The 57438-nt window shown below is 64.9% G+C and carries 56 protein-coding genes and 1 pseudogene (1 of these 57 only partly in view); 42 read left to right on the top strand and 15 right to left on the bottom strand.

The window, feature by feature from the left end:
- The 5 genes from GXP39_01430 to GXP39_01410 all read right to left on the bottom strand — a co-directional run.
- Positions 1-119, bottom strand: the 5' end (the start) of a protein-coding gene (locus tag GXP39_01430) for a beta-propeller fold lactonase family protein (GenBank protein NOZ26701.1). The gene continues 1468 nt to the left of window position 1, outside the view; the window shows 119 of its 1587 coding nt (coding positions 1-119); its start codon is at positions 117-119; its stop codon lies beyond the left edge, outside the window.
- A 216-nt stretch (positions 120-335) separates the two neighbouring features.
- Positions 336-1823 carry a redoxin domain-containing protein gene (locus GXP39_01425; protein ID NOZ26700.1) on the bottom strand — a complete coding sequence of 496 codons (1488 nt, stop codon included), beginning with the start codon at positions 1821-1823 and terminating at the stop codon, positions 336-338.
- 98 nt (positions 1824-1921) lie between these two features.
- A complete protein-coding gene (locus GXP39_01420; GenBank protein NOZ26699.1) occupies positions 1922-2656 on the bottom strand; it encodes a cytochrome c biogenesis protein CcdA in 735 nt (244 codons plus the stop codon).
- 98 nt (positions 2657-2754) lie between these two features.
- Positions 2755-3732 carry a M56 family metallopeptidase gene (locus GXP39_01415; GenBank protein NOZ26698.1) on the bottom strand — a complete coding sequence of 326 codons (978 nt, stop codon included), beginning with the start codon at positions 3730-3732 and terminating at the stop codon, positions 2755-2757.
- Between the two features lie 29 nt (positions 3733-3761).
- On the bottom strand, positions 3762-4187 hold the full coding sequence (locus GXP39_01410; protein NOZ26697.1) for a BlaI/MecI/CopY family transcriptional regulator: 426 nt from the start codon (positions 4185-4187) through the stop codon (positions 3762-3764).
- 719 nt (positions 4188-4906) lie between these two features.
- Here GXP39_01410 and GXP39_01405 point away from each other — a divergent pair.
- The 26 genes from GXP39_01405 (at position 4907) to GXP39_01280 (ending at position 32789) form a co-directional block, all read left to right on the top strand.
- Positions 4907-5140: a hypothetical protein gene (locus tag GXP39_01405; GenBank protein NOZ26696.1), complete on the top strand. Its 234-nt coding sequence runs from the start codon at positions 4907-4909 to the stop codon at positions 5138-5140.
- A gap of 238 nt (positions 5141-5378) precedes the next feature.
- Positions 5379-5660: a zinc ribbon domain-containing protein gene (locus GXP39_01400; GenBank protein NOZ26695.1), complete on the top strand. Its 282-nt coding sequence runs from the start codon at positions 5379-5381 to the stop codon at positions 5658-5660.
- 63 nt (positions 5661-5723) lie between these two features.
- Entirely contained in the window at positions 5724-5975 is a 252-nt protein-coding gene (locus GXP39_01395) for a zinc ribbon domain-containing protein (protein NOZ26694.1), read from the top strand.
- 113 nt (positions 5976-6088) lie between these two features.
- A complete protein-coding gene (locus tag GXP39_01390) occupies positions 6089-6793 on the top strand; it encodes a PspA/IM30 family protein (GenBank protein NOZ26693.1) in 705 nt (234 codons plus the stop codon).
- 11 nt (positions 6794-6804) lie between these two features.
- Positions 6805-7080 (top strand): hypothetical protein, encoded by a 276-nt coding sequence (locus GXP39_01385; GenBank protein ID NOZ26692.1) that lies wholly within the window; start codon positions 6805-6807, stop codon positions 7078-7080.
- Positions 7081-7119: 39 nt separating this feature from the next.
- Positions 7120-7782 (top strand): hypothetical protein, encoded by a 663-nt coding sequence (locus tag GXP39_01380; GenBank protein ID NOZ26691.1) that lies wholly within the window; start codon positions 7120-7122, stop codon positions 7780-7782.
- A 236-nt stretch (positions 7783-8018) separates the two neighbouring features.
- Positions 8019-8294 carry a hypothetical protein gene (locus tag GXP39_01375; GenBank protein NOZ26690.1) on the top strand — a complete coding sequence of 92 codons (276 nt, stop codon included), beginning with the start codon at positions 8019-8021 and terminating at the stop codon, positions 8292-8294.
- 103 nt (positions 8295-8397) lie between these two features.
- Positions 8398-8991 (top strand): TlpA family protein disulfide reductase, encoded by a 594-nt coding sequence (locus GXP39_01370; protein NOZ26689.1) that lies wholly within the window; start codon positions 8398-8400, stop codon positions 8989-8991.
- Positions 8992-9017: 26 nt separating this feature from the next.
- Positions 9018-11084, top strand: a complete 2067-nt coding sequence (locus tag GXP39_01365) for a heme lyase CcmF/NrfE family subunit (GenBank protein ID NOZ26688.1) — start codon at positions 9018-9020, stop codon at positions 11082-11084.
- Between the two features lie 54 nt (positions 11085-11138).
- Positions 11139-11612, top strand: a complete 474-nt coding sequence (locus GXP39_01360; protein ID NOZ26687.1) for a cytochrome c-type biogenesis protein CcmH — start codon at positions 11139-11141, stop codon at positions 11610-11612.
- Positions 11613-11746: 134 nt separating this feature from the next.
- Positions 11747-12208, top strand: coding sequence for a zinc ribbon domain-containing protein (locus GXP39_01355; GenBank protein NOZ26686.1), 462 nt, complete (start codon positions 11747-11749; stop codon positions 12206-12208).
- The gene (locus GXP39_01350) at positions 12205-13416 is read left to right on the top strand and encodes a hypothetical protein (protein ID NOZ26685.1); all 1212 of its coding nucleotides are present in this window, start codon (positions 12205-12207) and stop codon (positions 13414-13416) included. Before GXP39_01355 ends, GXP39_01350 begins: the two co-directional genes overlap by 4 nt.
- Before the next feature lie 24 nt (positions 13417-13440).
- On the top strand, positions 13441-14019 hold the full coding sequence (locus GXP39_01345; protein NOZ26684.1) for a hypothetical protein: 579 nt from the start codon (positions 13441-13443) through the stop codon (positions 14017-14019).
- A 201-nt stretch (positions 14020-14220) separates the two neighbouring features.
- Positions 14221-15339, top strand: coding sequence for a CBS domain-containing protein (locus tag GXP39_01340; protein ID NOZ26683.1), 1119 nt, complete (start codon positions 14221-14223; stop codon positions 15337-15339).
- Between the two features lie 3 nt (positions 15340-15342).
- Positions 15343-17625, top strand: coding sequence for a hypothetical protein (locus GXP39_01335; protein NOZ26682.1), 2283 nt, complete (start codon positions 15343-15345; stop codon positions 17623-17625).
- 355 nt (positions 17626-17980) lie between these two features.
- Positions 17981-18448, top strand: coding sequence for a rhodanese-like domain-containing protein (locus tag GXP39_01330; GenBank protein ID NOZ26681.1), 468 nt, complete (start codon positions 17981-17983; stop codon positions 18446-18448).
- A complete protein-coding gene (locus tag GXP39_01325; GenBank protein ID NOZ26680.1) occupies positions 18445-18936 on the top strand; it encodes a hypothetical protein in 492 nt (163 codons plus the stop codon). The genes GXP39_01330 and GXP39_01325 overlap by 4 nt, the downstream gene beginning before the upstream one ends.
- 2 nt (positions 18937-18938) lie before the next feature.
- Positions 18939-21521, top strand: a complete 2583-nt coding sequence (locus tag GXP39_01320) for a glycosyltransferase family 1 protein (GenBank protein NOZ26679.1) — start codon at positions 18939-18941, stop codon at positions 21519-21521.
- 9 nt (positions 21522-21530) lie between these two features.
- Entirely contained in the window at positions 21531-22493 is a 963-nt protein-coding gene (locus GXP39_01315; protein ID NOZ26678.1) for an L-lactate dehydrogenase, read from the top strand.
- Entirely contained in the window at positions 22490-23509 is a 1020-nt protein-coding gene (locus GXP39_01310) for a 6-phosphofructokinase (protein NOZ26677.1), read from the top strand. Before GXP39_01315 ends, GXP39_01310 begins: the two co-directional genes overlap by 4 nt.
- Before the next feature lie 128 nt (positions 23510-23637).
- Entirely contained in the window at positions 23638-24660 is a 1023-nt protein-coding gene (hflK, locus tag GXP39_01305) for an FtsH protease activity modulator HflK (protein NOZ26676.1), read from the top strand.
- 17 nt (positions 24661-24677) lie between these two features.
- The gene (hflC, locus tag GXP39_01300) at positions 24678-25568 is read left to right on the top strand and encodes a protease modulator HflC (GenBank protein NOZ26675.1); all 891 of its coding nucleotides are present in this window, start codon (positions 24678-24680) and stop codon (positions 25566-25568) included.
- Positions 25569-26181: 613 nt separating this feature from the next.
- Complete coding sequence (locus GXP39_01295; protein ID NOZ26674.1) at positions 26182-27225, top strand: type II glyceraldehyde-3-phosphate dehydrogenase; 1044 nt, start codon at positions 26182-26184, stop codon at positions 27223-27225.
- A gap of 31 nt (positions 27226-27256) precedes the next feature.
- Complete coding sequence (locus GXP39_01290; protein NOZ26673.1) at positions 27257-28084, top strand: iron permease; 828 nt, start codon at positions 27257-27259, stop codon at positions 28082-28084.
- Positions 28085-28106: 22 nt separating this feature from the next.
- Positions 28107-30545 (top strand): copper-translocating P-type ATPase, encoded by a 2439-nt coding sequence (locus GXP39_01285; GenBank protein NOZ26672.1) that lies wholly within the window; start codon positions 28107-28109, stop codon positions 30543-30545.
- 231 nt (positions 30546-30776) lie between these two features.
- Positions 30777-32789 (top strand): ABC transporter ATP-binding protein, encoded by a 2013-nt coding sequence (locus GXP39_01280; GenBank protein NOZ26671.1) that lies wholly within the window; start codon positions 30777-30779, stop codon positions 32787-32789.
- Positions 32790-32801: 12 nt separating this feature from the next.
- On the opposite strand, the gene GXP39_01275 is transcribed toward GXP39_01280, so the two are convergent.
- Positions 32802-33287 (bottom strand): hypothetical protein, encoded by a 486-nt coding sequence (locus GXP39_01275; protein ID NOZ26670.1) that lies wholly within the window; start codon positions 33285-33287, stop codon positions 32802-32804.
- A gap of 416 nt (positions 33288-33703) precedes the next feature.
- Between GXP39_01275 and GXP39_01270 the strand changes: the two genes are divergently transcribed.
- From GXP39_01270 to GXP39_01195, 16 genes are all read left to right on the top strand, one after another.
- Positions 33704-34837 (top strand): ABC transporter permease, encoded by a 1134-nt coding sequence (locus GXP39_01270; protein NOZ26669.1) that lies wholly within the window; start codon positions 33704-33706, stop codon positions 34835-34837.
- 1 nt (position 34838) lies between these two features.
- Positions 34839-35969 carry an ABC transporter permease gene (locus GXP39_01265; protein NOZ26668.1) on the top strand — a complete coding sequence of 377 codons (1131 nt, stop codon included), beginning with the start codon at positions 34839-34841 and terminating at the stop codon, positions 35967-35969.
- A gap of 28 nt (positions 35970-35997) precedes the next feature.
- Positions 35998-37002 (top strand): HlyD family efflux transporter periplasmic adaptor subunit, encoded by a 1005-nt coding sequence (locus GXP39_01260; protein ID NOZ26667.1) that lies wholly within the window; start codon positions 35998-36000, stop codon positions 37000-37002.
- A gap of 136 nt (positions 37003-37138) precedes the next feature.
- Positions 37139-37627 carry a Rieske (2Fe-2S) protein gene (locus GXP39_01255; GenBank protein ID NOZ26666.1) on the top strand — a complete coding sequence of 163 codons (489 nt, stop codon included), beginning with the start codon at positions 37139-37141 and terminating at the stop codon, positions 37625-37627.
- Positions 37628-37757: 130 nt separating this feature from the next.
- The gene (locus GXP39_01250) at positions 37758-39749 is read left to right on the top strand and encodes an FAD-dependent oxidoreductase (protein NOZ26665.1); all 1992 of its coding nucleotides are present in this window, start codon (positions 37758-37760) and stop codon (positions 39747-39749) included.
- On the top strand, positions 39749-41305 hold the full coding sequence (locus tag GXP39_01245; protein NOZ26664.1) for a DUF4405 domain-containing protein: 1557 nt from the start codon (positions 39749-39751) through the stop codon (positions 41303-41305). Before GXP39_01250 ends, GXP39_01245 begins: the two co-directional genes overlap by 1 nt.
- 15 nt (positions 41306-41320) lie before the next feature.
- Entirely contained in the window at positions 41321-41815 is a 495-nt protein-coding gene (locus tag GXP39_01240; protein NOZ26663.1) for a Rieske 2Fe-2S domain-containing protein, read from the top strand.
- 9 nt (positions 41816-41824) lie between these two features.
- Positions 41825-42973, top strand: a complete 1149-nt coding sequence (locus GXP39_01235; GenBank protein NOZ26662.1) for a c-type cytochrome — start codon at positions 41825-41827, stop codon at positions 42971-42973.
- A gap of 444 nt (positions 42974-43417) precedes the next feature.
- Complete coding sequence (locus GXP39_01230; protein NOZ26661.1) at positions 43418-43657, top strand: YHS domain-containing protein; 240 nt, start codon at positions 43418-43420, stop codon at positions 43655-43657.
- Positions 43658-43706: 49 nt separating this feature from the next.
- On the top strand, positions 43707-44009 hold the full coding sequence (locus tag GXP39_01225; GenBank protein NOZ26660.1) for a hypothetical protein: 303 nt from the start codon (positions 43707-43709) through the stop codon (positions 44007-44009).
- A gap of 138 nt (positions 44010-44147) precedes the next feature.
- A complete protein-coding gene (locus GXP39_01220) occupies positions 44148-45233 on the top strand; it encodes an NAD(P)/FAD-dependent oxidoreductase (protein ID NOZ26659.1) in 1086 nt (361 codons plus the stop codon).
- Between the two features lie 316 nt (positions 45234-45549).
- Positions 45550-47175: a multicopper oxidase domain-containing protein gene (locus tag GXP39_01215; protein NOZ26658.1), complete on the top strand. Its 1626-nt coding sequence runs from the start codon at positions 45550-45552 to the stop codon at positions 47173-47175.
- Positions 47176-47255: 80 nt separating this feature from the next.
- The gene (locus GXP39_01210; protein ID NOZ26657.1) at positions 47256-47780 is read left to right on the top strand and encodes a hypothetical protein; all 525 of its coding nucleotides are present in this window, start codon (positions 47256-47258) and stop codon (positions 47778-47780) included.
- 12 nt (positions 47781-47792) lie between these two features.
- The gene (locus GXP39_01205; protein ID NOZ26656.1) at positions 47793-48872 is read left to right on the top strand and encodes a YHS domain-containing protein; all 1080 of its coding nucleotides are present in this window, start codon (positions 47793-47795) and stop codon (positions 48870-48872) included.
- Positions 48873-48906: 34 nt separating this feature from the next.
- The gene (locus GXP39_01200) at positions 48907-49398 is read left to right on the top strand and encodes a hypothetical protein (protein NOZ26655.1); all 492 of its coding nucleotides are present in this window, start codon (positions 48907-48909) and stop codon (positions 49396-49398) included.
- Positions 49395-49868, top strand: coding sequence for a hypothetical protein (locus GXP39_01195; GenBank protein NOZ26654.1), 474 nt, complete (start codon positions 49395-49397; stop codon positions 49866-49868). Before GXP39_01200 ends, GXP39_01195 begins: the two co-directional genes overlap by 4 nt.
- A 30-nt stretch (positions 49869-49898) precedes the next feature.
- Here the strand turns inward: GXP39_01195 and GXP39_01190 are convergent.
- From GXP39_01190 to GXP39_01150, 9 genes and pseudogenes are all read right to left on the bottom strand, one after another.
- Positions 49899-50345, bottom strand: a pseudogene (locus GXP39_01190) (thioredoxin domain-containing protein).
- Positions 50346-50351: 6 nt separating this feature from the next.
- Entirely contained in the window at positions 50352-50579 is a 228-nt protein-coding gene (locus tag GXP39_01185; GenBank protein ID NOZ26653.1) for a hypothetical protein, read from the bottom strand.
- A 133-nt stretch (positions 50580-50712) separates the two neighbouring features.
- Entirely contained in the window at positions 50713-51912 is a 1200-nt protein-coding gene (locus GXP39_01180) for a hypothetical protein (protein NOZ26652.1), read from the bottom strand.
- Positions 51913-51985: 73 nt separating this feature from the next.
- Positions 51986-52573: a DJ-1/PfpI family protein gene (locus tag GXP39_01175; GenBank protein NOZ26651.1), complete on the bottom strand. Its 588-nt coding sequence runs from the start codon at positions 52571-52573 to the stop codon at positions 51986-51988.
- 8 nt (positions 52574-52581) lie between these two features.
- Positions 52582-54240, bottom strand: a complete 1659-nt coding sequence (locus GXP39_01170) for a cytochrome C (protein NOZ26650.1) — start codon at positions 54238-54240, stop codon at positions 52582-52584.
- Between the two features lie 246 nt (positions 54241-54486).
- Positions 54487-54840, bottom strand: a complete 354-nt coding sequence (locus tag GXP39_01165; GenBank protein ID NOZ26649.1) for a (Fe-S)-binding protein — start codon at positions 54838-54840, stop codon at positions 54487-54489.
- Positions 54834-56009, bottom strand: coding sequence for an FAD-binding oxidoreductase (locus GXP39_01160; protein ID NOZ26648.1), 1176 nt, complete (start codon positions 56007-56009; stop codon positions 54834-54836). Before GXP39_01160 ends, GXP39_01165 begins: the two co-directional genes overlap by 7 nt.
- Positions 56006-56731 (bottom strand): (Fe-S)-binding protein, encoded by a 726-nt coding sequence (locus tag GXP39_01155; GenBank protein NOZ26647.1) that lies wholly within the window; start codon positions 56729-56731, stop codon positions 56006-56008. The genes GXP39_01160 and GXP39_01155 overlap by 4 nt, the downstream gene beginning before the upstream one ends.
- Before the next feature lie 9 nt (positions 56732-56740).
- Positions 56741-57211 (bottom strand): DUF1573 domain-containing protein, encoded by a 471-nt coding sequence (locus GXP39_01150; protein NOZ26646.1) that lies wholly within the window; start codon positions 57209-57211, stop codon positions 56741-56743.
- Positions 57212-57438: the final 227 nt, after the last annotated feature.

The following is a 57438-nucleotide window of genomic DNA, read 5'->3' as shown; positions in this document are numbered from 1 at the left end:
TCTCGCATCTGCTCCACTTCCGTCGGCACCTCCGGGGATGGCCCCGGCGTACAGGCAACCGCCAGGAGGGCCAGTCCACCAAAGGCGATTCCTATGAACCATTTCTTCGGTATAGACAAGATGGATCTCCTTTATGAGTGGTATGCGGCCTCATCTCAGGCCACCCGTAGGTTAGGGGGAAAGCACGACGGATCGGTTAAGGGAGTGTGAAGGTTTTGTGAAGACGTGGCCCGGGCACGTGGGAGGTGCGCCCGGGCCTGGCATCTCCGAGGTTTCTGTGCGCATATCTATGGTTTGTCCTGGATATGTCCGCCCGCGTCCTCTCCTGGCCTCCGTCAGCGCAGCTCCATGAGGATCTCGTCGCCGTCCCGCAGCGTGTATGTGGCGAAGTTCCGGGTGATCCTCCCGTTGACCCTGACGATCAGCTCTCCGTTGGCCGGGTTGCCGGGGCACTCCAGGACGCAATTCGGGCCGTACTCCACGCCCATCTGCTCCAGCGCCGCGCCCAGCGTCAGGTCGGGCTGGTGGATATCGATGAATTGCCCCCGCTCCAGGTTGGGTAGCGGCTCCTCCTGTCCGTTGCGGACGATCCGCAGGCGGGCATGCCAGTGCACCTGTTGCCTGTCCGATGGCTCCGGGACCGCGTTCTCTGGCGCCTTCGCGTCCGAGAGGGCTCGAAGGGTGTACCGTTCGATGACCTCCGCGGACATGGCTCCCCGCCAGATGGCGATGATCACCCCCTGCCGGTTCACGAAGAAGCTGGTGGGGATGGCGAGGACCCGGTAACGCCGGCTGACCGTGCCGGATTCGTCCAGCAGCACGGGGAATGTCAGGCCGAGCTCATCGACGAAGCCCTGTACCCGGTCCTTCGGCTCCTCCAGGTCGACGGCCAGGACGACGAAGCCCTGTTCCCGATATTTGCGGTAGGTTTGCTCGATAGCCGGCATCTCCAGCCGGCAGGGCGGGCACCATGTGGCCCAGAAGTTGATCAGCACGGCCTGGCCGCGTAGATCGCTCAGGGTGATCTCGTCCCCCGCCAGGTTGGGGAGGGTGAAATCGGGGGCAAGGGCCCCGACGATGGGCTCCTCCCGGTTGGTGACGGGTTTGCTCATGGCCGCCGGCTGGATCTCGACGCCGACGCGAGCGCGTCGCTCCTTCAGCCAGCGGTCGATGGCCTCCTTTGCCTTGCCGGGGGGGACATCCACGGTGATCACCTCGCGGGTGAAACGGTCGGCGATCATGGCCCTTCGGATCACCTCTCGCAAATCCTCCATGGTCGCTCCCTCTTCCTTTAATACACGGGCCAGGGTTTCCTCGGTTAACTTGCGTGCCTGGATCAATTGACGGATGTAAGTGGTCACCTCGTCCTCCGAGATGGAGATCCCGGCGGCCTCCGCCGCCTGCAGGAGAAGCGCCTGATCGGCCAGCTGGTTGACGACGGATGTCTCGTCGATCTCGCCGGGCGCGATCCCCTGTGTCGCCCGGTACAGCGCCCGCGCCACCGCCACGGCCCGGACGACCTCCTCTCGTGTGATGGTCTCGTCTCCGACCCTCGCCACGAGGGGCTCGTTGGCGGCCGATGAGGGGGAATTCCGCAGCTCGAGCCCATCGCGCCCGTATGTAAGGAAGAGGCCAAAGCTCAGGGCCAGCAGGACCAGCACCGCCGCCCACGACCGGAGCCGCCGCCGGGGAGGCGGTGTGATGGCCTCCTGTCCGTTCTCCCATAGTACGGCGGTGGAGGAGCCTCCCAGCCCGACGTCTTCATCGTCGTTGGGCGTATTCACATCTCTCGATTCCAGCCAGGGTTCCCTTTGCTCGCCCATTGCCAATCTCTCCCCTCATCTCATCTTCTCATTCGCTCTGCGCGTAGCCGTGGACGTGGAAATGAATGGTGATGTTTCGCTGGGGGCTGGGGGATGCCCTATAGGATCGTGGTGAAGCCGAAGACCCGGGCAAACCACGCGTTCAATTTGCCGATGGTGTTCGTGTACACGATGATGCCCATGCCGATCAGGAACAGCCCGCTGACGATGGAGACCAGGTTCATCCGGCGGTTCAGGCCGCGTAGCCACCCGGATAGCCGGTCCAGGACCAGGCCCATCAGGAGGAACGGGATGCCCAGCCCCGCCGAGTAGACCGCCAGGAGAAGGGCGCCGCGCCCTACGGTTGCGGTGTTGCCGGCCAGCAGCAGGATGCCGGATAGCGTCACCCCGATGCACGGTGTCCACCCGGCGCCGAAGAACACCCCGACCAGCAGGGACGAGAGGTAGCCGAGCCTCGGGTTTCCCCTGAACTCCACGCGCCTCTCCTGATAGAGGAAGGGGATCTTCAGCACCCCCATGTAGTGCAGGCCGAAGACGACCAGGAGCACGCCGCCGATCTTCTGGATCAGGGGCATGAAGTCGTACAGGATGTACCCGATCAGCCCCACCGAGGCGCCCAGGGCCACGAAGACCAACGAGAAGCCCAGGACGAAGCTCAGCGCGTGGAGGAAGGTAACCCGCCGGTTCGTGATCTGGACGCCTTCCGACGTGTGCACGGTTGTCCCGCTCAGGTAGCCGACGTAGCCCGGCGCCAGGGGTAGCACGCAGGGGGAGAGAAAGGAGAGCAGCCCGGCGACCAACGCCAGCAGTACCGAGATGTTGGGTGTATCCACGATGTTGCGCCTCCCTAATGTAGCCGTCCGTAAGTCCTACAGGGTGTAGTGTAAAAGCACATAGAAAAACGCGTCGAGAAGTCCCGACGCGGGTCGGATCAACGGAGCCAGGAGATGGCGTTCAGGCACTCCTGGGTCCCGATAGGAAACGTTTGCATGGTCATGCCCCCGAGCAGCCCCGCCAGGGCGATCCCAAGGAGGACCATTCCGGTCGCGATCAGGCGGGACCCTGAGAGGCGAGAAGGTATGATCTGCCCGTGTAGCAGGTAGGCGATGCGGGCTTCCGTGACACTCAGCGCCCCGACGACGGTGGGGGACAGGGTGGGGTGGGCGGCCTCCCACAGCTTCAGCAGCGCGGCCGCCAGCGGCAGAGGCGATCCGGAATCCCGGATCGCGGCGTCGTCGGCGGCGATCTCCTGGGCCAGCTGGCAGTGACGGGCGAGATCGTCCATGATGGGGAAGATGCCCAGCGCGCGAGCCAGCGTCCGGGTGAGGAGCTTCCGCAGCGGATCGCGACGATGAAGGTGATGACGTTCGTGGACCAGCAGGGCTCGCAGCTCCTCCGGGTTCAACAGGGTCAACAGCTGGGTGCTCAGGCAGACGCGCGGCCGCCATAGCCCATAGCAGAAGGCGTACGCCCGCTCGTCCCGGATCACGTCGAGGCGGTCGGCGATGCCGAGCTCATGGGATAGCTGTTGCAGGGAAGGAGGGATCGGAGCGCGTCGGCTCCGAATCGCCCGGATGAAGCGCCGGGATGCGAGGAGCTGCTGCAGACAGGCCCGGACCCCCAGCCCCGCCAGGACGGCCAGCCCGACCGGCAGCGCGAAGGCCCCCGCGGCGGGGAGATGGGCTACCAGCGTCGACCAGGAACGGTGGCAGAAGCGGATGATCTCATGGGCGTACAGGGGCCACAGGTTCACGATCACCGCGATCAGGCCGGCCGTGATCAGCGCCGCCGCGGCCAGGAGCGCGTGGAAGGATCTATCCGCCCATCGTTGGAGCGATACGTGGTGAGGGGACGTCGCCTGGACCACCCGGCGGGTCGACCTTTGCGTGCGAAGGGGACGATCGGCCATCACGCGTCCTCCCTGAGAGCGAGACGCCATTATGCCTCTTCCTCCCCGGATCGGTGATCGACCAGGTGCCGTAGCTCGTTCAGCAGGTCGGGATCGATGGCGTCCGCAACATCGATGAATTGGGCGATGGCCAGCCGACCGAAATCTTGTAGCAGCCCCTCCACCACCTGCCGCGACACGCGGGCCAGAAAGGTCTCCCGATCCTCCACGGCCGAGTAGATGTACGCCCGTCCCTCGCGGCAACGTTTCAGGAACCCCTTCTCCACCAGCCGGTTCATGATGGTCATGACCGTGTTGTAGTGGTAGTTCCCATCCAGATGAGCGACGACGTCATTCACGGTGGCCTCTTCCAGCCGCCAGATGAGGTCCATGATCTGCGCTTCCAGCTCGCCGAAGATCCTGGCCAGCCCGGTCTGCCCCAGCTTGAAGGCCGGAATACTCGCTTCCTCGCCCATCCATTCCCCCTTCGGTAACTCCTACACGCTGTAAGAGATCGTGTCAACAAGAACGCCACCCGTGCTTTGAAAGGATGGGTGGCTTGCCATCCACAACGGACCCTGTTGATGCCCCGGCACTTCGGGCCCCATTATACAAGCGGCTCTGGGGTTCCGTCAACTGGCGGGGCCGGAGGGTCAGGGCCTTTTCAAAGTCCAGCGTTCATATCGGCATACGTGGCACCTGCAGGGACGAGGATTGGCTCGCTCCTCAAGGTTGGCCTTTCAAGTGGCGAAGGGCGCTGCCTTCCGCCATTCGCGCCAAGATACGGAGCCGCATAGGCAGAGTTGGCCCCATAGGCACGGCAAGATGTTGTGTCTGTATACGCCTTCTCGGTTTTCCCCCGGCGCACGACGTGGCCAAACGTACCCCACCACCCACTGATGAGCCCCCTTCTCCCGGGCTTGGGAGAAGGGGGTCTGGGGGATGAGAGCCGTTTTCTGCTGGTCGTGCCCCATGGGGGCGACCCTCCATCGCACGACATTTGCGGACGCCCGGAGCCCTCGAAGCCAGGCCAATCGGCGCATGGGGGATGAGCAGGATGGCGCTGACGTACTATCTCCACAATTGGTATGCTGAGTTACGATAGACGATAAAGATCCCTACGGTCCCTCGCAGGCCCGGGATATGGCGACTGCCGGGCCTGGCTTGCTTCAAGGTTCCTGGTGGAGAAGCGGAAATGATTCAAACTCAGGTTGGAGTCAAGATCTCCTGCCGGGATGGGTGGGCAGGAACGCTAAAGCGACTGATCGTGGATCTGAACACGGGGAGGACAACCCACCTGGTGATCGAGACGGTAGCGCCATCCGGCGATGTCGTCGTGCCCGTCCGACATGTGGTCGCCACAGGGTATGAGAGCGTCTTCCTTGACCTCTCGTCGGCTCAGCTGGCAGCATATCGTGAGCGTTGCTGAGGAAGTGGGCCCCTCGTCGTCCTTTGCCACCTCTTCATCCGGTCTTCACAAACTCTTCACATCGTTCTGCTACAGTGATGGTAGCACAAGATCAGACGATGTTGTGGAGTGAGAGAGAGGAGGGTAGAGGATGGGCAAAGTGAACTGGGTCCTGGTTGCCACCTTTGGCATCGTGATCCTTCTGTTTTCGGTGCTGAGCCTTGGATTCCTGTTCCCCGGTTGGGGCTGCTGTGGCGGCATGATGGGGGGATGGGGGATGATGGGCGGATGGGACGGCAGCGCGCGAGGCGGTTGGGGTGTGTGGGGTTGGATCCTTCCGCTGATCGGCCTGCTGATTCCCTTGGCATTCCTGGCCTTGCTGGCCCTGGGCGGCGTCTGGCTCTTTCGGCAGAGTGGTCTGTCTCGTAACCTGCCGCCTGCGTCGGAGCAGGACGCCTCCGGTAAGACCTGCCCCAGTTGCGGTCGGCCTGTGCAGGCGGACTGGCAAGTCTGCCCCTACTGTGGACAGGGGCTGGTGTGAGCATGACTTTTCGCACCGCGCGCTTTCGTGCGATGCTACCGCGATCAAAGGAGGTCGTGTGATATGTGTGGTGGTGGAAGATCCCATCGTGAGCGGATGATCTATCGGGAGGCTCCATGGCAGGAGCCGGCGCCGCAGGCGGCCCAGACGACTCAAACCTGCCCGAACTGCGGAGGGCCCGTTGAAGAGGATTTCGTCCTCTGCCCCCGTTGTGGGACGCAGTTGAAGCGTTCCTGCCCCTCCTGCCACAAGGCTGTGGATACGGATTGGGTCGCCTGCCCCTATTGCGGGGCGACCCTGGAGGAGTCGGCGTAGTGGATCGCGAGGATCGCCTCGGGTGGCGGGGGATATCCCTTCGCCACCCGGGGGCGAGTTGGGAACTGGGAAGTAGAGACTGAGAAGAGAGATTTGGAAGAGGAGTGAACATCATGGGATTGCTGGCGAGATTTAAGGCCATCTTTCAGGCTCAGGCCAACAAGGCTATGGAGAGCCTGGAGGATCCGAAGGCCAGTTTGGATTATAGCCTGACCCGGCTGCAGGAGAGCCTGCGTCAGGTCGGTCAGAGTTTGGTAGAGGTGGCGGCGGCGAAGCGCTCGATGGAGGCGCAGCGGGATCAGCTGGCCGTTGCCGTGACCCGTTACGAGGAACAGGCCAGGGCTGCCCTGGAAAAGGGGCGGGAGGACCTGGCGAAGCTGGCACTGGAGCGCAAGCAGGCCGCCCTGGCCCGCCAGGCGGAGTTGGAGGCCAATATCGCCAACCTGGAGAGACAGGTGGAGAGCCTTAAGACGACTCAGGCCAGCCTGCGCACCAAGATCGAGCTCTTCCGCAGCAAGAAGGAGGAGCTGAAGGCCATCTACGATTCCTCGCAGGCGCAGCTGAAGGTGCGGGAGGCGTTGAGCGGCATCTCGGAGGATCTGGCTGATGTGGGGAATACCATCCAGCGGGCCGAGGAGCGCATCCGTCACATGCAGGCTCGGGCGGAGGCCATCGACGAGTTGATCGCCACCGGGGCCATTGAGGACGTCCTGGAGCCCGAGACCGATGATATCGATCGTGAGCTGATGCGGCTGGCCCGCTCCGAGGCGGTGGAGGCCGAGCTGGCCCGGCTCAAGGGCGAGGTGGTGGCATCGTGAAGGAGACATTCGTGATTCGCGTGGCCGGTAAGGGCCAGTTCGAGGTCCCCCGGGATGCGAGCTTGTTGACCGAGCTGAACGCTATCGATAATCAGATCGTGGCCCTGCTGCGGGAGAGCGAGGCCGAGCTCCAGCGGCTGTTAGAGCGAATGGCGGATCTGGTGCGCGAGCGGGGACGTTCGTTGGAGGCGACGTTGGCGGAATCGGACCTGGTGTTGCCTCCGGAGGACCTGACTCTGGACGAGGCACTGGAGCTGTTCGTGGGGGAGGGGCTCATCCCCGGATAGGGGGGAGCCCCCCTCCTGTGACGAGGGGAGGTGAATCGGATGGGATGCGGACCGGATGTCTTCCGGCTTTTCGATCTGGCGGATGCCCTGGTGCGGGATAACCGGGCCCGCCGCTATAGGACCTGGCCTGCGACGGGCCAGCCGCAGCCTCCCGGCCCCTCGCTCCAGGAGCAGCTCTATGAGATGTATGAACGAGGGGAGCTGGACGAGGAAACCTTCCGTGAGCTCAAAGACCTGGTGTCCCGAGGACAGCTCCGGCCGGTGGATCTGGCCGTGTTGCGTTATGAGAGACGCCAGAAGGCCCGGAGCCGGCCGCGGGAGAGCGAGGAGGACGTCGCCATTCGGAAGCTGCGGGCCCGGATCGCCAGGCTGGAGGAGGCGCGTGAGGAGTCGTCTCAGGTGCTGACCTCGCTGCAGGAGAGGATCGCGGACGTGGAAGCCCGGGCGCAGCAGCGCGAGGAGGCGGCCCGCCGGGCAGTGGCGACGGATGAGGCCCTGGCGCGTCGGTACTTGATGGAGAAACAGGAACTGATGGAGACGCAGGTGCGCCTGGAGGCCCAGGCCCAGGCGCTTGAGGAGGACCTGGCCAAGCTGGACGCGTTGCGGGAGAAGCTGGAGGCCAAGGTGGCGGAGCTGGAGGCGCTGCGGTCTCGTCAGGAGCTTCAGTCCTTGCGCTCACAAATCGATGGGGCGGAGACGTGATGATCTCCGCCCCCTTTCGGCTTTCGGCGGCGGCCGCCCGGTAAATGGGCGCCGCCGCTTCTTTTTGTGGTGAGGCTGGCACGGCCGCGGCCCATAGGCGACCGCGAAACACGCCTTTTGGCGGGGTGCTCCTAGGCTGAATGGCGCTGGTGCCCCTGTGAAAGGCAGAGCACAATAAATGTGAGCGTGTTCAAAGATCGTGAATCGCCCTTGCACCGGAGAGGAGGCGAGGTGTCGTGAGCGCCCGAGGGCATCGTCATCATCTGTGGCTGATGTTGGCCTGTTGCCTCATCCCCATCGCTGCGCTGGGGGCCATCTTCCTGTTCAATGTGCCGGTGTCCAGCGCGTTGTTGTTTGCGCTCATCCTGCTGTGCCCGTTGAGCCATCTGTTGTTGATGGGACGATTGGGCCACTCGCATGGTGCCGCGCAGGACGCTGGGGATGCGGCATCGGACGCGCCGGTCTCATTGCCGGGTGCGAGCCGTCCGGCGGCGGAGCGCGACGGGGCATAGGTTACCTGGATCGCATAGCACGACGGCGCCGTACGCGAGCGCGGCAGGCGGGAGCTCTGCGCCGAATTCGGGTGTGGGCGCTGTCGCGTTGGGAGAGAACGGCATGCAGGACGAGAATGGATCCGTAGGAGAGGTTTCGGCGGAGATGGCGGCGGCGTCGCCTGCGGGCCTGTCAGGGCTCTCGCTCGGCTGGGGCCGCGTGGTCGTCTATTCCCTGGTCCTGGCCCTGTTGGCTCTGATGGGATGGGGCATCGTGCGGACGGCGGCCGGACCCGTGGAATCCGGCATGGCCCCTGATTTCACGCTGACCACCTTTCAGGGGGAGACCGTGACCCTGAGCGACCTGCGTGGCAAGGTGGTGGTGATCAATTTCTGGGCCTCGTGGTGTCCGCCCTGCCGGGAGGAGGCGCCTTACCTGGAGCGCACGTGGCGTGCATACCGGGATCGGGGCGTGGTGTTCATCGGGGTCGACTACGCCGATACGGAGAAGAAGGCGCTGGCCTACATCGAGGAGTTCGACATCACGTATCCGAATGGCCCCGACATCGGGACGGAGATCTCTCAGGCGTATCGGATCCGGGGGGTCCCTGAGACCTTCTTCGTGGACAAGCGGGGGCGCCTGCGCGGGGTCCACATCGGCCCGCTGAAGCCGCCCCAGCTCGAGCAGAAGATCGAGGAACTGCTGGCGGAGCCGTAGGCGGCCGCCGACGGCAGGAGGTGTACGTGGTCAACGATCTCGGTTTCTTCGCATTGGCTCTTTCCGCGTTGCTGGCCGCCTATGCGGCCGCTGCCGCCTGGTGGAGCACCCAGCGTGGGGATGAGCGGTGGCTGGAGAGCGCCCGCAACGCGGCCGTGGGCACGGCGCCGTTGCTCACCATCGCTTGCGTGGCCCTCGTGTACAACCTGTTGGCCGGAAATTTCCAGATCTCCTATGTGTATGACGTCTCGGCCAGGGCCATGCCGCCCTTCCTGAAGGCCACGGCCCTGTGGGGCGGCCAGGCGGGGTCCATCCTCTTCTGGACGTGGCTGATGTCGTTGTTCGCCGCGGCCGTGCTCCTGCGCAAGTGGGAGGTGGACCGGCCGTTGCTTCCCTGGGTGATCGTCATCACCATGCTGACCCTGCTCTTCTTCCAGGGGCTGTCGCTGCTCGTGGCCAACCCCTTTGATCGATTGTGGCAGGATCTCCGTAGCGGCGAGGTCGTGCAGCGCGTGTGGCGTCCGGCGGGAGCCGCCCCCCTCGTGCCCTTTGATGGCAAAGGATTGAACCCGCTGCTCCGTCACCCGGGGATGATCGGGCATCCGCCCACCCTGTACCTGGGCTTCGTGGGGTTCGTGATCCCGTACGCCTTCGCCATGGCCGCGCTCATCACCCGGCGCTCCATCGGCGATCGCTGGATCCGGACCACCCGGCGCTGGACACTGGTGTCCTGGCTCTTCCTCTCGCTGGGGTTGCTATTGGGGGGACGTTGGGCCTATGACGTGTTGGGCTGGGGCGGCTTTTGGGGGTGGGACCCGGTGGAGAACGCCGCCCTGATGCCCTGGCTGACGGGCACGGCCTTCCTCCATTCCGTGATGATCCAGGAGAAGCGCGGGATGCTGAAGGTGTGGAACATGGTGCTCATCATCCTCACCTACAGCCTGGTCATCTTCGGCACCTTCATCACCCGCAGCGGTGTCATCTCCTCCGTGCACTCGTTCACCCAGTCCGCCATCGGGCCGGCGTTCTTCGCGTTCATCACCGTCACGTTCCTGTCCTCTGTAACGTTGTTGGTGAGCCGGATGGACACTCTGCGCAGTGAGAACGCCCTGGAGAACGTCCTGTCCCGGGAGGCGGCCTTCCTGTTGAACAACCTGCTCTTCCTGGGCATCACCTTCGCCGTCTTCTGGGGCACTATCTCCCCCATGGTGACGGAGTTGATCACGGGGCAGAAGATCACGGTGGGGCCGCCGTACTACAATCAGGTGACCGGCCCCCTGTTCGGCGCCCTGGTGTTGTTGATGGGGGTGGCCCCGCTGCTGGCCTGGCGACGCCAATCGGCGTCCCAACTGGCTCATAAGCTCCTCTGGCCCTTTGTGGGGAGCGCGCTGATCGTGGGCGGCCTGATCGCGGCGGGCCATCGAAATCCCACGGCGCTGTTCGGGTTCTGGCTGGTGGCCTTCGTGGGGCTGGCCACGCTGCTGGCGTTCTGGAGGGGCGCGCAGGCCCGGCGTCAGGCCCATGGCGAATCGTGGCCCATCGCTTTGGCCCGGCTGATCTCCCGTCATCGACGTCGCTATGGGGGATATCTGATCCACCTGGGGGTGCTCATGATGGCCCTGGGGATCATCGGCACCTATCTCTTCCAGCAGGAGACTGAGGCCACGCTGGTCCTGGGAGAGCGGCTGAACTTCGGACCCTACGCGCTCCAGTTCGATAACCTGCACGCCTATAGCCTGGAGGCGGGAGATCGCCAGGTGACGGAGGCGGTGCTGACGGTCTACGAGGATGGGCGCCCCGTGCGCACGTTGCGGCCCCGGCGGGATTTTTTCATCAGCGCTGAGCAGCCGATGACCATCCCCTCCGTGTGGAGCCGCCCCCAGGGGGACCTGTACGCCTTGCTGGTGACCTGGGAGACCGATCCGGGCCTGCGCGCCACGTTCAAGCTGTACATCAACCCGTTGATCGGCTGGCTGTGGCTCGGCGGTTTGACGTTTGTGCTGGGCACGGTGATCGCGGCCTGGCCGGACTCGGCCGTCCGGCGGACCTGGAAACTGGCCCCGCAAGGCGAGCAGGCGCCGAGCCCGGCGTAGGCGACGGCGCACGCCGCGCGCCCGGCCGCGCGCAGCTTTGGGAGAGCGAAGGCTATGTGGCGGAGAACGATCATTGCCGTGTTGCTGTTCCTCGGCTTGGCCCTGGGGATCCCGGTGGCGGCCCAGGAGCCCACGGCCGACGAGGTCAACCGTATCGCCAAGCAGCTCTACTGCCCGGTGTGTCCCAACACGCCTTTGGACGTGTGCGAGACCAAGGCGTGTGAGGATTGGCGGGCGCAGATTCGGGATATGCTGGCCGAGGGCCAGGACGAGCAGGCCATCATCGACTACTTCGTCGCCCAATATGGGATCCGGGTTCTGGCGGCGCCGCCCCGTAGGGGGTTCACCGCCCTGGTGTGGGTGTTGCCCGTCGTCGGGCTGTTGGCCGGGGGATGGCTGCTGATGCGCGTCTTTCGACGCCAGGAGCGTGGCCCCACGCGGCCACTGCTTGGGACGGGCCAGGATGGGACGTTGCCTATCCCGTCCGAGTACCTGGCCCGCCTGGAGGAGGACGTGCGGAAAGGATAGGGGATCATCTGGGCTTTGATCTTTTCCTTTGATCGTCCAGATACACGGCTTTCTCTGCAGCGCTACTCTGCATCTTGTGCGGGTAGCGGAGGGTATTGCCCTCCGCTACCCGAGAGACCAAACTTGAGGGGAACATGGCTCCGGAGAGTATCGTATTGGGTGTGGCCCTATTGGGGATCGTGGGCGTGACCGTCGCCTGGCCGTGGCTTCGGCCTATGAGGCGGCGCCGGGCTCGATCTGCGGCGAATCCCCGGCAGGAGTACCAGGCGCTGGTAGCCACCATTCGCGATCTGGACTTCGACTACCGGGCTGGCCTTGTGGCCGAGGAGGACTATCGACCGCTGCGGGATCACCTGCTTCTGCGGGCGGCGACCCTGTTGCAGGAGCTGGATCGCCACTCCGGCCGGCAGGCCGACCTGGAGGCACGGATCGAGGCCATGGTGAGCGCCGTGCGGGCCCGGCGGGCGCGCACGGCCGGCGCGCATCCGGGTACGGCCGTGGCCTGTCCCCAGTGTGGACGCCTGGCGCAGCCGGGCGATCGATTCTGCGCCAGCTGTGGGCGCTCATTGACCGAGGAGGTTACGATAACGTCATGACATCTTCCCGTTTCCGACCTGTGCTGCTGGCTTTGGCCTGGCTGCTCCTGACCCCGCTGATCGCGCTGGCCCAGGCGCCCGAGCCGGGGCCAGCGATCACCATCCTGGGGCAGATCACCAACGGGACCCCAGGCGAGGAGATCTCGGCCGATCTGTCGTTGATGCTGCACACCTATGATGGCCAGATGATGACCGGCATGACCGATGGCACCGCGGATGCCGAGGGGCGCTTCCGCTTTGAGAACGTGGAGACCGCCCCGGGGCGCAGCTTCGAGGTGATGGTGACATACCGTGACGTGACCTATTTCAGCGAGCGGATTGAGCCCGAGCCCGGACAGACCGAGCTCGATCTGCCCGTCACCGTCTACGAGACGACCACCGACACGTCGACCGTACAGGTGGAGCAGCTGCACATGTTGCTGGACTTCACGCCGGGGATGATGCAGGTGATCCAGATTTACATCCTCTCCAACACCGGGGATCGCGCCGTCGTGGCCCGTGATCAGGAGGGGCTTCGCTTTCGTCTGCCCCCCGGCGCCTCGGAGGTCAGCTTCAGAGGCGATCGGGATGGGACTCGCTTCATCCAGTTGGAGGATGGCTTCATCGACACGGCCCCGGTCGCCCCGGGGAAGGGGACCCTTTCGAGCCTGGTCCGCTACGTCCTGCCCTATGAGGATCAGATCGAGCTGGCCGTGCCGGTGGACTATCCGGTCCTCAACGCCAGCGTCCTTCTCCCTGACGTGGGGGTGACGCTGAGCGGGGCCGGCTGGAGCGTGGACCAGGAGGTCTCGATCCAGGGGCGCCCGCATCAGGTCTACAGCTTCGGGCACCTGCCGTTGGAGCCGGGCGACGCGTTGCGTTTGACCGTTACGGGTCGGCCGGAGATGGTCGCGGCGTCTGCCGATTCGGGCGTTGCACCGGGGAGCGATGGGGATCGCTGGCGGTGGGTGCTGATGATCGGCCTGTTGTTCTCGGTGGCGCTCATCGGGGTCGGCGGCTTCTGGTGGTGGCGGGATCGCCAGCAGGAGCTCGCTCCCGTCGTGCTCGCGTCGGCATCGGACGAGTTGCCATCCCTCTTCCAGGCCATCGCGGACCTGGACGACGCCTATCAGGCAGGCACCATCGACGAGGCGGAATATCAGGACCGACGTGCGCGCCTGCACGCGCAGGCGATGGCCCTGTTGGCCGCCGAGGAGTATGAAGAGTAGTCGCGCTCACGGAAAAGGAACACGATGCGGGAATCGATCAGACGCTCCCTCTCCCCGAGGACTTTTCTCCTCTTGTGGATCGTCACCGCCCTGGGGCTCACGGCCTGTAGCCCGGCTCAGGTATCTCCGCTTTTCAGCCCGATCCGGGTGGAGCCGACGCCGACGCTCACCCCTCTTGAGATCCTGGACAGGATACGCGCGGAGGTCGTCCCGCCGGAGAACGCGCCCACGGGCTATGGGATCGCCTTCAACTACGCCGGCTATCAGACGATGTTGATCTGGAATCAGGAGGCGAGGCCCTCGCCGCCCTGGGTGGCCCAGTACGAGGCGGTTGACGTCGCGTTGCCATGCTGCCGGGTCGTGCATCCCTTTCGGGATGAGAGCCGGAATTGCCCCTGTGGTCACCACCAGGCCTTGTATGGCCTGAGCAAGTACCTGCTCGCCCAGGGCTACGCGGCGGCCGACGTCCAGCGGGAGGTGGATCGCTGGAAGGCGTACATGTTCCCGAGGGAGGCCGTGGCGGCCGAGCTGGAGCGCCGCGCGCTATCCGATCCGGCCATCCGCCGGGCGCTGCAGGAGCTACGCGAGAAGGGGGAGTGCTGAGGGCTCCCTCGGGCGGTGGCCCCTCTGAGCTGCCTTAAGGGCGTCCCCTTGGCGTCCGTGGCGGGCGCGGTGATCATCAGATCCCCTTCGCAACCCGGCGGCGTTTGCGTGTGCGGTGCATTTGCATCAATATATATTGCATTTCGTAATTTAAACAAATTGTGTTAGAATAGATTTATCTATGACAGTGAGGAGGGTCGCTTGCGCAACGCACTGAGCCTGGGAAGGGTTTTCGGCATCGAGATCAAACTCGATTACTCCTGGTTTATCGTGTTCATCCTGGTGGCCTGGTCTTTGACCGGTTACTATTTCCCCATGACCCATCCGGGTTGGCCGACGGCGGTGTATTGGATGATGGGCGTGATCACCGCTTTGCTCTTCTTCGCCTCGGTGGTGGCCCACGAGCTGGCCCACAGCTTCGTCTCCCAGGCTCAAGGGGTGCCCGTGCGGGATATCACCCTCTTCATCTTCGGCGGCGCCGCGCAGATCAGCGAGGAGCCCAAGAGCGCACGCGATGAGTTCCTCATGGCCCTGGCCGGTCCGGCGACCAGTCTCGCCATCGCCGCCCTCTTCGGCTTGCTGTGGCTGGTCAGCCGGCCGATCAGCGAGCCGCTTCACGCCCTGGCCGGCTGGATGGCCTGGATCAACGCCGCGCTGGCCCTCTTCAACCTCATCCCTGGCTTTCCCCTGGACGGTGGACGGATCTTCCGCGCCCTGGTTTGGGCCATCACGGGTAACCTGCAGCGGGCCACCCAGATCGCCACGGGATTGGGGCGGGCGGTGGCCTACGGCTTCATCTTCTGGGGGGTCTGGCAGATCTTCGGCGGCAACTGGGCCGGTGGGCTGTGGATCGCCTTCATCGGCTGGTTCCTGTTGAACGCGGCCACGGCCAGCTATCGACATGTGGCCCTGCAGGAGATGATGGCCGGCCATACCGCTCGCGAGGTGATGATGACCGATTGTCCGCACATCCTCCCCGGGCTGACCCTCGACGTCCTGGTAGATCAGCTGGTGCTGCCCAGCGGCCGGCGGTGCTTCCCGGTCATGGAGGGGGATCGCGTTCAGGGGCTGCTCACTTTGCACCTGATCCGGAAGGTCCCCCGGGAGCGGTGGGCTACCACCCGGGTCAGGGACGTGATGATCCCCCGATCCGAGTTGAAGGCGGTGGGGCCTGACGATGAGCTGGCCCTCGTCTTTGACCGCATGACCGCCGAGGATGTCAACCAGTTCCCCGTGATGGAGGACGACCGTCTGCTGGGCATGGTGGCCCGGGACAACGTGCTGGCCTTCCTCCGTGCTCGGGCCGAGTTGGGCCTTTAGCCGATGCATATCTGGCACCTGACGTCCGACGCGCCGCGTGTGCCCCGCCGGGTGTGCCCGGGCGAGCGGGTGATCCTGCGCGTTGGCACCTGGCCCATTGAGCCGGGGCAGTCGGTGTGGGTGACGTGTCGGGTCGAGCATCCCGATGGGACGGATGAGCAGGGGCGGGTGGACGCTGTCTGGCGGCGCAACGAGGGCGTCAATAGCTACTGGCGCGCCGAGATCGGCCCCTTCGCCCGGGGCGATCGGGTGACCTACACGGTGCACGGTCGCTCGCTCCAGGGGGAGATAGCCGGGCCGAGGGCCTCCTTCCGGGTGGGGCCCAGGCTCTACCTGGCCATCCTGTGGCATCAGCACCAGCCGGTCTATCGGGACGGCTCCTATCCCACCCCAGGGGGCAGCTATGTGCAGCCGTGGGTGAGGCTGCATGCCATCCGGGATTACTACAGCATGGCCGCCCTGGTGGCGGAGCATCCCGACCTCCACCTGACCATCAATCTGACGCCCGCGCTGCTATGGCAGATCGAGGACTACGTGGAGCGGGAGGCGACGGATCGGGCTCTGGAGCTGACGCTGAGGCCGGCCGGATCGTTGCGCGCGGAGGAGCGAGAGCTGGTGCTCTGCTCCTTCTTCGACGCCCACTGGCACAATCAGATCTTTCCCCATCCCCGCTACCGGGAGCTGTTCATCCAGCGGCGGGAGGGATTGCCCTTCACGGCCCAGGACCTGCGTGACCTGCAGATGTGGTTCAACCTGGCCTGGTTCGGCAAGGAGTTTCGAGAAGGGGAGGTGACGCTGGCGACGGGTGAGACCGCCTCGGTGCGCCGCTTCATCGAGCGAGGACGTGGCTTCCGCGTGGCGGATATCCGGGCGATGGTCGCCGAGCAGTATAAGATCATGCGGGCGGTGATCCCCATCCATCGCCAGCTCCAGGAGCGGGGCCAGATCGAGGTCTCGACCACCCCCTTCTATCATCCCATCCTGCCCTTACTGGTGGATACCGATCGGGCCACCATCGACCGGCCCGGGGCGACCCATCCTCGTCGTTTCGCCCGCCCGGAGGATGCGGAGGCCCACGTGCGGATGGCCGTTGAGCATTATCGGCGATGTTTTGGACGCCCTCCGTGCGGTATGTGGCCGGCCGAGGGGGCTGTGAGCCAGTTCGTCGTCCCCATCTTCGCCCGGCACGGCGTGCGCTGGCTCGCCACGGACCAGGGGGTGCTGGCCCGCTCCGGCCGATGGGGATACGAGGCGGATGACCCCGATGTCCTCTGTCAGCCCTATCGTGCCGAAGAGGGGGAGCATGCCGTTTCCGTCTTCTTTCGGGATACGCGGCTCTCCAATGCCATCGGCTTTCGTTACCATGGCTATGCCGACTATGAGCAGGCGGCGCGGGATTTCTTGCAGGAGATCAAGGATCGCTTCGCCCGGCGGGTGACGGGGGACGAGGATCGGATCCTGACGATCGTGCTGGACGGTGAGAACGCCTGGGGGGCCTATCGGGAGGATGCCCGGCCCTTCCTGCACGCGCTGTATGGGCTGCTGGAGCGCGATGCGGAGGTGCAGACCGTCACCCTGGGGGAGTATCTGGACGGAAACCCGGCCCGAGACGTCGCTCCCCATCCCCTGGAAGGGCAGACGAAGGTCTACGATCTCTTCACCGGCTCCTGGATCGATGAGAACGGGTCGCTGCCGGGTGTGGACCTGGGGACCTGGATCGGTGAGGAGGAGGAGAACCGGGGATGGGAGCTGTTGGGGCTGGCGCGGGACTTCCTCGCCCGGGCGGACGTCACGCCGGAGACGGCTCCGGACGCCTTCCAGGCGCTCTACAGGGCTGAAGGGAGTGACTGGTTCTGGTGGTTCGGCGAGGATCAGGACTCCGGCAACGACGATGAGTTCGATGATCTGTTCCGCATCCACCTGAAGAACGTTTACCGGGGCCTGGAGGCCGACCCGCCGGCGGCTTTGGACCGCCATATCGTGCCCCACGCGATGACGTGGACCTTCGTGCAGCAGATCCCGCACATTCAGCGTGGGGATCGGCTGACGATACGCACCAATTGCCCGGGCGTCCTCACGTGGCGGCTGGACGATGGCGAGCCCCAGACGGCTGAGATGGTGCCGGCCGGCGGTGTGATGGCCGGCGTGCGGCGCTATCACTTGTCCTTGGGGCCCTTTCCACCGGAGGTGAGAGAAGTTCATTTCGTGTTCCGTTGTACGCATCTGGGTTGCGACTGCCGCGATGTCTGCTGTGAGCCGAGGGAGTATTCGGTTCGCTGCCGGTGATGGTATCGACCCCGCCATTTGGCCTGGTTCCCCACACGCCATTTCGCCTATCCCGGGACATGAGCGGAGCGGGCTGAACTGCGCACGACGGTCTGGGCAGATCAGCGCTGGTCTGGCGGTTCCGGGGAGGCTATAGTGAGAAAGCTGGAAGCGGCTGGCTCGCTAGGTTGACGGCCTTCCTCGCAAACTCGTCCATTATCATGGTGGTTGGCACAGTTGGCGAACCCTTTGGCTGCCGACCCTCCCCTTGTGAGGGCCTGGCGGTGTCGTCCTGCCTGGAGCTGAGGGAGACCCTCAGACAGGCCCTGATGCAACGGCTACGGTTGAGTGTAGAGCTACTGAAGGAGATAGACGGATGATGAGCTCGCGTTTCGTCCTGTTCACGCTGCCGATTCTGACCGTTTTCGTCCTGATCCTGGCCGCCTGTGGCGCTGGCGGCGCGGCTGTTCCCTCTCAGGGGCAGGCCCTGCAGACGCAGGAGGTGCCGGTGGAGGGAGGCGGCAGCTATACCGATGTCAATGCCGCCGGCCTGGCGTCCATGTTGGAGGACAAGGACTTCCTGCTGATCAACGTTCACGTCCCCTACGCGGGCGAGATCGAGGGCACCGATCTTCTGATCCCCTTCGATCAGATCGAGCAGAATCTGGACAAGCTGCCGGCTGAGAAGGACGCCAAGATCGTGGTCTATTGCCGCAGCGGGGGGATGAGCGCCATCGCCGCCCGCACGTTGGTGAAGCTGGGCTACACCAACGTGTGGAACCTGGATGGTGGGATGATCGGCTGGGAGCAGGCCGGCTACTCTCTGGTGAGCAAAAGCCGATGAGCGCTGACCGTATGCCTCGTCGGGTGCGCGCCTGGTACGGCCTGCCCGGCGAGATCGTGATCGAGGGGGATTGCTGGCATTGGGTGAGGGCGGGGCCGATCCCGCTCCCTCACCCGCCGGTGGTCAACTTCTTCGCCCGGCAGGGGTTGCCTCGGGAGGCCCGGCTCCAGTTCGGCTACTGGCATGAGTTCGGGCACCTTCAAACGCTGCCGCTGGCGCTGGCCCATGTCGTCTGGCTATGGCGACGCCGATCGCGAGGGCGGTCGAGGGGGCTGTGGTCACGGTTGGCACGCTTCCTGGCCTTTCTGGTCGTACACGAGGCCGCCTGGGAGCTCGCCTCCGAGGGGTACGTGGTGGCCAAGGGGGGGCGGGAGTATCGGCGTTTGTACCAACAGCATCGCCATTGGGTGCCCGTCCTCTTCTGGGGTGGCGTGGCGACCATCGCCCTCCTGGGCACGATCTTTTTCTCCAGAGGAGAGAAGAGCTGATGATGAAACCTGTTCGCACCTTTACCGTCACCCCGTCGCTGCCGGCCCCGTTGGAGCGCCTGCGCGACCTGGCCTACAACCTGCGTTGGGCCTGGAATCACGATATCATCGAGTTGTTCCGCAGGCTGGACAGCGACCTGTGGGAGACGACGGGCCATAACCCGGTCCTCATGTTGGGGACCATCGATCAGGCCAGGCTCGAGGCCGTCGCGGCCGACGATGGATTCCTGGCCCATCTGGAGCGCGTCTCTCGGGACTTCGACGCCTATCTGACGGGCGAGTCCGCCTGGTTCCGCCGGGTTCATGGCAAGAGCGAGGGACCCTTCGTCGCCTATTTCTCGGCCGAATTCGGTCTGACTGAATGCCTTTCGATCTTCGCCGGCGGGCTGGGGGTGTTGGCCGGCGATCATCTGAAGTCAGCCAGCGACCTGGGGCTCCCTTTGGTGGGGGTCGGGTTGCTCTATCAGCAGGGCTATTTCCGGCAGTATCTCAACGAGGCGGGATGGCAGCAGGAGGACTACGAGGACAACGATTTCTACACGTTACCCCTGGTCCTGGAGCGTCGAGCGAACGGGGCGCCGCTCACCGTAGAGGTCTCCTATCCCGGCCGGCAGGTCATCGCCCAGGTGTGGCGGGCGCAGGTGGGTCGCGTCTCCCTGTACCTGCTGGATACGAACATCCCGGCCAATCGCCCTGGGGATCGGGACATCACCGATCAGCTATACGGTGGCGATCTGGAGATGCGCATCCAGCAGGAGATCATGCTGGGCATCGGCGGCTATCGGGCCCTGGAGGCTTTGGGCCTGGCGCCCGTCGTCTATCACATGAACGAGGGCCATTCCGCCTTCCTGGCGCTGGAGCGGGTGCGCCGTCTGATGGAGACCCAATCGCTTTCGTTTGCCGAGGCGCGAGAGGCGGCCTCGGCTGGCTTGATCTTCACCACCCACACCCCCGTGCCGGCGGGCCAGGACTACTTCCCGCCCGACCTGATGGATCGCTACTTCGGCGATTACGCCCGCAGCCTGGGCCTGTCCCGTCGGGACTTCCTGGCCCTGGGCCGGCAAAACCCCGATCACGACGGTGAACCCTTCTGCATGACCGTGCTGGCCCTGCGCATGGCCGCTTATAGCAATGGGGTCGGTCGGCTGCACGGCCAGGTCAGCCGGCGGATGTGGCGGGGGATCTGGCCGGGGGTGCCCGAGGACGAGGTCCCCATCGGCCACGTGACCAACGGCGTCCATTTCCGATCGTGGATCTCCCATGAGATGGACCAGCTCTACGATCGCTACCTGGGGCCGCGCTGGCGGGAGGAGCCCGCCGACCGGGAGGTCTGGCAGCGGGCCGAGCATATCCCGGCCGAGGAGCTGTGGCGCACCCACGCGCGACGTCGGGAGCGGCTGGTGGCCTTCGCCCGCCGTCGGCTGCGCGCTCAATTGGAGCAGCGCGGCGCCTCCCGGGCGGAGATCGAAGCCGCCGACGAGGTTCTGGATTCCGAGGTGTTGACCATCGGCTTCGCCCGGCGCTTCGCCACGTACAAGCGAGCGACGCTGCTGCTGCGCGATCCGGAGCGGCTGGTGCGCATCCTCAACGATCCCGACCGGCCGGTGCAGATCATCTTCGCCGGCAAGGCGCATCCACGGGACGATGCGGGCAAGGAGCTGATTCGACAGGTGGTGAGCCTGGCCCGGCAGGAGGGGTTCCGGCGACGGATCATCTTCCTGGAGGACTATGACATGGCCGTGGCCCGCTATCTGGTGCAGGGGGCCGACGTGTGGCTCAACACGCCGCGTCGGCCACGAGAGGCCAGCGGCACCAGCGGCATGAAGGCGGCCGCCAACGGCGTGCTCAACCTGAGCACGTTGGATGGTTGGTGGGATGAGGCCTTTCAGCCGGAGGTGGGCTGGGCCATCGGGCGGGGGGAGATGTATGACGATCCCGATTACCAGGATCAGGTGGAGGCCGAGGCGCTCTATGACCTGCTGGAACAGGACGTGGTGCCCACCTTTTACGATCGTGGGGCCGACGGGCTGCCGCGTCGCTGGATCGCTCACATGAAGGCGTCCATCGGCAGCCTGTGCCATTTCTTCAATACCCACCGCATGGTGCGGGAATATGCGGAGCGCTTCTATCTCCCCGCCGCCGATCGCTATCGGCAGCTCACGGAGGAGGAGATGGCCCGGGCCAAGGCGCTGGTGGGCTGGGAAGCCCGGATTCGGGAGAACTGGGCGCAGGTTCGGATCGAGGTGGTCGACGCCGGGCCCGCCACGGAGTTGCAGGTCGGTGACGAGATCCATGCGCGAGCGCGAGTGCGCCTGGGCGCTCTCTCGCTGGACGACGTACAGGTGGAGCTCTATCTGGGGCGGGTGGACGCCGATGGCGAGATCGTGGAGGCGGAGGCGGTGCCGATGCGGCCCGTTGGGCCAGATGGCGACGGGATGTATCTCTTCGAGGTCGGCGCCGTCCCCTGCCGCAAGAGCGGCCAGCACGGATACACGGTGCGGGTGTTGCCCCATCATCCCGATCTGCTCTCGCCGTTCCTGCCGGGCCTCATCGCCTGGGCCGGGGCCGGCGTGCAAACGAGGTAGGGAGGTAGGATGAGCATGCATTCTCAGCCAACCCGGGTGGCCATCGTGGGCGCCGGCCATGTGGGCGCCACCTTCGCCTACGCGCTGCTGCTCAGTGGCCTGGCGACGGAGATCGTGTTAATTGACATAAATCGTGATCGGGCCGAGGGCGAGGCCATGGACCTGAACCACACGGTCCCCTTCGCCCATCCGACCCGCGTCTGGGCCGGCGACTACGCCGACTGCGCTGGGGCCATTGTGACCGTCATCGCCGCTGGCGCAGCGCAGAAGCCGGGGGAGACCCGCCTGGACCTGGTGAGGAAGAACGCCGCCATCTTCCGGCAGATCGTGCCTCAGGTTGTGCGACACAACCCGGATGGCATCCTGCTCATCGCCACCAATCCGGTGGACGTGCTGACCTACGTCACCTGGAAGCTCTCCGGGTTGCCGGCGCAGCGGGTTCTCGGGTCCGGCACGATCCTGGACACGGCCCGCTTTCGCTACCTCTTGAGCCAGCACTTTGGGGTGGATCCGCGCAGCGTGCACGCCTATATCATCGGAGAGCACGGCGACAGCGAGGTGCCGGTGTGGTCGCTGGCCAACATCGCCGGGATGCGGCTGCCCGCCTTTTGCGCCGCTCACGGGCTGACCTACGACCGGGCGGCCATGGATGAGATCTTCCGTCAGACCCGGGACGCCGCTTATCACATCATCGAGCGCAAGGGAGCGACCTACTACGCCGTGGCGGCGGGGCTGATGCGGATCGTGGAGGCCATCCTGCGGGATCAGAGCACAGTGCTCTCGGTCTCCAGCCTCATTGAGGACTACTACGGCATTCGGGACGTCTGCTTCAGCCTGCCCACGGTCGTGGATCGGGGCGGCGTGGAGCAGGTGTTGCGACTGGATCTGGCGCCGGAGGAGATCGAGGGACTGCGCCGGTCCGCTCGGGTGCTGAAGACGACCCTGGATCAATTGGACCTGGAGGGACTATGAAGCGGATTGCCGTGTTGACCAGCGGGGGCGACGCCCCCGGCATGAACGCCGCCATCCGGGCCGTGGTGCGCAGCGGCCTGGCGAAGGGATGGGAGGTCTTCGGCGTCCGTCGCGGCTATGCCGGCCTCATCGCCGGCAATTTCGTGCCCCTGGGCGCTCGAGACGTGGGCGGCATCATCCAGCAGGGGGGCACGGTGTTGGGCAGCGCTCGCTGTCCGGAGTTCAAAACCGAGGATGGGCGGCTGAAAGCGCTGCGGGAGCTTCATCAGCGCGATGTGGAGGCCCTGGTGGTGATCGGCGGCAACGGGTCGCAGGCGGGCGCCCACGCGCTGTCCCAGATGGGCTTCCCGGTGATCGGCGTGGCCTCCACCATCGACAACGATCTCTACGGATCGGAGATCACCATTGGGGTGGATACCGCCCTCGACGTCGCCCTGGAGGCCATCGATCGGCTGAAGGTGACCGCCTCGTCCCACCAGCGGGCCTTTCTCGTGGAGGTCATGGGGCGCGATTGCGGCTATCTGGCCCTGATGGCCGGCATCGCCGGCGGGGCCGAGGCGATCGTGATCCCGGAGGTGGAGACGGATCCCGAGGCCGTGGCCGCCGAGCTACGCGCCGCCTACGAGCGGGGCAAGACCCACGCCCTGGTGGTGGTCGCCGAGGGGGCTCGGTACAACGTGGAGGGCGTTGTTTCGGCGGGAGGGTCGGAACAGCCTCTGAGCGGGGCCGAGGGATTGGCCCGTTACTTTCAGGTACACCGCGAGCGGCTGGGCTTTGAGCTGCGGGTGACCACCCTGGGGCATGTGCAGCGTGGCGGGGCGCCCGGCGCCTTCGACCGGCTGCTGGCCACCCGGCTGGGGGCGGCTGCAACGGAGCATCTGGCTCAGGGCGAGCACGGGGTGCTGATGGGCCTGCTCAAGGGTGAGGTCTCCGCCACCCCGCTGGCCGAGGTGGTTGCCAATGAGAAGCCGCTGGACTTGCGTCTGCTGGAGCTGGCACAGGTGCTGGCGAAATAAGCAAAGGCGGCTATGAAAGCCGCTTATGGGGTTGTGAAGGAGTGTATCGAAGCAAGACATACATGATCGTGTGGGAGGTGGGGCGCGGTATATCTGGATTTTCGATGAGTGTTAGCAAAGGATGAGACATGTCTTTCCGCAATTCCTCAGATGAGGCGGAGTTCGAGCAGCTCGAGCGCTATCGGGCGAACTTCTCCCGATGGTTTTCGAGACGTAGCGGGATTTTCTATGCGGGGATCATCGCCATCGCGTTGATCCTCTGGCTGGCCACAGGGATTTACCAGGTGCAGCCAGGCGAGGAGGGTGTCGTTCGCACCCTCGGCCGGTACACGGGGACCACCAGCTCCGGCCTTCACTACCGTCTGCCCTGGCCGATCCAGACGGTGACGGTGGTGGACGTCGAGAGCATACGCCGGATGGAGGTGGGGTTCCGGACCACGGCCAGCGGGGACAAACGGGAGGAACTGAGCGAAGCGCTGATGCTGACCGAGGATGAGAACATCGTCCAGGTGGAGCTCCTGGTTCAGTATCGTGTCGGTGATGTGCGTGCCTTCGTCTTCAACGTCCAGGAGCCCGAGCGGGTCCTTCGCACCACCACCGAGGTGGCCCTGCGCAGCGCTGTGGGGCAGATGACCATCGATGCGGTCATCACGGAGGAGCGGGCCCGGGTCCAGGAGGAGACGCGTACTTTCCTGGCTCGGCTCTTAAAAGAATATGGCACGGGCATCCTGGTGACGGATGTCCGCCTCCAGGTGGCCGATCCTCCCGCGGAGGTGCGTGACGCCTTCCAGGAGGTGGTGCGCGCCCGGGCCGACAGGGAGCGCCTGATCAACGAGTCACAGGCTTACCAGAATGACGTGGTCCCCCGGGCCCGGGGTGAGAAGCAGAAACTGATCGAGGAGGCTGCGGCTTTCAAGGAGAAGCAGGTGCTACAGGCCACCGGCGATGCCGAGCGTTTCCTGTCAATTCTCAAGGAATATCGCCTGGCCCCGGAGGTCACGCGGGAGCGAATGCACATCGAGGCCCTGGAGACCGTTCTGGCCAGGGTGGAGTTGATCTTGTTGGACACGGGCACCAGTGGCAGCCCGGTCCTGCCCTTCCTGCCCTTGAGGGACCTGACCGGCCCGAATACGGGCCTGGGAGAGGAGTAAATATCGTGAATACGCGCATCCTTCGTGGCCTGAGCGTGCTTCTGATCCTTGTGGTGATCCTTGCCAGCCAGACCGTCTTCATCGTGGATGAGACCAAGCAGGCCATCGTTCTCCAGTTCGGTGATCCTATCCGCACCATACAGGACCCTGGCCTGGCTACGAAGCTACCCTTCATTCAGAACGTGATCTACTTTGAGAGACGCGTCCTCTCCAGCGACGCGCCGCCCCAGGAGTACCTGACCACGGACAAGAAGCGGCTGGTGGTGGACCACGTGACCCGATGGCGGATCACCAATCCTCTCCTCTTCTACAAGACGGTCAGCACGGAGGCGCGGGCCCGGGCCCGCCTGGACGATATCGTCTTCTCCGAGCTGCGGCGGGAGCTGGCCACGGTCGATTTCGTCGACGTCATCTCCCAGGAGCGGGAGAATATCATGGAAAGTGTAGCTCGCTCCTCGGCGGAGAACGCCAGGGAGTTCGGCATCGAGCTCGTGGATGTCCGCATTCAGCGGGCTGATCTGCCGGAGGTGGTGCAGCAGAGCGTCTTCAATCGGATGCGGGCGGAGCGTCAGCGAGAATCCTCCCTGTTCCGGGCGGAGGGCGAGGAGCAGGCGGCGATCATTCGCGCCCAAGCCGATCGCAATGAGACGGTTATCCTGGCCGAGGGCTATCGGGAGGCCCAGCGCCTTCGCGGTGAGGGGGAGGCCATAGCGATCAGCATCTATGCCCAGGCCCTGGAGCAGGACCCGGAGTTCTACGCCTTCCTGCGGCGGTTGCAGGCTTACGAGACCACCCTCAAGGCCGGGGATACCGTCGTCATCCCCGCCAATTCCGACTTTTTCCGTTATCTGACCAACGCCCGACTGGGGACGGCCAGCGAGGCGGGCACGGCCGGCGAGGGCCCATGAGCGAGAATTCGTACGCCGGGCGCCCTTGCACCTGAAAAGAGGAAGTAGAGGGAAGGCCTCCTTTTCTTGCCTTTTACCTGCCCGGTTGGGGCCTGAGCCGGCGGCTTTGGGCCCCACAGGGCAGGTAGAAGGCCGAGAGGAAAGCCCTTCTTCTGCCTTCGACCTGCCTGGCCCCGGCCTGGGTCCTTCGGGAAGGGCCGAGAAAGGTAGGTGCAGACAGGAAAAGCGAGGTTTCCGTGGAGGGGAGGACCCCTCCACACCACCCCCTGTGGAGCTGGTGGTTGAGGGAGATCCCTTGGACACCTTGCTGGTAAGTTTTCAGACACGCTTAGAGTGTGTCTGAGAAAGGCCATTGCTTCTGCCGTGGGGAGGCCCGGAGGGGCGGAGCCCCTCCGGAAAAAGCCCTTCTTTTGCCCTCGACCTGCCTGGCCTCGGCCTGGGCCCTTCGGGAAGGGCCGAGAAAGGCAGGTGCAGGCAGGAAAAGCGAGGTTCCCGTGGAGGGGAGATCCGCTCCACGCCACTCCCTGTGGAGCTGGTGGTTGAGGGAGACCCCTTAGACACCCTGCTGGTAAATTTTCAGACACGCTTTGAGATCTGACAAGGAGCAAAAGCAATGACGAACAAGAAAATACGCGTGGCCGTCAACGGCTACGGGGTCATCGGCAAGCGGGTGGCCGATGCCGTTCGAGCGCAACCCGACATGGAGCTCGTTGGCGTGGGCGATGTCGTCAGCGACTATCGGGTGAAGGCCGCCGTCGTCCTCGGCCTGCCCGTCTACGCCTCACTGCCGGAAAAGGTGGACGAGATGAAGGCGGCCGGCATCCCGGTGGTGGGCACGCTGGATGATCTGCTGGCCCAGGCGGATGTGGTGGTGGATTGCACGCCCAAGGGGATCGGCGCCAGGAACCTGGAGCGCTATCGGGCCGCCGGCGTGAAGGCCATCTACCAGGGCGGCGAGAAGCACGAGCTTACCGGTCATTCCTTCGTGGCCCAGGCGAATTACGAGACGGCCCTGGGCCGGGACGCGACGCGCGTCGTCTCATGCAACACGACCAGCACCGTGCGCACGCTGATCGCGCTGCGTGACGCTGGTCTGCTGAAGAAGGCCCGGGGGGTGCTGGTGCGCCGCGCCACCGATCCCTGGGAGTCGGATCATAGCGGCATCATGAACACCGTGGTGCCCGAGCCTCACATCCCCAGTCATCAGGGGCCGGATGCTCAGACGGTGGCGCCAGACCTGGACGTGGTCACCATCGCGGCCAAGGCGGCTCACACCCAGACCCACAACCACTATTGGGTGGTGGAGCTGACCCGTTCGGCCAGCCGTGAGGAGGTGCTGGAGGCGTTTCGCGCCGCGCCGCGCATCGCCTTCATCCGCATGAGCGACGGCATCGTGGCGCTCAACAGCACCATCGAGCTGATGAAGGACCTGGGCCGCCCCCGGGGGGACATGTGGGAGGTCGCCCTGTGGGAGGATGTGCTGACGGTAAACGGGAACGAGGCGTACTACACGTATCAGGTCTACAACGAGGCCATCGTTATCCCCGAGAATATCGACGCCATCCGTGCCCTGATGGGCACGGTGCGGGACGGGCGGGAGTCCATCCGCATCACGGACGAGGCCTTGGGCCTCCGACGTGATTTTCTGGCTCGGTGAGGATCGTGGCTATAGAAGATGGGATGTGGAGATGCTCACAGGCGCATTGATCACGATTCGAGAGGGGGTTGAGGCGTTCTTGATCGTCGGCATCCTCCTCGGCTATCTGACCCGAATGGGCCAGGAGGGGCTCAAACGATACGTCTGGGTTGGTGCGCTGAGTGCCCTGGCGCTCAGCGTCCTGCTGGCTCTGGCCTTCCAGGCCCTGGCCCTGCAATTCGAGGGGACCGGTGCCGAGGTCTTCGAGGTGAGCGTGGCGCTGGCGGCCGTTGGGGTGCTGACGTGGATGGTGTTGTGGATGCAGCGCCAGGCGCGCACGATCCGCGGCGAGTTGGAGCAGAAGGTAGCGGCGGCCATCTCCCGCAATCAGGCGTACGTCCTGGCGGGGCTGGCCTTCATCTCCGTGCTCCGGGAGGGCGTGGAGACGGCGCTGTTCCTGAGCGCGCTGCTCTTCACCGCCGGACAGCGGAATCTGCTGTTGGGCGCCCTGCTGGGGTTGCCGATCGCCCTCGTGATCGTCTACCTCGTCTTCCACACCACGGTACGGCTTGATCTGCGCGCCTTCTTCGTGGTGACGGGGGTGTTGCTCATCTTCATCGCTGCCGGGCTGGTAGGGCATAGCGTGGAGGGGCTGCAAGAGTTGGGGGTGCTGCCCGGTTTCGAGGAGCCTCTCTGGGATACGAGTGGGATCATCAGTGGGGATAGCCTGGTGGGGCGTCTGTTGCACGCCTTTATCGGCTACGAGGCCCGGCCTACGCTCTGGCAGGCGCTGGCTTACGGGCTATATCTGGCCGTTTTCGGGGCGACCTTCCTGCGGGGAATGAAGCCCGGTCCGGCCAGGAGCCGGGCGGAAGCGTAATGTCATTGAGGAGGAGATCATCATGAAAGAGGCCGTGATTTGCGTTCATGGCATGCTGTGCGTGGGAGACGGACGGGGGGTGGAGAAGCGGTTGCTTCAACATCCCGGCATTCACCACGTGGACGCCAACTACCTGAATTGCACCGCCACGGTGCACTACGACGAGTCGGTCATCAGCCTGGACGAGATCAAGGCGCTGGTGGGCGAGTGCGGCTTTCACTGCACAGGTGAATCGCTGCCGGAACACATCTGCAACCCCGGGGATCCCGGGGCGGCCACGATGTCGATGGAGCACGCGGCCCATGCCGGCCACGTCATGCCGACGGCTCCCACCGCTCCGCCGGCGGAACATGCCGACCACGCCGAGCACGCGGCGGCGCCCGCGATGGACGAGCACGCGGGACATGAGATGGGCGGGGAGGAGACGGCCATGGCTCATGAGATGGGCCACGGCCCGGGCATGAGCATGGAGGGCATGGTGCGGGACATGCGCAACCGCTTCTTCGTGGCCTTCCTCCTGACCATCCCCGTCTTCCTGTACTCGCCGCTCTTCTATCGGCTTTTCAACTTCGAGCTGCCCACGCCTTTGGGGGTGAACCCCGACTTCATCGCCTTCCTGTTGGCAACGCCGGTGGTGCTCTACGGCGGGTGGCCCTTCTTCGTCGGCGCCTATCGTGCGCTCAAGAACGGCGTGCTCAATATGGCCGTGCTGGTCAGCATCAGTGTGCTGGCGGGCTACATCTTCAGCCTGGCCGGCACCTTCGTATTTAAAGGCGAGGTGTTCTACGAGGCGGCGGCCATGCTGGTCACCTTTGTCCTCTTCGGACACTGGATGGAGATGCGAGCCCGCAGCGGCACCGGTCAGGCCATCCAGAAGCTGCTCACTTTGGCGCCGCCCATGGCCCGGGTGGAGCGGGATGGACAGGAGGTGGAGATCCCCACCAGCGAGGTTCGGGTGGGCGATGTGGTGGTGATCCGCCCCGGCGACAAGGTGCCCGTGGACGGCGTCGTGCTCGAGGGCGAGTCCGATGTGGATGAGAGCATGATCACCGGCGAGAGCGTGCCGGTCAAGAAGCGGCCAGGCGATGAGGTGATCGGGGCGACCATCAACAAGACGGGTAGCTTCAAGTTCCGGGCCACCCGGGTGGGGGCCGATACCGCCCTGGCGCAGATCGTCAAGCTGGTGCAGAGCGCCCAGAACAGCAAGGCGCCGGCTCAGCGCCTGGCCGACCGGGCTGCCCATTACCTGGTGTTGGTGGCCGTCTTCGGCGGCCTGCTCACCTTCGTCATCTGGTATTTCCTCATCGGGGAGTCGCTGTTGTTCGCGATGACCCTGGCCATCACCGTGGTGGTCATCACCTGCCCGGATGCGCTGGGCCTGGCCACGCCCACCGCCGTCATGGTCGGCACCGGGCTGGGTGCTCAGCATGGCATCCTCTACAAGAACGCCACGGCGTTGGAACAGCCGGCCAAGCTGAATGCCATCATCTTCGACAAGACCGGGACGCTGACCAAGGGGGAGCCGGAGGTGGTGGACGTGGTGCCTTCCGATAACCCCGTCGATGAGGATGAGCTGTTGCGTTTGGTCGCCTCGGCCGAGCAGGGAAGCGAGCATCTGCTGGCCCAGGCCATCGTGCGGGCGGCCCGGGAGCGGGGGCTCGAGCTGAGCCCCGCCGAGGAGTTTGAGGCCATCCCCGGCCACGGGATGCGGGCTGTCGTGGATGGGCATGAGGTGCTGATCGGCAACCGTAAGCTGATGGCGGACCACGATGTCTCCTTCGATCGTCTGGGGGCGCAGGCTCAGGAGCTGGAGGGCGGCGGGAGGACGGTGGTGTACATCGCTGTGGACGGCCAGCCGGCTGGCCTCATCGCCATCGCCGACGCGGTGCGCCCCAGCGCTCGGGAAGCCGTCGCCGCCCTGCGAAGTATGGGCATTCAAGTCGCCATGCTCACCGGGGATAACCGGGGCACGGCGGAGCGGGTGGCGAAGGAGCTGGGCATCGAGACGGTCTTCGCCGAGGTGTTGCCGGATCAGAAGCAGGACAAGGTGAAGGAACTCCAGGATCAGGGCAAGTTCGTCGCCATGGTGGGGGATGGTATCAACGACGCACCGGCCCTGGCCCAGGCGGATGTGGGCATCGCCATCGGCGCCGGCACGGATGTGGCCGTGGAGACGGCGGACGTCGTGCTCATGAAGAGCGACCCCTTTGATGTCCTCAAGATGCTCAAGATCTCCCGGGCCACGGTGCGTAAGATGAAGGAGAACCTGGCCTGGGCGGTAGCCTATAACATGCTGGCCATCCCCATCGCGGCGGGTGTGCTGTATCCCTTCCTGAAGATCACCTTGCGGCCCGAGATCGGCGCTATCGCCATGAGCGGCAGCTCGATCATCGTGGCGGTTAACGCCCTGTTGCTGAAGCGGTTAGAGTTGGAGGAGGAGCGCGTGTCGTCGCTCTCCTGAGGGGGATCCTTCTGAGGCGGGTAGGTGCTTTTGCCTACCGCCGGGTGGGTGATTTGGCGCTGTTATGGCCCTGGCGAACGTGATACACTGACAAATGAGGGGGTTCGGGCCGTGTTCGCCTGGGTTGGATGGCGAGCCGAGGGCCCGCCCCATCCTGTTGGAGACCCCGGGACGTCTGCAGGCCGGATGAAGAAGAGGCGCTGGGCGCCGGCTGGGGGAAAGAAGTGATGTATGGACCGCCCGATCATCCACACGCAGCATCTGCAGAAGGTGTACAGGACGCGAGGGAAGGCGGACATTCAGGCCGTACGTGACCTGACCCTCAGCGTGATGCCGGGCGAGATCTTCGGCCTGGTGGGGCCGGATGGCGCTGGCAAGACGACGACGATCCAGATGCTGTGCGGCATCCTGACCCCGACGGCCGGATCGGCGACGGTGGCGGGTGTGGACGTGGTGAACGACGCCGACGCCCTGGGTGGGAAGATCGGCTACATGTCGGAGGGCTTCTCCCTCTACGGCTCGCTTTCCGTTGAGGAGAACATCGACTTCTTTGCCCAGTTGTATCAGGTGCCGTCGGATGTGGCCGCCGGGCGTAAGGAGAAGCTGTTGCATTTCGCCCGGCTGGAGGAGGCGCGGCACCGTCGTGCGGAGCATCTGTCCGGCGGCATGAAGAAGAAGTTGGCGCTGGCCTGCACGCTCATCCACCAGCCCCAAGTGCTCTTCCTGGACGAGCCCACCACCGGCGTGGATCCGGTCTCTCGCCAGGATTTCTGGAGGATCCTGTACGAGTTCCTGGCCGAGGGGATCACCATCTTCGTCACCACCCCCTACATGGACGAGGCGGAGCGCTGCCACCGGGTGGCGCTGATGCGGCGCGGCGAGATCATCGCCAGCGACACGCCCACCGCGCTCAAGAGGATGATCCGGGGGGTGGCCGTGGATGTTATCGCCCGACCGCAGATCCAGGCCGTGGCTCGCCTGCGGGAGATGCCCGGCGTGACCCAGGTCCAGGTGTTCGGCGAGCGGCTGCATCTGCTGCTGCGCGATGGACGCGAGCTGGCGGACGAACTGCCCACGCGACTGGCGGCGTCTGGCGTGACCGTGCTGGACGTGACGACCACGTTGCCCAGTCTGGAGGATGTCTTCATCGCGGCCATCGAGGATCTGCGCGTAGCCGACGAGGCGAGCCGGCCGTTGGCACCATTGCCTGAGACGACGGACGAAGGACGACAGACGATGGACGAATCGTCCGTCGTCCGTCCATCGTCTGTCGCCAACGAGAACGGGCGAGGCGAGTCACTGGCCGTCCGGGCGGAGAATCTCACGAAGCGCTTCGACGGTTTCACGGCCGTGGATCACGTGAGCTTCGACGTGCGTCGGGGCGAGATCTTCGGCTTCCTGGGTCCTAACGGGTCCGGAAAGACCACCACCATCCGCATGCTGTGCGGGTTGCTGCCCCCCACGGAGGGCACGGCTGCGGTGGCCGGCTTCGACATCGCCCGGCAGCGTGTGGCCATGAAGCCGCACATCGGCTATATGTCACAGAAGTTCTCCCTGTACAACGATCTGACGGTGGAGGAGAACATCCGCTTCTATGGCGATGTATATGATCTTCCGCCCGCTCGCTTCGCCGATCGCAAGAAGTGGGTGTTGGAGATGGCGGGCCTGGTCGGCAAGGAGCACTTGCTGACCAAGGACCTCTCTGGCGGTTGGAAGCAGCGTCTGGCTCTGGGCTGCGCCATCCTCCATGAGCCGGACGTCCTCTTTCTGGACGAGCCGACCAGCGGCGTGGACCCGGTCTCCCGACGCGAGTTCTGGGATCTGATCTTCGCCCTTTCCGCACAGGGGGTGACCGTCTTCGTCACGACGCATTACATGGACGAGGCCGAACACTGCCATAGTCTGGGATTGCTCTACCGGGGCCGACTGATCGCCCAGGGCAGCCCGGCGCAGTTGCGCGCCGATATGAAGCTGGGCTCCCTCATCGAGGTCCCGGTGCGGGATCCGCTGGCCGCCCTGGGGCCGCTGGAGGGCCTGCCGGAGATCATTCAGACGGGGGTCTTCGGCGATAAGTTACACATCCTGATATGGGAGGCGGAGGCGGGACAGCGGGCCGTCGAGCGGGCGCTGGCGTCTCACGACCTGATGACCGGGCCGATTCGACAGGTGCCCATCTCTTTGGAGGACCTGTTCATGCTCTTCATCGGAATGGAGGAGGCGGGGCGGAGGGCAAGAGCGATATAGAGGTTCGTGATGTCATCGCAGGACGGGAATTTGCCCCGTGTAGTTGGTAATGATCGCTCCCAGACGGGTGATCAGCTCTGCCAGCGGGGCCAGGTCCTGGGCGTCCCCCGCCCATATGGTAACGGTTTTGCTCTGGCCATCCGATTGCAGGGTGAAGGTGTATTGTACCTCATCCGGCATCCCTGGCCGATCCGAGGAGGAAAGATGGGCCAGATTGGCCTGGTCGATGAGGGTCCACAGATCGCTGTTCTCTTGCTCCGTCAGGGTGAAGGGGCCGTAGTTTGTCACCTCATCACGTACCTGATGGGTGATGACGAGTCGGCCTGTGGCGTCGAGCGTCACCGTCCAGGCGCCAAAGCCCTGCGGGTGGTAGGCGCCTCCGCTGGAGAACGTGAAGCTCTTCGGCGCGGGGGATGACATGATGGGAGTGGCTGGCGCGCAGGCTGCAAGCAGGAGGCTCAGAAGCGTCAACAGGTGGGTATTGAAGATGCGGAACATGGTCACACCTCTCGTGGATAGGCGCGGCGGTTCATTTCCGTTTTCTTATCCGATTATATCTCAGCCAACATCTGTTGACCAGATTACCCTTGGAAGTGATAAGCATTTTGGTTTGCCTCTGGAGGGATGATTGGGGGCTGTTGTGGCTTCAGCGGATGTGGGACGCGGGTAGTCTCCCTCATGGGGGTTGCCGGGGCCGGGGCTGGGGCGGGCGATTCATGAATCGCCTAAGGGGAGGTGCGGAGGGAATGCCCCTCCGCAGAAAGAATCCTTTTCCCGCCTTTTCCCTGCCTGGTTGGGGCTTCGGCCGGTGGCCTCCGGTCTCAGACACACTCTGATGATGGAAGGGGCCAGCCGGGGGCAATAACGTAGCGCGCTGTGGCGAATCAGATGGTGGGAAGCCAGGTGGAAAGCCGATGAGCGGCGTCGTGTCCATTCTTAAAAAGGAATTCCGGGAGATCTGGCGTGATCCCTATACCTTGGGCATCGCCATCTTCCTGCCGTTGGTGTTGCTTCTCCTGTTCGCCTATGCGCTGAACCTGGACGTGAAGGACATCCCGATGGGCGTGGTGGATCTGGATAGGAGCCCCGAGAGCCGCCTGTATATCCAGGTGTTCGTGAACACCGGCAGCTTCGATCTGAAGTATTATCCCGCCACCCCGGACGAGGCCAAACGTCTGCTCGACCGGGGGAAGGCCCAGGTGGTCGTGCTGATCCCACCGAACTTCTCTCGCACGCTGGCGGGCGGCGGGACGGCCGTGGTGCAGACGCTGGTGGATGGCACCTTCCCCACATCGGCCCGGGTGGTGCAGGGCTATGTGGACGCCATCAATGACGCCTTCACGGCCCGGCTGCTGGCCGAACACTTCGCCTCGCTGGGCCCTGGTGAGAGCCTGGTGGCCCCTGCGGTGATGGCGGTGCCCCAGATCCGCTACAATCCGGCTCTGAAGAGCGCCAACTTCATCGTGCCCGGCCTGATCGGCGTGATCCTGATGTCCTTTCCGCCCTTGCTCTCGGCCCTGGCGATCGTGCGTGAGAAGGAGCGCGGCTCCATCCAGCAGATCTTCGTCTCCCCGCTGCGGCCCTGGGCGTTCATCGTGGGCAAGCTGATCCCCTACATGATCATCGCCTTCGGCGAGCTGGTGCTCATCCTGTTGACGGCCCGCTATTGGTTCCGAGTGCCTATGGCCGGGAGCGTCTGGCTCTTCCTGCTGGCCTCGGTGCCCTATGTGATCGGCACCGTGAGCATCGGCCTGTTGGTCAGCACGCTGACCCGCAGCCAGCTGGCCGCCATGCTGCTGGCTCTTGTGCTCACCTTCATGCCCTCCTTCCTGTTCTCCGGCTTCATGTTCCCGATCTTCACCATGCCGACGCTGCTTCAGATCTACTCCTACTTCTTCCCGGCCCGCTACTTCACCGAGATCACGTACGGCGTGTTCCTCAAGGGCGTTGGGTTGGAGGTCTGGCTGACTCAGCTGGCCATCCTGGCGCTCTACACCGTGGCATTGGTGACCCTGGCCTCGTTGCGCTTCAAGAAGAAGGTGGGGTGAGATGAACCGTCGCCTGATCGGCCTCATGCGCAAGGAGTTCATCCAGTTCTTCCGGGATAAGGCGCTGGTGCTCCTCATCCTCTACACGTTTGTGGAGATCGCCATCTGCGGCTGGGCGCTGACGCTGGAGGTGCGGAACATGCCCATCGCGGTGTACGACGGCGATCGCTCGGCGGAGAGCCGGGCGCTGGTGGACGCCTTCGCCCGGCTGGATAATTTCCGCCTGGTGGCCCAGGTGGACAGGCCTGGGGATCTCGATCGCCTGATGGACGAGGGGCAGGTGCAGTTCGCACTGGTCATTCCCCCCGATTTCAGCCGCGACCTACAGGCGGGGAGGACGGCGCAGGTGCAGTTGTTGCTGGATGGCTCCAACAGCAGCATTGCCGGGCAGGCCATGGCGGTCACCGCGGGCCTGTTGCGGGACTACAACGAGCGGATCATCCTGGCCCGGGTGGAGCGCGTGGGGCAGGGCGGCCATGGCTTTCTGCCACGGGTGAGGAACCAGATCCGGATCTGGTACATGCCGCAGCTCAAGTATGTGCACTTCATCATGCTGACCATGCTGGCCATCTCCGTGTTGTTGTTAGGGGTCCTCGTCCCGGCGGCTGCCATCGTACGTGAGAAGGAGGCCGGCACCTTTGAACAGTTGATGATCACGCCCATCACCGGGGTCGAGCTCATCGCGGCCAAGATCTTGCCCATGATCCTGCTCAAGCTGGTGGGGCTGACCATCGGGGTGGCCATGTCCATGTGGCTCTTCGGCGTGCCGTTGCGAGGCAGCCTGTGGCTCTTCTATGGCATCTCCGTTCTCATGTTTCTGAGCAGCAGCGGCATCGGCGTGTTGATGGGGACCATCGCACAGAACATGCAGCAGACGTTGCTGCTGGCCTTCTTTATCCTCTTCCCGCTGGCGTTCCTCTCCGGGACCATGGTGCCCATCAGCAACATGCCACGGGCGATGCAATGGCTGACGTATCTCAGCCCGCTGCGCTACTACGTGGAGGCCATGCTGGGGATCTTTCTCAAAGGAATCGGGCTGGAGATCCTCTGGCCCCAAGCTCTGGCGCTGGCGATTTACGGGCTGGCGCTGTTGGGGGTCAGCACGCTGCGTTTCCGGCGCAGTTTGGCGTGAAGTTGATCGAGCTATGTGGCGGCAGGCGATGAGCGTCCGAACCTTCGCCGTGGGGCTGGTTCTCATCGGGGCTCTGGCGGCAGGTGGCACCTGGTGGTGGCTGTCGCGGCCTGCGGGCGCCCGCCCGGATAGCCCTGTGTGGCTGTCCGGCACCATCGAGGCGGAGGAGATCTCCATCGCGTCCCAGGTTGGCGGCCGGATCGTTGAACTGGCCGTGGATAAGGGGGATGAGGTCCGGGCGGGTGATGTGTTGGTGCGGCTGGAGACGGACATGCTGGATGTCGACCTGGCCCGGACGGAGGCAGCGGTGAAGGCGCTTCAGGCAGCCCGTGACGCGGCCTATGATGCCTGGCAGGCGGCGTTGAAGGCACGGGATGGCCCGCAGGAGATCGATATCAAGATCGCCGAGGTGCAGGCGCAACTGGAGGTGGCCGAGCTCCAGGTGGAGGCGGCCCGGCTCTCCGGGGACGAGGCTCGACTCAAGCTGGCGGAGACGACGCGGGATGGGCTGCAGAGGGTTCTGGATCTGCTCACGGCCGTGCGCTCTGAGCCTTACGCGGGGAAGGCCCGGGTCAGCCAGGCGGAGATGTTCTATCGCGGCCTGGAGGGCCTGTTGCAGACGGCCCTCAGCATTCAGGATCTCCTTCGCATGCAGCGGGAGAGGATGGCGCTGACCGCGCCACGGGATGGCTATGTGGTTGACCGCCTGCTTTCTGAGGGGGAGATCGCCGCCCCGCTGGCCCCGATCCTAGTGTTGGCTGACCTGCGCGAGGTGACCCTGACCACGTACGTCCCGGAGGCGCTTTACGCCCGGATACAGCTGGGCGATCCGGTAACCGTTACCGTGGACGGCCTGCCCGGTCGGGCCTTCTCCGGCGCGGTCGTCTACCTCTCGCCTCGGGCCGAGTTCACGCCCGTCGGCGCGCAAACGGGGGCGCGCGACCGCCTGATGTATGCGGTGGAGATCCGTTTGCGCAACCCGGATCTGGCGCTCAAGCCGGGGATGATCGCCGACGTGGCGTTTGAGCCCTGACCCTGTGGCCCGACGGCTGTTCGGTCATGCCTGAATGGGAGGCAGCGAGGGACGCGGAGGGAAGGGGAGGATGCTGGAGGGGCTTGTGCTCCTCTCGAAGGACCCTTGCCCGAATCCTGGACTGTGAGGTGAGGAGATGGCTGATCAAATGAACTCTGGCGAGGCGCCGCCGCAGATGACGCGGCGAGAGATCTTCAGGTACCTGTTGGGGTTCTCCGCCGTCAGCACCCTGGTGGGGATATTGACCCCCATCCTGGGCTACCTGTGGCCTTCGTCCCATCCCGATGGCGCCATCGGGAGCAGGACGATGGTGGGCTCGGTGGAGGACTTTGCGCCCGGGACGGGGAAGGTGGTGCCGGTGGGCAGCAAGCCCGTCATCGTGCTCAACACGGAGCAGGGCTTCCGGGTTTTCTCCGCCGTTTGTACCCATCTGGGGTGCATCGTGTTGAACAAGGACCCTGGCACGAGCTATATCCACTGTCCATGCCATGATGGGCGGTTCAACCCGGTCAATGGAACGGTCATCGCCGGCCCTCCGCCTCGGCCTCTGCCCGCGTACGAGTTCTCCGTAGAGGAGGGGAAGATCTACGTCGGCAAGCCCCTGGGGCCGCTGTACGGCGCGTGAGCGCGCATCGGGCGGAGAGGGAAGGAGGGCTGGAGAACGGGCGTCCCTCCGGGCCTGCCCGGGAGGGCGATGGGCGATGGCTTTTTCGCGCCGTCGTGCGCACTTGTGGCGCTAGTGAGAGGAGAAGACTATGCCGGAGGAGCGGTTTCGCGTCTTTGTGCCGGATTTCGACTATTATCGAAGCCTGATCGCCTGCCAGTTCGCCTGTCCGGCGGGCACCGACGCCCGGGGATACGTGATCGCCATCGCTCGGGAGGAGTACGAACGGGCGTACCTGATCGCTCGTGAGGTGAACCCTCTGGCCTCCACCTGCGGCTGGGTGTGCGGCGCCCCCTGCGAGGCCGCCTGCCGTCGGGGGACGATCGATGCCCCCGTCGCGATTCGTGCTCTGAAGCGCTTCGTCAACGACCGGTATGGGGTCTACCTGGGCGAGGACCTGTCCTTGCCCCCGCTCCCGTGGCGGGACCAGTTGCCGGAGGCCCGGGTCTACAAGGGCCCCGATGGCGATTTCGACCTGGGCAATTCCGATCTGCCTCATAGCCTTCGCCAGCTGCGGCGCGCGGCCGCCCGGGGCGAGCGCACCGGCAAGCGGGTGGCCGTAGTCGGCGCCGGGCCGGCCGGCCTTGTCTGCGCCCACGATCTGGCCTTGCTGGGCCACGACGTGGTCATCTTCGAGGCGGCTCCGGTGCCGGGCGGCATGCTGCGCCTGGGGGTGCCGGAGTACCGCCTGCCTCGCGAGGTCGTGGATCTGGAGATCGCCGCCGTCCTGGCCCTGGGACCGGAGCTGCGCCTCAATCAGGCCCTGGGCCGGGACTTCACCCTGGCCGATCTGCGCCAGGAGTTCGACGCCGTCTTCATCGCCATCGGCACCTACAAGAGCCGGCAGCTCCAGGTGGAGGGCGAGGACCTGGACGGCGTGTTGCGGGCCGTGGACTTCCTGCTCAATGTGAATCTGGGCGGCTACAACCTGGACCTGGGCCGCAGGGTGCTGGTCATCGGCGGGGGGAATGTGGCCATGGATGTGGCCCGCACGGCGTTGCGGCTGGGGCAGCCGTCCACCGAGGCGGGCGGTGACATCGCTTTGGCCCTGGACGTGGCCCGGGCGGCGGTCCGCCTGGGGGCTACCGAGGAGGTCCACTGTCTGGTGGTGGAGGATCGCCATGAGATGCTGGCCGACCCGCTGGAGATCGAGGAGGCGGAGCGGGAGGGGGTGATCATCCACAATCACGTGGCCCCCCGGCGCATCGTGGGGCGGGATGGCCGGGCCGTGGCGGTGGAGACGCTGGATGTGGCCCGGACGTTCGACGAGCAGGGGCGCTTCAACCCAGAACTGATCCCCGGCACGGAGAGGGTGTGGGATTGCGACAGCGTCATCGTCTCCATCGGGCAGACGGGCGAGCTGAGCTGGGTGCAGCCCGAGGACGGGCTGGAGGTGACACGGCGGGGCACGCTGGCGGTGGATCGGGAGACGCTGGCCACCACGGCGCCTGGCGTCTTCGCCGGCGGGGACATCGCCTTTGGGCCGCGGCTCATCATCCACGCCGTGGCTGACGGTCAGCGGGCCGCCCGGAGCATCCACCGCTTTCTGCAGGGCGTGGAGCCGCGGGTGGTGCGCAAGGGATGGATGACGCCGATCGACCTGCGGGAGTATCCGGATCATGGCCCCACTCCCGGCTATCTGCGGTTGCCCCATCGATTGCCCGCGATGCTGCCCGTCGAGCGGCGCATCGGCGTGGCCCGGGTGGAGCTAGGGTACGAGGAAGATGAGGCCCGCCGTCAGGGCGAGCGTTGCCTGGTGTGCAGCGTCAACCCGGTCTTCAACGGCGACCTGTGCATCCTCTGCAACGGCTGCGTGGACGTCTGTCCCACCGACTGCCTCAAGCTGGTGCCCATGAGCTGGGTGGAGGGGGATGACGCGGTGGCTGCCGTGGTGGAGGCTCGCTTCGGGCGTCCGCTGGCGGAATTCCATCAAGGGGAATCCCCGGAGGCCACGGCCATGCTCTTCGATCCGGCCCGGTGTATCCGCTGCGCTTTGTGTGCTCAGCGCTGCCCAACGGACGCGATCACGATGGAAGCGTTCCGGTTTACGGAGGAGATGGTGTTTGAACGTGAGGTAAACTGATGAATATCGAATCCTGGACCACTCGCATTACCCGTTCCCGCCTGTGGCGTTCGTACTTTCGCCATGGCCTGCCGGATAACCCGCTGGATCGCTCGTTGGTGATGACCAGCGGCCTCTTCTTCCATCTCCATCCCGTCAAGGTGAGCCGCAAGAGCCTGCGCTGGAGCTATAGCATGGGGTTGGGCATCATCACCGTGGTCCTCTTCGCCGTGTTGGTGTTCACCGGGACCCTGTTGATGTTCTACTACATCCCCTCGGTGGAGCGCGCCTACCCGACGATGAAGGCGATCCAGACCTCCGTCTCGCTGGGGCAGTTTACCCGGGCCATGCATCGCTGGGCGGCGCACCTGATGGTCCTGGCCGTTGCCTTGCATATGGCTCGGGTCTTCTATACCGGCGCCTACAAGCCTCCCCGGGCGTTCAACTGGGTGGTGGGGGTCTTCCTGCTGCTGCTCACCCTGGGGGCCAGCTTCACCGGATACCTCTTGCCTTGGGATCAGCTCGCCTATTGGGCCATCACCGTGGGGACCAACATCGCCGGCTATGCGCCGGTGGTCGGCTCTGAGATGCATACGCTGCTTTTGGGTGGCCGCGAGGTCGGCCAGAACGCCCTGATCCGTTTCTACACCCTCCATGTGATCGTGCTTCCCCTGTTGCTGGCCCTGGGCATCTCCTACCACATCTGGCGGGTGCGCAAGGATGGTGGCCTGGCGGCTCAGGAGGCGCACGCGGAGGAGCGTGAGGGCGCTGACGCGGGGAAGCGGGAAGGCGAGGGGGCCGAGCGCGCCTTGGGCGGGACGCAGCGGGACTGGGAGATCTTCCCCAAGGATCCCCGCAAGACCTACGGCCTGGTCGAGCTGATGCGCGGCACCTCTCCCCTGGTGAACCGCGGGCCGGAGGACACGGTTTTCTCCTTCCCGGTACTCCTGTTGTGGGAGGTGGTGTTATTTCTGGGCACCACCCTTTTCCTGTTCCTGTTATCGTTGGCGCGTCACGCGCCGCTGGGAGACATCGCCAATCCGGCGTTGACCATCGATCCGGCCAAGGCGCCCTGGTACTTCGTCGGCCTGCAGGAGCTGCTGGAGCACATGCATCCCACGCTGGCCGGGGTGGTCGTCCCGACGTTGCTGGTGCTCTTCCTGCTGGCCCTTCCGTATCTGGACTATCATCGGTCCGGGGCCGGGCGCTGGTTCACTTCCCTCCGTGGCAGGAGGATCGTCCTGTGGACGACCTTGTACACCCTGGTGGTGATGCCGGCCTACATCGTCGTGGACAACTGGATCACCCCCCGGGAGATGTTGCGAGGTGTGGCTCCCGGATGGGTCAGCCAATGGCTCATTCCCATCATCGTGTTCACCGTGTTGGTGGGGGCGCCGATGTTGGTCTTGCGCCGCTGGCGGCCGACGCCCCGGGAGCGGATGCTGGCGTTGTTCACGGTGATGTTCGTCTCCGCATTTGTGTTCACCCTGAGCGGGCTCCTCTTCCGGGGGCCGGGCTTCAAGCTCTACTGGCCGTGGAACATGCCGGGGGGATACAACCCGCTCAGTGATCTGTAACCCGAGGAGGTTCCTATGACCATCCACGAACACGCTCCCGAGGAGAAGCTCCCCCGGCGGCGGTTCCTGCTCTGGGCCTGGGGGGCGTCCCTGCTGGCCCTGGCGGGGCAATCCCTGGGGAGCCTGCTTCAGTTCTTCAAGCCGGTGGTCGAGCCGGGGGGCTTTGGCGAGAAGGTCAAGGCCGGCCGGGTCGACGAGTTCCCCGTCGGAAGCATCGTCCACGTACGGAAGGGGCGCTTCTATATCTCCCGTCTGGATGAGGGCGTGCTGGCCATGTGGCATCGTTGCACGCATCTGGGCTGCACCGTCCCCTGGCGGGATGATGAGGACCGCTTCCACTGTCCCTGCCACGGCGGCATCTACAACAAGAAGGGGGAGGTGCTGGCCGGACCGCCGCCCCGCCCGCTCGATCTCTTCCCGGTCGAGATCGTGGATGGCGAGATCGTTGTGGATACCAGTCGGGTCATCACGCGTGATCGGTTCGATCCGTCTCAAGCGACGCCGGTTTAAGGGGGAGCCATGCGACAAGAAAACTATACCCGCCTGCTCTGGGGGGCGCTGGCTCTCAGTGTGCTGATCCTGGTCGCCTTCCAACTCTACATCAACCGTGAGCCGACCCGGATTCAGGCGGTGCGGGCAGCGGATCGGGCCGCGGCCATCGCCGCCGGCGAGGAGCTCTATCAGGCCAACTGCGCCAGTTGCCACGGCGAGCAGGGGGAGGGCGTAGACGCGCCGGCCCTCAACAACCTGGCGCTGCTGCGCGATACGCCCGATGAGACCCTCTTCGATCTGGCGGCCAGCGGCATCCCGGGCACGGAGATGCCCGCCTGGAGTCAGGCCCGCGGCGGTCCATTCACCGACGAGGAGCTCCGGAAGATCGTGGCCTTCATCCGGAGTTGGGAGTCTACGGCCCCGGACCTGGGCGAGCTGCGTATGCAGCCGGACGCCCGGCGGGGTGCCCGGATCTACGCCGCCGTCTGCGTGGTTTGCCACGGGGAGAACGGCCAGGGCGGGACGGCTCCTGCGTTGAACGATCCGGCCCGACTGGGACAGTTCGATGATGTGTGGTACGCCGAGGCCATCGCCAGCGGAAGGCTGGAACGGGGCATGCCCGCGTGGGGGGGCGTCCTGTCTCCCCAGCAGATCGGCGATCTGGTGGCCCTACTCGACGCCTGGCGGCGCGGCGAGGAGATCGCTTTCGGCGACGTGGCCAGCCTGCTGAAGGACGCGGCGCACGCCGTCGAACATGGCGAGATCGACGAGGCCGTCGAACTCCTGGAGCAGGCGGCGGATTCGGCCGAGCATGAGCAGGCCGAGGTGATCGAGCAGGCTTTGGACGCGCTGAACGCGGGCAACATTCAGGAGGCTACGAGTCTCATCGAGCAGGCTCAGGGCATGGGGGAAGAGATGCCCGCCTCCGGTGAGGGGGCGCCCTCCCCAGAGGCCCCGGTCGATCCGGGCGTGGCGCATCTACAGGAGGCGGCCCGCGCCCTGGAGCGGGATGATCTGGAGGAGGCCAGGGCGGCTTTGCAGGAGGCGTTTGAGTTGTTGCCCCCCGGTGATCTGAAGGAGGCTGCTGAGCACGCTCTGGAGGACATCGAGGCCGGCAAGTCGGAGGAGGCTCGCGGCGCGTTGGAGAAGGCCCTGGAGGGTATCCGCCAGCCGTAGACCCGCATCCCGGCGCGAGGCGATCCCCGCCAACTCCCCTGACGGGCATAGGGGTTTCTGCCCGGTGCCATCCCCGCCGAACGGCGCTGTCTCGGCTCAGGTCGGTGTGCTATGCTGGGATTGAGGTTAGATCGTTGGATGTACTTTCGAGGGAGGGATCACTCGCTCCGGGAGGAAGGCTCTCATGATCGAATTCTTGCAGGCGTATGGTTCCTGGATCCTCTTTGGAGCGCTCCTCCTGATCATGATGCGTGTCCATGGCGGACATGGCGGCGGGGGATGCGGCATGGGCAGAGGACATCAACATCCGCCCGATCAAGATGAAGAAGGCTCGGAGGATGCTCCGACGAAACCCACAAGCTGCCGTTAGCTCGGTGTGGGTGAACCGTGGATGTGCGTCCGGCCGCCCGGGCAGCGGGTTGGCCGCCCAACGGAGGGTGAGAGATGCTGAGGGATCCCGTATGTGGTCGCAGAATCAATCGGGGGCGGGCCCATGTCGCGATCGAGTACGAGAAGGTGATCTATTATCTATGCTGTCCGCGCTGTCAGGCCGAGTTCGAGGCCGCTCCGGAGCGCTATGCCCGGCCGGGGGTGGGCGTAGCGGTCGGGGGCAAGGCCGGACGACGGGGACGGCGGACCGTGCCCCACCGGCCGGCGGGCAGGAAAGGGCCTGCCGATCGGTGAGGGGCCGGATGCGGCGGGGATGGGCATGGTTGCCCACAGGAGGTGAGAGATGATGAACGGATTGCGCATCAAGACCGTGGGCCTCTCGTTGAGCGTTCTCTTCGCGGTGACCTACGTTTTCTGCGTGTTCTGGGACCTGGTCTTGCCGGGCTGGGCCATGTACGAGGTGTGGCAGCGGCTGTTCCCCGGCTTCAGCTGGAGCGCGGTCGGCCTCCTTATCGGCTTGGTGGAGACGGTGTTCTACGGCTTTTACGTCGCCGTGATCTTCGTGCCCGTGTATAACTATCTGCACCGGCGCGAGATAACGGCCGAGGCGGCTCAGATGCAGTCGCATGCATCCGGGTCCCATTGATGTGGGGAGGGAGCCGTCCCTCAATGGCGAGGGGCGGCTCCTCTGCCTCGGCGATCGAGCCATCGTCGTTTGAACGAGCCGTTCGGTGACCGGGGCCGGGGCTTTCAGGGGGGATCACCGCGTTGGTGTAAGGGGTGAATGATGCGTTACGACGTCGTCATCGCCGGGGCCAGCTTTGCTGGACTGGCCGTGGCCGCACAGTTGCGGGGGAAACGGGTGCTTCTGCTGGATCGCAAGCCCATTGGTGTGGGACAGACATCCGCATGCGGCACGTTGGTCTGCACGTTGCAGGCCCTGGGGTTGGGAGGGGCGATCTTGCAGGTCCACGACCGGTTGGTCGTCCACACGCCGGGCCACACCTTCGTCTATCCTGTGGCCGAGCCGTTTTGCACCTTTGATTATGGTGTCCTTTGCCGCCTGCTATGGGAGCAGGCGGACGCTGATTTCGTGCAGGCTGCGGCCCTGGGCCTGACGGGCGACCAGGTGCATACATCCCAGGGCACCTTCCGTGGGGATCTCATCGTGGACGCCTCCGGCTGGCGGGCCGCGCTGGGGGGGAGGATTCGACCGGATCTGGTGCGCCGGGATCGGCTGAACTTTGGCATGGAGACTCTGGTGCCTTATCGGGACGATGGCCTACATTTCTGGTACGATCCGCAGGGTATCCTGCCGGTGGGGATCACCTGGGCCTTCCCTGTAGGCGAATTCAGCCGTGTGGGCATCGGCAGCTACCTGGGGGACACGCGCCTGGGGCGCGAGCTGGACCGTTTCCTGACCGACCTGGGCGTGCGACGGGATGGGGTACACGGCGGGTATTTCCCGCATGCCTTGCGGGATCCCATGATGGGCGACCTATTTCTGGTGGGGGATGCGGCCGGGCAGTGCCTGGGGCTAACTGGCGAGGGCATTCGCCCGGCCCTCTTCTTCGGTACTCACCTGGGGCGCCTGCTGCGGCGGGTGCTGGAAGGCGAGGCGAGCCTGGCGGAGGTTCAGGGAGCTTACCGGAGGTTGGTGGCCGCTCGCAAGCCGTACTATGACGTGTTGTGCCTGGCCCAGCGGGTGTTGCCCCGGCTGCCGCTCCCCCTGGTGCGGGGTCTGATGGCGACCATCCGGCGGCCCGAGGTGCTCTCCCGGGTTCTGGAGCGCTACACGCAGGCGTTCTGGTTGGGATCTCCGGAGACCGCTCAGACGGCCGCGCAGGAGATGATGACGGCGGCGCGCTGATCGTAAGCTGGCATCGAAGATGATGTGGATGAGCATGGCGGATATGCGGAAAAATCGCGAGGCGCCGAGGGGTGACCGGAATCGTCATAGAAGCTTCACATTAGCTTCAACATATCCTCATGAAACTGGTCCATGATGAAGATGAAGTCGGACGGAAACGTCCGGGATGCCTTTTCTAACAATCTACTTCACCAACGCGACACAAGTTGTGTGAACCGAGCACGTACATGCGATGACGGCGCTTTTGTCTCCTGCAGATGTCATGCGCCTGTCATCGCATCGTGTATTTCAAGATGATTTCAAGAAACGAGGTACTATGACACGACAGAAACGTTTCACTCGACGCGCTTTCCTGGGGCTGGGCGGTGCAGGGCTGGCCGCGGCCGCGCTGGCCGCGTGCTCACCCTCCGTCGACTTGCTCACCCCCGCCGCTCCCACGGCGTCCGCGTCCGATGCCGACATCGGCCCGGTCGCGACGACGGCGTCCTCTGCTCCCACCCCGCGTGCCGACGTGGGGGGCGTAGATGCGGAGATCGCTCTGGCAGCGGTCGCCGCTACGGCTCCCATCTTCGCGGGGGAGGCCACCCGGGTTTGGCAATTCCAGGGGCGGGTGCTCAAGGGAGATCCCGCACACCTCCAGGCCCTGCCCGATACCTATCTCGGCCCCATCTTTCGCGTGAGGAAGGGGCAACGCCTGCGCGTGCACTTCTCCAGCGAGATCCCGCAGGAGACCATCGTCCACTGGCATGGCCTCCATGTGCCCGCGGAGATGGACGGGCATCCCCGATATGCGATCAATCAGGGCGAGACCTATGAATACGAGTTCGAGATACTGAACCGGGCGGGGACGTACTGGTATCATCCTCATCCCCATGGCATCACCGGTCCCCAGGTCTACGCGGGGATGGCGGGGTTTTTCCTGGTGAGCGATGAGGAGGAGCAGGCGCTGGGGTTGCCCTCGGGCGAGTACGACGTCCCGCTGGTCATCCAGGATCGGCTCTTCGACGATGACAATCAGTTGGTCTACCTGCCCAACGGCATGATGGATCGAATGGTAGGGTTCCTGGGCGATCAGATCCTCGTCAACGGCCAGCCCGATTTCACCCTGGGGGTGGCCACTCGCCCCTATCGCTTACGCCTGCTCAACGGATCCAATTCCCGCATCTATAAACTGGGCTGGAGCGATGGCTCGCCGTTCACCGTCATCGGCACGGATGGCGGCCTGCTGGAGGAGCCGGTGCAGCGGCCTTACGTCACCCTGGCTCCAGCCGAGCGGGTGGAGCTGTGGGTGGATTTCAGCGATCGGCCTGTGGGCAGCCAGTTGACCCTGCAGAGCCTCCCCTTCCGATCGCCCGCGGGCGGCGGCATGATGATGGGCGGATCCTCGCTGGAATTGGGCGATCCTTTTGACATCCTCACCGTGCGCGTGGAGCGGGAATCAAGCGATCGGCCGGAGCTGCCGGCCCGCCTTTCCACCATCGAGCGCCTCTCGCCCCGAGATGCGGTCGCCACCCGCACCGTGGTCCTGGAGATGACACCCCGTCTCGGCTGGACGCTGAACGGCCGCACCTTTGAGATGACGGGGGTGGCCCCGGAGGAGCAGGTGAAGTTGGGGAGTATCGAGATATGGGAGTTCGTCAACCGCGGCGGGGGCGGCGGCATGATGGGCGGTGGCATGACATTGCCCCATCCCATACACATGCATGGCGAGCAGTTCCAGGTGCTGGATCGCCAGATCAGCCGGGCGGGCCGGGCGGCCTGGGAGGATCTCCGCGAGGGGTTCGTGGACGAGGGGTGGAAGGACACGGTGTTGGTGATGCCGGGCGAGACGGTTCGGGTCATCCGTCGTTTCGCCGATTTCACCGGCCTCTTCCTCTACCACTGCCACAACCTGGAGCACGAGGACATGGGCATGATGCGCAACTTCGAGATCGTCGCTTAGGAAACTGATGGAGGTGGACGTTGAGGACAGAGGCCCCTCTGCCGCTCGTTCGTCCTAGGAGAAGACGGTGGTGGCCCAGGGTGCTGGTTGGGCTGGGACTGGTGTTGCTGGCGGGCACGCTCCTGCTGGCCGGGTTGATGTCGTCGGCGCGCGATCCGGCCCCGCTGCCGGTGCCCTCGCAGACGGCGGGATTGCCGTTGCGGACGCATCTGTTCGGATCGGAGGCGGCGGATGCGATCCGTCAGCTTCATCGCACCCCCTTTCCGTTGACCGGCGCGGCCGTTGCCATCTATGGAGCCGATTCTCCATCGGCCACCCTGTGGGTCGCGCGTTCCTGGGGAGGCTGGGGAGCGCGCCTGCTGACCACCTGGATGACGCGGGCCATCGCAGGGTCCGATACCCCCTTTACCCCGGTGGGCTCACGCCGGGAGCAGGGGGTTCTCGTGTATGAGCTCACGGGGATGGGACAGACGCACTTCTACTTCCAGGTGGGCGATCGGGTGTACTGGCTGGCCGTGGCGCCGGATCAGGCTGAGCAGGGCCTGCGAGACCTGCTCGGCTTCGCCTCCGATGCCACCCAGATGGGGAAATCCGTTGATGATTGACGGGGGATGATCATGACGGAAACAGGGGCTCCTCCCTGCACGCACGTCGGACACGGCGTGCGGGTGGCTTTGGATTGGGACTATCATCAGCTGGCCCATGCGGCCGATGCGGCTATCCATGAGCTCACCCGACCGTATCCTCGCGCGGCCGCCCTCTATGCGCGCCTGATGGAAGATCCCCAGGTCCTGGCCCTGTGGGACCTGACGGGGTATATGAGCGTGGAGAAGCTGGGATACAACGATCACGGTCAGATGCACGCGCAGGTGGTGGCGGCCGACGCGTTGCGTCTGTTGCATCTGTTGGTCAAGGGCGGCGTCGGGTCCGATGTGGTGACCAGCGACGCTGGGACCCTGGAGGATGCGTATGTCGTCGTGTTGGCGGCGGCGCTCCTCCACGATGTGGGCAATCAGGTCGCCCGGAGGGGGCATGAGGCGTATAGCGTCGTGCTGGCCTATCCCGTCTTGGCCCGCCATCTGCCGCATATCTACCCCGATCTGGCTCAACGTCAGGTGTTGACCGGCTTTGTCCTCTCCGCCATCGCCAGCCACGATTGCGATCCCGTTCCTGCTACTTTAGAGGCGGCCATCGTGGCCGTGGCGGACGGGGCGGATATGACCCAGAGACGGGGCCAGGTGGCCTTCGATCGGGGCAAGGCCGATATCCACGCCGTCTCGGCGATGGCTATCCGGGAGGTGACGATCTGCCCTGGCGAGGAGACCCCGGCCCACATCGAGGTGGCGATGGACAACCCGGCCGGGCTGTTTCAGGTGGAAAAGCTGCTGGGCCGCAAGCTGGCCCTCAGCGGCCTGGAACGATACATCAGCCTGCGCGCCTGTGTCACGCCCGGCGATGGCCAGGACCAGGCCTTTCACTGCCTGGTGTTGCGACAGGGGCACTTCCAGCCCGAGGTGCTGCCCCGCCAGGATGCCGAATCCTGGCCGGTAGACCCGGTGTGCGGCATGGCGGTGGCGCCGGAACGGGCGGCGGGCAGCATCGTTTTTCAGGGCACGCACTATCACTTCTGCTCGGTGGCGTGTCTGACCCGCTTCCAGAGCGATCCGGTGCGGTATGGCTCGGAGGGCCATTCTTGATCCGCTTCGATCTTTGGCTGCGCTGAGGTTTGCGATGGGATCCGTGCGTCGTCTTCGCTGGCCCGTGATCGCCGGAGTGCTGGGCGCGCTGGGGCTGGCGGCGCTCTATCTCGGCATCGTCACCCTGGCGGAGTCCTGGGAGCACGCCCGGGACCTGTTCCGGGAGGACGCTCCCTTTGTGGTGCCCATCATCCTGGGGTTCGGCATCCAGGTTGGGCTTTTCACCTACCTCAAACTGGGATTACATTTACCCGATGGCACCCGGGCTGCTGGTGCGCTCACCGGCACGGCCGGGGGCACGTCCACTCTGGCCATGGTCGCCTGTTGCGCCCACCACGTGACGGATGTATTGCCGCTGGTCGGGCTCTCGGCGGCGGCCGTCTTCCTGGCCGAGTACAAGATCTGGTTCATGGCCGCGGGTCTGGCGACGAACCTGATCGGCATCCTCGTCATGCTGCGCCTGCTGCGACGGGATCGGCGGCGGGCTCTGACCATATGGCAACTTCAGGAGGGTGGTTGTCGATGAAACGGCTCGTATGGGCCCTTGTGCTGTTGGGCGTTGGCTTGCTGTTGGCGGCGTGCGGCGGGCGCGAGGAGGCCCCGGTCGATTCGCCCGCAACGCGTGCGGAGATCTCGACGGGCCCTCAACAGGCCGCGCAACCTTTCCCGGCGCGTATCAGCGATGCCGGCCGAGTGACGGTCGAGATCGCGCCGTTGAATCTCGATCGACCCGAGTCGACGCTGCACTTCCGGGTGGCGATGAACACCCATTCGGTGGAGTTGGATTACGATTTGACGCAGCTGGCCGTGCTCCGCACGGACCGTGGCGACGAAGTGGCCCCCGTGCGGTGGGATGGCGCACGGGGTGGGCATCACGTCAGCGGCGTTCTCTACTTCCCGACGATAGACCTGGATGGCGCGCAGTGGATCGAGGTGGTGATCCGCGACGTGGCCGGTATACCGGAACGTGTCTTCCGTTGGGATTTGGAGCCGTGAGGGTTTCGACGAACTGACTGGACGGAGCGATCACGGCTCGTTCAGGGCCGCCTCGATGGCCGCGCGGAGTATCTGGTAGTCGCCCCCTCCTTCGATGAGCTTCCCGTTGACGAAGAGGGTGGGGGTGCCGCGCACGCCCTTCTGCCGGCCCTGGGCGGTCTCCTGTTGCACCTTGGCGCTGTATTTTCCGGAATCCAGGCACCGGTTAAACTGTTTCGTGTCCAGGCCCAACTCGGCGGCGAAGCGCTTCAGGTTCTCCTTGCTGAAGGCGCCTATGTTTTCGCCGGCCTGCTCCTCGAAGAGTTTGTCGTAGTAATCCCAGAAGCGACCCTGCTCGTTGGCGCACTCGGCCGCCTCCGCCGCCCAGAGCGATTCGTCGCCGATGAAGGCGAAGTGGCGGAAGACGAAGCGCACTTTGCCCTGGCTCACATACTCCTCTTCTAGCCGACGCTCCGCGTCGGTGGCGAATCGCCGACACCACGGTCACTGAAAGTCCCCATATTCCACCACCACAACGGGGGCGTCGGCGGCCCCCTTGCTTTTATCCAGCTCCGCCTCTGCGGCCTGGGATGAGTCGCCGTCGTATCCCGTGATCAACAGGATCGCACCCACCACCAACACCAGCAGCAAAACCAGCAACCCAACGGCCAGGTGATGCGCTCCCAGCCAGGAGCGCTGTTCTGATCTCTGGCTCGTGGGGCGGGATCTCACCCTACGGGTAGGTTTCCTCTTCCTTTTCTTCGGTGTCATGCGTCACTCCCTTCGGATAGCGGAAGGCAATGCTCTTCGCTGATGCGCCATGGACGTGGTGCCACCGTGCCCTTACCGGGGGCCTCTCCGCCGACTAGAGCACCCAGATCAGCAGGCCAAGGCCCAGGGCGGCCATCACACCGCCGGTTACGCCTCGCACCGCTCGTGAGGATGATCGCTCCCACTCCTGGATCTTGCCTCCCAGCACCGGATCCAATGACAGGAGGAGCACGACGACGAGCGGCACGACGAACATCAGGTTGTAGAGCACCAGGTAGACTACCCCTTCCCAGAACCCGGTCTGGCTGGCCAGCAATCCCAGCACCGCCACATAGGGGCCGCCGGAGCAGGGGAAGGTGTGCAGCCCCACCAGTGTGCCCAGCACCAGGGTGGTGGGCAGCGTGGCCCGGTACATCCACTTTTGCAGCGATTCCTTGCTCCCCTCGGGCACCTCCAATCGGATGGGAAAGTTGGGGAAGATGGCTCCCAGCAGGTTGGTGAGGCCCAGCAGGATCAGCAGGACGGCTCCTGCTTGGCCCAGCCAGTGTCCCTGGAGCAGCGTCGAGGCGCGCAGCAGCCCCAGCCCGATCAGGAAGTAGACCACATACACCGCGGCGATGTATACGGCTCCCATGCGAGCTACGGAGGCCCGCGTCTTGCGGATGGTGAACAGGAAGGAGACGAAGAAGAGCAGGATGGCCAGCGCGCAGGGGTTGATCCCGTCCACCAGCCCGGTGAGCAGCACCGCTGGCAGCAGCAGGCTAGGTTTGTCGGCCGTTGCGGTCGGGAAGCTCTCCCGGTTGGCCTCAAACCAGGTCAGGTAGGTCTCAATGGGGGTGTCGGCCGGGTAGCTCTGGATGGGGCCGGCGAAGGCCCAGACTTTGTATTCGTCAGCTCCTTCGTCACGGTAGACCAGGATGCGCTCTGGCAGTTGGGCGTCTGGTGCCAGCAGGGCCTCTACTACTGCACGAGGGGGTTCGCCCTGCAGGATGATGCGCCCATCGTCGATATAGGTGGCCAGATGGCTTTGCAATTCCAACGGCACGCCCAGCCGGTCGTTCAGCTCGTTTAGCTCCCGGCGGTTCTCTCGCTGGTTGATGTAGTCCTTCTTGACGAGCTGGATCTGGTGGGCGGCCATGATCTCCGCCAGTTCGCCCTCGACATAGGTTACGCACTCGTCGCAGGCTTCGTTATAGTAGACGACGGCCTGACGCCCGGAGTCTTGGGCCCAGGCTACGGCGACCGAGGCCCATAAGGTGCCCAGCACTAGGGCCAGTCGCAGCAATCCCTTCATCGGCGATTCCTCCTATGATCCGTGTTTTCGGCTTGACCTTCCAGCGACGGGAAGGCGTATAAAGGGCTGAGGGTCAATCCTGAAACCGCATTGCATGTTGGATCCTCTTCACGTCCTCGGAGCCGTTGAGCATCTCCAGAAGCCGGAAAGCTACCGTGAAGCCGGTCGCCGGGCCCGTGCTGGTGATAATGCGATCGCTCACCACGACTTCTTGGTCCCTCACCCTCGCGCCGTGCTCGGCCAGGTAGCGAAGGTGTTTGCCCCCATCCAGGGGATAGGTGGTCGCCTCCTTGCCGGCGAGCAGCCCGGCGGCGGCCACGGGACGGGCGGCGACGCAGATGGTGGCGATGATGCCCCCGGCAGCGTGGATGGTGCGAATGGCATCCAGCACGACCGGCTCATATGCCTCGGTAAAGCCTCGGTCGTGGTATCCGCCGGGGAAGGCCAGGGCTGCAAACCGGCTCAGATCCAGCTCCGATAGCAAATGTTGGGGCCGTACGACAAGGCTGTGGGCGGCCCTGACCTCCGATCGGAGGCCGGCCACCACGGTATCCACGGGCGTGACTCCCTCGGTGGAGCGTGTCCAGCCCAGGACGTCGATAAAGGCGGCCGCTTCCGCCTCCTCAAAACCTTGCGAAAGAAACAGGAGCACTTGTTTCATCGTCTTTCCTATCCCTTATGGCAGAGCGTACAGTTTTGGCCGCCAGTGTAGAAGAGCCAACCGGTCCACGTCGGCCCGTGGCAGAGGCCATAGGCACAGAAGCCTGGTTCGTGGCATTGACGGCACGTGTTCTGGGCGTCGGAGTCGTGACGAACGGACCATCCCGGCTCTTTGTGGGAGGGTGGCTTCGGCGGTAGGTCTGTCGGACGCACGGTGAAGGGTTTGTCGATGGCGATCGTGGTCGGAATGGTATGGCACAAGTCGCAGTCCATGGGGATATTGCTGCCGTCGGCGCTGAGATGGTGCAGGTCGTGGCAGCGGAAGCACCCGGGTGAGTCCTTGTGGCCGATATTGTTCGGGTACGTTCTCCAATCGACCTTCATTTCAGGGAAGATGTTCGTCCGATAGATATTCTGGGCGACCCGGATCGCCTGGCGCACGGCATCCGCCCGAGCCGCATATAGGGCAGGATAGGAGGTCCGATAGTAGTTCGTCAACTCTTTGTCCAGCGTCATCGTGGCCACTTCCACAGAGGGATGGCTCCGGCTGAGCAGCTCCACCAACCGCCGTCGAATGTAGGGCAGGCTCCGATCGATCTTGCCGGCGGCCAGGGCTTGGTCCACCGCCTGACTGGGCGACTTGAAGGTATGCGAGGGCTGGTTGTGGCAGTCCACGCAGTCCATCACGCGCTTGGGCAGCCGGGCGATGTCTTCAGGGGTTAGATCCGAACCGGCCCGCAGATATTCGACGACCTCGCCGTTGGCTCGGGTCACGCGTACCCAGGGGATATCCTGCCGGGCGGGATCGGTGGCGATGTATTCGACTCGGATACGCGGATCTACGTGCCAATGCACCCCCCGGCTGGCGCTCATCTCTACTCCCCGCCCTCCGACCCGGATGATCATGAAGATGCGCTCACCGGTATTCTGCTCATCGGAGTTGAAGTGCGGGCTGGTTTTCATCCGGTCGCCGTAGAACTTCTGGGGCCAATGGCATTGTTCGCATGTGTCGCGGGCGGGGCGGAGATTTTTGATCGGTAGCGGGATGGGCCGGGGATAGGAGTTCGTCAGGACCGCTATCACCTGGCTGATCCCGGTGATCTTCGATCGGACCAGCCAGGTCGCACCCGGGCCGATGTGGCACTCGACGCACTTGACGCGGGCGTGAGGTGAGTTCTGGTAAGTCACGAACTCGGGTGCCATCACCTGGTGGCACACCTGCCCGCAGAAGCTGACGGATTCGGTGAACTGGTACCCCTTGTAAGTGACCAGGCCCAGCAGCATCACGATCCCGGCCGTAGCCATCAGGAACAGGATCACGCGGTGCCGTTGCTCGGGGATGTTCAGATCCAGGCTGGGGAAGGGTCGCAACACTACGCCAGGCTGGAGGGCCTGGGCGGCGCGCAGTCGGCGCCGGTTCCAGAGCATGCCGATGGGCACCAGCAGTAGCCCGGTGACCAGCATCATCGGCAGGATCAGGAAGGTGACGACGCCCAGGTAAGGGCTGTGGCGAGGGGCGGTGAATTGCAGGAAAAGCAGGATCACCAAGACCACCGTCGCGACGGCAGCGATCACGCCGCCCAGCCAGCTGAGCGGATTTCGGATCAGTAATTGAAACTCGTGCACTTCCGGTGCCCGGTTTTCAGGTGCCGACGGTGGCTCACTCATGGAAGATCATCCTTTAAGCCTGGATCCCCTCAGAAGGTGGACTCCCTGTCTCATGTTGGTGAGCCCACAGGAGACCATTTTGTGAGCAGCGCTGCAGGAATGGCGCCTCCTGTGGGCTTTTTCCCAGACGGGGGTATCTGCCGCCACCTACCTGTGGGCAGGAGCGATTCATGAATCGCCCCTGCCCTGGCCCGTACCTGCCTTATAGCAGAAGCACGGCATTTCTCAGACATGCTCCCAGCAGCCTCAGCAGCAGGTGAGCCTTTTGGGGATCTCCCCCTCCTTCAACGGCCCGAACGGATTCCCGTACTGCCGGATGTTGGCGATCATCTCCCGGTTGGCCTCCGTCTCCACGCCTCGCGCCACCAGATCGGCGCGTATGCTCTCCCCGGCCGGATCGTGGCCCACGGGACAGATCACTCGACAGGATCGACATAACGTGCATTGATAGAACACCACGGAGGCCACGCCCTGATCCGCCAGGATGGCCAACCCCCTGGGGCTGATGTGCTCCTGCCGCAGGATCGTGAAGATGGGACAGGCCTCCCGGCACAGGCCGCACTCGATGCAGGGCGGGTTCTCGGCCAGCTCTCTCAGCATAGCTTCCCCCGGTTGATCACCTGCTGCGGATCGTAGTGCTCCTTCAACCGCCGTGCCTCGGCCTGGAAGGCGGCGTCGGTCCATCTCTTCTTCTTCAATCCGATGCCGTGCTCTCCGCTGACCCGGCCGCCCCATTCCGCCACCCGCTCGTAGAGCGCGGCCAAGCGCTCGTCATTGGGGTGGAAGCAGGGATGCATGATACCGACGCCCAGATGGCCGAAGGCGGGGATCCCCTCCGCCTCCAGCCAGGCCAGCAGTGTTGCCAGCCCTTCCCCTTCCATCTGCGGGTCCTCGATGACGGGATAGCCGCTTCGGGCCAGCACCGGATAGAGGCCATCGCGGGCATGCCACAGGGCGGCGATGCGCTCCGGATCGGCGATCTCCCCGCCGTCCGAGTCGAACTCCGCCAGCAGGTGCGGACGCGCCTCCCAGCCGATGGCCTCCGCCGCGTGGCGGTTGATGTACTCCAGCGCCGTGAGCCGGGGATCGGCCAGCCATCGATCTCGCTGGGCCAGCAGCGCCTCCTCGCCGTCGAAGGGGAGGAGCGATACCGTGCGCCGAGCGGGAAGGGGGATCAGGCGCATCGTCGCCTCGGTGACGAAGCCGGTGATTCCCTCCCATCCCGCCGCGTCATTCACCTCGTCTCCGGCCAGGCGGTGGATACGCCCCAGGCCGTCCACCAGGGTGACCTCCTCAACCCAGTTCCGCATGGTGCCATAGCGCACGGCGCGCAGCCCCGCCGCGTCGGTGGCGATCATGCCGCCGATGCTGGCCGCTCGATGGCTGCCCGGGATAACGGGCAGGAGGAGGCCATCCGCCGCCAGATGACGGTTGAGGGCTCCCAATGCGACGCCGGCTCCCACCCGTATCCGACGCTGTCCGAGGTCCACGGGGCCGATGTAGATCAGACGCGAGAGATCCACCACTACCGAATGCTGGGGGACGGCCCCGCCGCAGAGCCCCGTGCCTGCCCCGCGAGGTACCAGATCGACGCCCTCCCTCCGGGCCCACTCGACGATCGCGGCCACCTGCTCCGGGCGTGACGGCCAGACCACGGCCTGGCACTCCCCCTCCAAACGGGAGGCGTCCCGGCCGTAGACGATTCGATCCTCGATTGCAGTGGAGACGTTCTCCTCGCCAACGAGCGTTGATAGGCGCTCCAGGTTCATGGCGTATCCTCCCGGCTCAGGCCGCCCATCAGGGCCTCGCTGAGCTCCAGCACCTCCACCCCATCGGCGTTTTCCTTGAAATGGGCGTAGCAGAGAGGACAGGCTGTGCAGAGCCGCTCGTTCTCCACCAGGGCCAGGCGCTGCCGGGCGATGGCGTTCGCCAGATCGGGGAAGTTGGACTTCACGCCTCCGCCCGCGCCGCAACACAGGCTGTGCTCCCGGTTGTCGGGCAACTCCGTCACCGTCCATCCGGCCCGCGCCAGCAGGCGCCGCGGCTCGTCGTAGATGTCGGACCAGCGTCCCAGGTGACATGGGTCGTGGTAGGTGATGGGAGCTTCACGGCCCACACTGGCTCGTCCATCGCCCGTCCTCAGCCGTTCGGGCGAGAGCACCTGAGTGACGTGGTAGGCGTCTAGCCCGTAGTCGAACTTGAGGGTATGGTAGCAGCCGGGACAGTTGGTGATGATCTTGCGGACGCTGAAGCGGGCGAAGATGGCCTGATTCTTCGCCTTCAGATCCTCGAAGTCGGCGAGATAGCCAGCCCGTTTGACAGGGCTGCCGCAGCAGAGGACCTCTCCGGACAGGACGATGAAATCCACCCCGGCCTGGCGTAGCAGCTCTTCATAGCGCCTGCCGATGTCGGGCAGGGCATAATGGGTCACGCATCCGGGATAGTAGAGGGTGTTACTCCCGGCCAGCTTTTCCAGCCAGCGTTTGAGCATCGGGGCCTCCTAACCCTCCGGCTTCCGGATGGTTACCCGAAACTCCACCTCTACCTCTGGGTTGTCCGGGTCATTGCTGCGCACGTAGATCACTCGCAGCAGGTTCCCGTACAGGTTGTCCTCGGTGGGATCGAGCACGACGCGCAATTGGGCGGATTCGCCGGGGGGGATGGTCTCTCGATCCACGGTCGCCCGGGTGCAGCCGCAGGATGTGCTCACCTTCTCGATTCGCAAGGGGCTTCCCCCCTCGTTGCGTACCGTATAAGTCAGCTCCAGGGGCTCTTGTGGCCTCTCGCCCAGATCCTGGGATTGGGGCTCCACCACGATGCGCGGCGGGGGATTCCCGCAAGCCGCCAGCAGGGCGGCGACGATCATGATGAAAGCGAATAGCGTGATCCTTCGGATCCACGGCGAACGATGCCTGACGGCGGTCACGATCACCTCCGGTTGTGCGATGTCATATGATGGTCGGACAGCCACCGTCGCTCCCTTCCTTGTTCTGAGAAGCCGAAGGGGTAGCATCACACGTGAACGTGGCGCTGCGGGGGCGATGTGGCTGTCGGGACCGATCTATAGTTGAATAATCGTTCAGATAATATCCCGCCCCTGTCGATTTGTCAAAGGATGGCGAGTCCGATTCTCGCCTTTTCCCTGCCTGGTTGGGGCTTTGGCCGGTGGCCTCCGGCCCCACAGGGCAGGTGAGGGGC

Source organism: Chloroflexota bacterium, from assembly GCA_013152435.1.
GTDB lineage: Bacteria > Chloroflexota > Anaerolineae > DUEN01 > DUEN01 > DUEN01.
This window is presented reverse-complemented; position numbering and strand designations above follow the sequence as displayed.

Coding starts and splice junctions, on each gene's coding strand:
- GXP39_01170 (NOZ26650.1), bottom strand. CDS start 54,240: ATGAGTGAGCCACCGTCGGCACCTGAAAACCGGGCACCGGAAGTGCAC.
- GXP39_01350 (NOZ26685.1), top strand. CDS start 12,205: ATGACATCTTCCCGTTTCCGACCTGTGCTGCTGGCTTTGGCCTGGCTG.
- GXP39_01250 (NOZ26665.1), top strand. CDS start 37,758: ATGCCGGAGGAGCGGTTTCGCGTCTTTGTGCCGGATTTCGACTATTAT.
- GXP39_01415 (NOZ26698.1), bottom strand. CDS start 3,732: ATGGCCGATCGTCCCCTTCGCACGCAAAGGTCGACCCGCCGGGTGGTC.
- GXP39_01370 (NOZ26689.1), top strand. CDS start 8,398: ATGCAGGACGAGAATGGATCCGTAGGAGAGGTTTCGGCGGAGATGGCG.
- GXP39_01405 (NOZ26696.1), top strand. CDS start 4,907: ATGATTCAAACTCAGGTTGGAGTCAAGATCTCCTGCCGGGATGGGTGG.
- GXP39_01220 (NOZ26659.1), top strand. CDS start 44,148: ATGATGCGTTACGACGTCGTCATCGCCGGGGCCAGCTTTGCTGGACTG.
- GXP39_01425 (NOZ26700.1), bottom strand. CDS start 1,823: ATGGGCGAGCAAAGGGAACCCTGGCTGGAATCGAGAGATGTGAATACG.
- GXP39_01290 (NOZ26673.1), top strand. CDS start 27,257: ATGCTCACAGGCGCATTGATCACGATTCGAGAGGGGGTTGAGGCGTTC.
- GXP39_01310 (NOZ26677.1), top strand. CDS start 22,490: ATGAAGCGGATTGCCGTGTTGACCAGCGGGGGCGACGCCCCCGGCATG.
- GXP39_01225 (NOZ26660.1), top strand. CDS start 43,707: ATGATGAACGGATTGCGCATCAAGACCGTGGGCCTCTCGTTGAGCGTT.
- GXP39_01345 (NOZ26684.1), top strand. CDS start 13,441: ATGCGGGAATCGATCAGACGCTCCCTCTCCCCGAGGACTTTTCTCCTC.
- GXP39_01155 (NOZ26647.1), bottom strand. CDS start 56,731: ATGCTCAAACGCTGGCTGGAAAAGCTGGCCGGGAGTAACACCCTCTAC.
- GXP39_01325 (NOZ26680.1), top strand. CDS start 18,445: ATGAGCGCTGACCGTATGCCTCGTCGGGTGCGCGCCTGGTACGGCCTG.
- GXP39_01400 (NOZ26695.1), top strand. CDS start 5,379: ATGATGGGGGGATGGGGGATGATGGGCGGATGGGACGGCAGCGCGCGA.
- GXP39_01295 (NOZ26674.1), top strand. CDS start 26,182: ATGACGAACAAGAAAATACGCGTGGCCGTCAACGGCTACGGGGTCATC.
- GXP39_01285 (NOZ26672.1), top strand. CDS start 28,107: ATGAAAGAGGCCGTGATTTGCGTTCATGGCATGCTGTGCGTGGGAGAC.
- GXP39_01280 (NOZ26671.1), top strand. CDS start 30,777: ATGGACCGCCCGATCATCCACACGCAGCATCTGCAGAAGGTGTACAGG.
- GXP39_01390 (NOZ26693.1), top strand. CDS start 6,089: ATGGGATTGCTGGCGAGATTTAAGGCCATCTTTCAGGCTCAGGCCAAC.
- GXP39_01230 (NOZ26661.1), top strand. CDS start 43,418: ATGCTGAGGGATCCCGTATGTGGTCGCAGAATCAATCGGGGGCGGGCC.
- GXP39_01320 (NOZ26679.1), top strand. CDS start 18,939: ATGAAACCTGTTCGCACCTTTACCGTCACCCCGTCGCTGCCGGCCCCG.
- GXP39_01360 (NOZ26687.1), top strand. CDS start 11,139: ATGTGGCGGAGAACGATCATTGCCGTGTTGCTGTTCCTCGGCTTGGCC.
- hflK (NOZ26676.1), top strand. CDS start 23,638: ATGTCTTTCCGCAATTCCTCAGATGAGGCGGAGTTCGAGCAGCTCGAG.
- GXP39_01215 (NOZ26658.1), top strand. CDS start 45,550: ATGACACGACAGAAACGTTTCACTCGACGCGCTTTCCTGGGGCTGGGC.
- GXP39_01355 (NOZ26686.1), top strand. CDS start 11,747: ATGGCTCCGGAGAGTATCGTATTGGGTGTGGCCCTATTGGGGATCGTG.
- GXP39_01165 (NOZ26649.1), bottom strand. CDS start 54,840: ATGCTGAGAGAGCTGGCCGAGAACCCGCCCTGCATCGAGTGCGGCCTG.
- GXP39_01200 (NOZ26655.1), top strand. CDS start 48,907: ATGGGATCCGTGCGTCGTCTTCGCTGGCCCGTGATCGCCGGAGTGCTG.
- GXP39_01265 (NOZ26668.1), top strand. CDS start 34,839: ATGAACCGTCGCCTGATCGGCCTCATGCGCAAGGAGTTCATCCAGTTC.
- GXP39_01255 (NOZ26666.1), top strand. CDS start 37,139: ATGGCTGATCAAATGAACTCTGGCGAGGCGCCGCCGCAGATGACGCGG.
- GXP39_01245 (NOZ26664.1), top strand. CDS start 39,749: ATGAATATCGAATCCTGGACCACTCGCATTACCCGTTCCCGCCTGTGG.
- GXP39_01270 (NOZ26669.1), top strand. CDS start 33,704: ATGAGCGGCGTCGTGTCCATTCTTAAAAAGGAATTCCGGGAGATCTGG.
- GXP39_01180 (NOZ26652.1), bottom strand. CDS start 51,912: ATGAAGGGATTGCTGCGACTGGCCCTAGTGCTGGGCACCTTATGGGCC.
- GXP39_01195 (NOZ26654.1), top strand. CDS start 49,395: ATGAAACGGCTCGTATGGGCCCTTGTGCTGTTGGGCGTTGGCTTGCTG.
- GXP39_01160 (NOZ26648.1), bottom strand. CDS start 56,009: ATGAACCTGGAGCGCCTATCAACGCTCGTTGGCGAGGAGAACGTCTCC.
- GXP39_01240 (NOZ26663.1), top strand. CDS start 41,321: ATGACCATCCACGAACACGCTCCCGAGGAGAAGCTCCCCCGGCGGCGG.
- GXP39_01315 (NOZ26678.1), top strand. CDS start 21,531: ATGAGCATGCATTCTCAGCCAACCCGGGTGGCCATCGTGGGCGCCGGC.
- GXP39_01205 (NOZ26656.1), top strand. CDS start 47,793: ATGACGGAAACAGGGGCTCCTCCCTGCACGCACGTCGGACACGGCGTG.
- GXP39_01275 (NOZ26670.1), bottom strand. CDS start 33,287: ATGTTCCGCATCTTCAATACCCACCTGTTGACGCTTCTGAGCCTCCTG.
- GXP39_01330 (NOZ26681.1), top strand. CDS start 17,981: ATGATGAGCTCGCGTTTCGTCCTGTTCACGCTGCCGATTCTGACCGTT.
- GXP39_01395 (NOZ26694.1), top strand. CDS start 5,724: ATGTGTGGTGGTGGAAGATCCCATCGTGAGCGGATGATCTATCGGGAG.
- GXP39_01410 (NOZ26697.1), bottom strand. CDS start 4,187: ATGGGCGAGGAAGCGAGTATTCCGGCCTTCAAGCTGGGGCAGACCGGG.
- GXP39_01335 (NOZ26682.1), top strand. CDS start 15,343: ATGCATATCTGGCACCTGACGTCCGACGCGCCGCGTGTGCCCCGCCGG.
- GXP39_01380 (NOZ26691.1), top strand. CDS start 7,120: ATGGGATGCGGACCGGATGTCTTCCGGCTTTTCGATCTGGCGGATGCC.
- GXP39_01175 (NOZ26651.1), bottom strand. CDS start 52,573: ATGAAACAAGTGCTCCTGTTTCTTTCGCAAGGTTTTGAGGAGGCGGAA.
- GXP39_01260 (NOZ26667.1), top strand. CDS start 35,998: ATGAGCGTCCGAACCTTCGCCGTGGGGCTGGTTCTCATCGGGGCTCTG.
- GXP39_01235 (NOZ26662.1), top strand. CDS start 41,825: ATGCGACAAGAAAACTATACCCGCCTGCTCTGGGGGGCGCTGGCTCTC.